Raw genomic sequence first — 56,840 nt, 5'->3', positions numbered from 1 at the left:
TGCCGCTGAGATTCCGGCGGATCTCTCGATCTGCGGCTACACGATCCAACAGCCGGGCCTGACAGTTATCCCCGATCTCAGGGAGCATCCAGAGTTTCGCCACAACCCGTTTGTCACGGAAGAGCCGCAGCTGCGCTTCTACGCCGGCATCGCCCTACGGCATGGGAACGGTGTTCCTGTTGGGACCCTGACCGTTGTCGATCGTGAGCCTCGCCCGGAAGGGCTCTCCCAGGTGCAGGAGCGAACCCTGCTGGCGCTGGCCCGCTCCATTCAGCGCGAGATGAAGTTGCGCAACGCCGAGCGCGAACTCGCTGAGAAGACCGAGATGCTGGATCAGCTGCATGCCAGTTCTGAGGACTGCATCAAGGTTCTCGATCTGGAGGGCCGCCTGCGCTTCATGAGCGAAGGCGGCTGCCGGGCGATGGAGGTGGGAGCCTTTGCTGATATCGCGGGCTGTGATTGGCTCGACTTCTGGACAGGACCAACGGCTGATGACGCCCGCAGAGCTGTACTTCGGGCCAAGCTCGGCGACACCGGGCGGTTCCGCGGCTTCTGCCCGACGCTCGCCGGCACCCCGAAGTGGTGGGACGTGATGGTCACGCCAATCCTAGGTAGCGACGGCAAACCGTATGGGCTGCTGGCTATCTCCCGCGACATCACGGGCCTGCAGCATGTTGAAGAGAGCCTGCGCCAGAGCGAGGAGCGGCTGCGCCTGGCGATCGAGACCACTGGCCTTGGGATCTGGGACCTCAACACGCTCACCGGCGAGCGGCAGTGGACGGCCGAAGCGCGGGAGCTGTTCGGTTTTGCGCCGGACGCTACAATCACCCAAGAACTCGTCCTCGATCGGATCCATCCGGATGATCGGGAGCGGGTTACAGGGAGTGCTTATCGGAATCAACCGGGTGACAGCCTGACCTTCACCAACACGTTTAGGATTATCCGAGCCGACACTGGTGAGGAGCGTTGGATTACATCGTTAGGTCATACCCTCGTCGACAAGCATGGAAGACCCACCCGCAAGGTCGGCATCGCTCAGGATGTCACCCACCATGTTGTCGCGGAAGAAGCCCTTCGCGGCAGCCAGGACGACCTGCTCCGGCAGACCGCTCACCTGCAATCGATCCTGGCGACGGTGCCGGACGCCATGGTGGTGTCGGACGAGAGGGGGATCATCACCTCGTTTAGTGCAGCAGCCGTGAGAATGTTCGGCTACGAGCCTGAGGAGATCATCGGCACCAGCGTCAAGTACCTGATGCCGGTGCCGTACCGGGACAACCACGAGGGATTCATGCACCGCTACCGGCAGACCGGCGAACGCCGGATCACGGAAAGTGGCCGTGTGGCAGTTGCCCAGCGCAAGGACGGTTCAACGTTCCCGATGGAGGTGCACCTTGGCGAGATGGAGTCGGGGGGGAAGCTCTTCTTTACTGCCTTTATTCGCGACTTGACCGACCGGCAGTATACGGAAAAGCGGATGCAAGAATTGCAATCCGAGTTGGCTTACATGTCCCGGCTCTCCGCCATGGGTGAGATGGGATCAACCCTGGCGCACGAGGTCAACCAGCCGCTGACGGCGATCACAGGCTACCTAAAGGGCTGCGGCATGATCTTGGACCGGATGGACGGCGAGTACGTTCCGATGCTTAGGCAGGGGATCGAAGGCGCTGCGGAAGAAGCCCTGCGCGCGGGAGAGGTGATCCGGCACCTGCGGGCGTTTGTGGCCCGTGGGGAAACGGATCAAGAAGTCGAGGATCTGCGCAAGCTGATCGAAGAGGCGAGTGCGCTTGCGCTGACTGGCGCCAAGGACAAGAGCATCAAAGTCGACTTCGATCTTCCTCATGAAAGCCCCAAGGTGCTCGTCAGCCGGGTCCAGATCCAGCAGGTTCTGCTTAACTTGGTTCGCAACGCCATGGAGGCTATGCAGGACGTCGAGCAGCGTGAGCTGACCATCAAGGCAGAGGTGGAAGACGAGGGGTCGATGGTACGGCTGAGCGTCAAAGATACCGGGACCGGCCTGGCGCCTTCCGTCCAAGAGCGGCTGTTCACCCCGTTCACGACCACCAAGCAGACCGGCATGGGCGTAGGCCTGTCGATCTGCCGGACGATCATCGAGGCGCATGGCGGAAAGATCTGGGCCGACTCGGCGCCTGGGGAAGGGACCACGTTTCACTTCACTTTGAAGGTGGTTCGGGAAGAGGAGCTTGCCGAGGCGGCAGAGGAGTAATCTCGCAGAGCAGGCACCACTGCGCGGGCCCTGAAACTGTCACAAACCCGAGTAGGCTGACGAATACGGCGTTGCCCTGTCTCAGCTCGCACTGACACAGTACCCCGAGGCTGCGACGCCGACCGGCCGTGCGGTCTCTTGTGCTCGCTGCGAGCAACCGCTCAAGGTGACCCGACCGGTCGGCGTCACCCCATCCCAAACAGAAGAATGGCCGCTGGAAACCAGCGGCCCGAGTTTGGGAGGAAGTTGTCCAACGCGCCATCCCGAAGGGCGATCTCCCGGATGGAAGGACATCGGGTTTCTTCCCTAACTGGCTTGCAGGAAGCTTACTCTGCTTGGGTTTCAAGCAGCCACGGCGCAATTCCGTCCCTGCTGTTTTGCCTGGTAGAGGGCCCGGTCCGCCCGGTCGAGCATGTCCTGAAGCTTCTCGCCTGGGATCATCCCATCGGCCATGCCGATGCTGCAGCCCACCCGGACGGCTTTGCCGGCAAGCAGCATCGGTTCATTGACGGCCTTGATCAGGCGCTCGGCGATTTCCTGTAGCCCCAGAGCCGACGTGCCAGCTTCCGTATGCACGATGATGACAAACTCGTCGCCACCGATGCGAGCAACTACATCGTTGCTCCGCAGACAGGAGAGCATGCGGGCGCTGACCTGTTTCAGCACAATGTCTCCGGCATGATGCCCCAAGCTGTCATTGATCGGCTTGAATTTATCGAGGTCGAGGCTCAGGAGGGCAAAGTCGGGAGCAGGAGTATCGGTGACTAGCTTCCCCAGGTACTCGTCGAGCATGCGCCGGTTCGGCAGTCCGGTGAGCGTGTCGTGGTAGGCGGCGTCTTCCATCTTCGACAGGGCATTTTGAGTCTTGTCGAGAGACGCGACCAAGTCTCGGAGCGAGGTCGAGAGGTCTGCCACCTCTGCTGCTCCACCGAGATAAGGGATCTCCACGCCCGGTTCACCCTGCCGCAGGCGCACAGCTGCGTCGGCAATGGCATGCAGGGGCCGCGTGATTAGTCCAGCCGCGAACCAGGCGAGTGCGCTGAACAGCGCTGCAAAGCCGACACCCCACAGGAATATCTCGCGGCGGGCATCGTCCGCATTCTCGTAGGCCGCTGCAAGTGGCTGACGGGCGAGGATCGTCCACCCGAGGCCGGAGTAATCGGCTTGACCGGCACCACGAGCATAGCCGGTGAGGTATCGCTGGCCATCCGGCCAAGTCTCAATCACCCAGCCGGATCCTTTGGACTGAGCTAGTTTGAAGCTCTCAACCGGCAGCGGCCGTCCAATGATGTTTGCGGGCCCCAGGAGAACTGTGCCGTCGGCGCCGACAATGAAGGTCTCCAGTCCGAGCCGCTCCTGGGCCGGGCGGAGAAGTCTATCCTGCACCTCTCGGGCCCAGCCCCAGGAGAAATGAGTTGCCAGGACCCCGAGGGTTCTGCCTGTGTTATCCTGAATGGGAGTTGCCACGTCGACGAACTTCATCGGCTCGCCGCTTGGGTTCGGCAGGAGCTTTGCGAGCAGTACGGCCTCGTGCACGTCACCGATGAAGTGCCCTTTGATGCCTTCCTGGAAGACAGGGCGGGACGACACGTTGGCGCCAAGCAGGATCCGGCCACTGGAGGCGGTGACGATGCCATCCGTGTTGATGGTGCCGATCCAGGCCAGACTGGGGTCCTTCAGTTGCAACTCATCGACGACTTTCTGGGCCTCGGTCCAGTCCCGGACGGTGCTGACCTTGGCCAGCACGCCGACCTGGCGGGAGCGGGATGCCATATCGGCGTCGAGCTTGTCGGCCATCTGAAAGGCTGTTTCAGACAAGGCTCGGCCGATCTCGCGCTCGAAGTGCCGCTCGGACCGAGCTCCCACAACGATGCTCATCGTGCTGGCCATAGCGATGACGAGGGCTGCACCGGAAATGGCGACGACGGTTCTTAAATTCAAACGCTTCAACATGACTGTTTCAATTCAGGGCTTCTGGTAGGCCCGTTACAACTTTCAAATCAGCAGAGCGCCGCTCTCGTGATCTCATACAAGCGGCTATGCCATCTTCTCAAGGAACTCCATAGGGAACGGTTAAGAGAGTGGGCAGTCAGGGGCCGCGTTGGAACCATCGTCGGAACAAATCAACAACCAAGTTCGCCCTTGCTCTTGAAAAACGCGAATCATGGACTCTATTCTGTTTTCGGCCGCCTTAACTCGGCAGACCTTCCCGGTAGCCGTGCGGGGCTGGCGGTCCGTTTACCACCTCTTCGTCGTTCAAAAGTCAGTCTGAACCGGTGTACATGCATCGGGGCAGGAGTTCAGGAGTCTCTCTTTTGACCACGCTGAAGCAATTCGAAGAAGCCCTGCGCGCCCAAGGCATGAATATGGCCCTGGCCATTCTCGAGAAGATGCGCAAGGAAGACAAGAAGACGAGGTCGATCGCACCGGCTCGTCGGGTGTTCGGGCGCAAGATGACCCCGGAGCTCGCCCGCAAAATCCTCGAGCTTCATGGCACTACGGACATGACCCAGCAGGAGATCGCCTTTCAGCTCGGGATCAATCAGGGTCGGGTGAATGAAGTGGTCAAGCGCGGCAAATGGCTGACGGAAGATCCGCAGTCTGAGGAAGCCCAATCGCGAGACGAGGCGAAGGCTCGCATGAAGCGCATGCAATCCGAGGATACGCCCATCCCGCGCAAGCAGCCGGTTGCTGCGAATGCCGAGGAAGCGCCAAAGAAGCCGAAGCCGAAAACGCGCAACACTGCACAGCTGTCGATCGAAGATTTTCTATGATCCTGAACGACTAAATGGAATCTTGTATCAGCGGGAGCCTGCCCCGCTGGTGACGATCAGGTCAAGCCGCTCTAAATCAGTATGGTGCATCAGCAGCACGCCGTTCTTGTAGGCGAGTTGATGGGCGGATTTGGTGTAGACCGAGTTTGTGACCACCACAGCATAAGGCGCATCCTGGAAGGCCGCAGCGGCATAGGCTTCCTGAACAGCCTTGTTGCCGACAGTCCCGTTGTAAAACTTGCACTGGATGACAACGCGTTTACCGTCCTTCTCGGCGATGATATCGGCACCCTGGTCGCCTGATCCGGGAGTGAGCGCTGCATGCCAGCCCGCTTCGTGTAGGACGTCCCGACAGTAGAGCTCAAACTCCCTGCCAGTCATTGCCTCATCGAATTCGATCGCTGGATTGGCCGGCTGGTGTCTATCAATGATCCGGTTGATGCGCGTTCTGAGGCGGCCGGCGTGCCTCTTTGGGTCTTGTGCCAGGAGATGCTCAATCTTCCTGCGCTGAAACTCTGGCAGAAGCGTCTTCTTGATGAACGTATTGAGGTGCTTCTCCCAGGCCACTTCGGAGATGTTCCCATACTCGTCGGGCGAAAGCATATGGGCACGTTTAGTCGCGAGGGTGCGGACATGCTTCAGCGCTGCCCGATCTGTCAGATCATAGATTAGCAGAACAGAGTGAACCTTAGTCAGACGCAAGAACAGGAGCACCCCGAGCCCGGCCCAGGCAGCTACGGGGTGTAAATATAAGCCCACGCTGAACAGGAGGAGCCGCACAGCGCTGAACGCCTTATGCCTCCAGAGGTAGCGAAATATTCCCTTTACCGTGCCGAATGCCGATCATTACGATGATTGCCAAGCATTTTCGATAGATGAGCAGGGTTACCAGCGGCTTCGCACCGTGCTCAATCGTAGGGAACTCACAGGAACATTTCGAAGCTACTGCCTGGTAATCCGGGTCCGGTCGAGGATTTGACCGGCGAACTCCCGCAACTCCTCGGCAGTGCTGCCTTCATCTCGCTGGATGACGAAGAGCCCTGTATGGAGCAAAATCATCAACTCCCGAGCCTGCCGTACTTCACCGTCGGCAGCCGGCATGACTTCAGCCATCTTGGCTCTCATGACAGCGGCATCGCGATCGAGGATTTCCATAAGACGGGTGGTCACTGCGACTCCTCCCAGTGGTGGGCGGTAAGTTTCGGCTTTTAGCTTAAATAGCCCACCGCAGGAGATTGGTAGAGCGATGAGCGGCAAGGTCCAATCACTCTGGCTTGACGCCAAGCGCAATGCAGTAGCCGTAATACGCATGTTCCCCTGCTTTATGGTAGATTTCTGCAATCTCCCCTTCTTGCGCCGGTCGAGGGCGAAACGGGAGCCGGTGCGCTGCAGGCGAAGGTAGGCGAGCGGGCAGGCGTCGAGTTTGACGGTCTTCTGCAAGCGAGGGAACTCCTCGGTGGACATTTCTTCCGAGTAGCCGTCCCGGCCCATGAACATCACGAACACTTTGCGGTGCTCGTTGATGAACCGCTCGTCGCGGAGAAATGCATGAGGCGGTGTTTCTGGCATAGGGGATCTCCATTGCGGCAGGCGCAATGGAAAAAGCCGCCCCGAAACGGAGCGGCTTGTTGTGAAGGCGGAGCAATCCGCAAACGTGAAGGGTCTTAGACCTGCTGCAGGTTCGTCGCGGACTCTTTTCCTGAGCGACGGTCCTGTTCAATCTCGTAGGAGATCTTCTGCCCGTCCTGCAGGCTGCGAAGGCCTGCACGCTCTACGGCTGAAATATGAACGAACACGTCCTTGCCGCCATTATCCGGCTGGATGAAGCCGTATCCCTTGGTCTCATTGAACCACTTAACCGTGCCAGTCGCCATTCTCGTCCCTAGTCTCTAGTCGTTTCCTCTAGCGGAGCGTCATATTCCGCCCCCTGTGACAGGTCCGTCACCCGAAGGAGGCTAGTTGGGCAGGGGAACCATGGCAATAACGTGACGAGATTAGGATTAACTTTTCTTCGGATGCCGCGGCTGCTCCTGGCCGGTGACGTCTGCCCAGAACTGATCAGCTCGCCCCTCGAAGGTGTTCGGGCCACGGCTGTCGCTCTGGTAAAACTGGCCAGTTGCGATGCCTGGCGCATATTCCTGATCCACCCATCCTTTCGCATCGTCGTGGGGGAACACATACCCGCCATAGCTATGAAGCGTCTTCGCACTGGCATAGTGGGTGTCGCGTAGGTGCAACGGCACTGGGATCGGAGGAGCGGATTGCACATAGGCCATCGCCTGTCCAATGCCGCGGCATACCAAGTTCGACTTCGGAGCCCGGCAGATGTGCAGAGCTGCATGGGCTAGCACGATCTGAGGGCACCGTCAGGTTAACGCGACAGTGACTGAACCTAAGCACAATCGGGGGATAGAACCGACCCGTCATCCCCGCTATGTCCGTCACCGCTTTCCGGCGGAAGTGATCAGCCACGCTGTGTGGCTCTACTTTCGATTCCCGTTGAGCCTGCGGATGGTCGAGGAGATGTTGGCCGCCCGAGGGATCCTGGTCAGCCATGAGACGGTGCGGCAATGGGCCCTGAAGTTCGGTCAGGGCTTCGCGAACCAGATCCGTCGGCGTATTCCGGATATCGGAGACAAGTGGCACCTCGACGAGGTAGTGATCAGCATCGCCGGCAAGAAGCATTGGCTGTGGCGTGCTGTCGATCAGCACGGGGCCGTGCTCGACATTCTGGTTCAGAGCCGCCGTGATACAAAAGCCGCCAAGCGCCTGTTGCGCAAGCTGCTCAAGAAGCAAGGCGTCGCACCGCGGGTGATGATCACCGACAAACTTGCCAGCTATGGCGTGGCGAAGCGAGAGATCATGCCCGGTGTCGAGCATCGCCAACACCGCGGATTGAACAATCGTGCCGAGAACAGCCATCAGCCCTCCCGACGGCGAGAGCGGATTATGAAGCGCTTCAAGTCAGCTGGTCAGGCCCAACGCTTCCTTTCGGTTCATGATCAAGTGGCAAACCTCTTCCGCCACCCTGCTAACACCGGTGCCGCTGATCGTCGCCTTGCCCGCGCTCGGGCGTTCCAGGCCTGGGCCGAGATAACCGGCGCCGTGACTGTCGCCTGATCCAGCCTCGAACGAGGATTAGTCGATCCTTCTCCGATAACTTGACGGTGCCCCATGTTGTTCGGCACCTGTGCTCGTTTCGATACAGCCAAAGCGCTGCACATCAGGCATATTGGTCGCGTCCTTGAAGGAACGGCTGGGGGGCCGGATCTCCCTGGAAGGGAAGCGCCTCTGCCCTGCACGAGGCGCTTCCCTTGCCCGGCCTCGTTGATCTCGAACACTCACGTTTCTCGCCAGGACCAAGTCAGGCCTACTCTCTCAGCTCTATCCTAGAAGCAGGACCATCCCAGATCCTCTGCAGTTGCATCGCAGATCCGGGATGCGAGCACGGCAGCGTCTACGGCTCGGATTGGCGCCTCAGCGACAATTGGACACCAGCCGCAGGACAGATTAATGGAGGCGCCGCATGCCCCAGTCAGCAGCGCATTGCTTTGAAACCCCGTCCTTGCGCCCTGTCTTGATGAAGCGACCTGTCGTCAAAGGCTGCGGACTATCGATCTCTTGCTGACGGCCGCTGCTGCATCGGCGGCAATTGCTGCTGTTGTTCTCTGTGCTCAGCTGCCCTAGAAGCGTGCATCAGTGATTGAGCCAAGTCTCTGAAGGTGACACAGCTTTCTGCCTGGACGCCGGATAACCACTCATCCAGAACTTGACACCTGAAGGTAACCGGAGCCTCTGCAATGGTCGATGTTGTCACCCCATCTCGGCGAACCAAGAGCGATGCCAGGCTGCGCACCCTCGTGCTGATCTCGGCGGCCCATTGGGTCAGTCACTTTCATATGCTTGTGTTGCCGATGCTGTTTCCGTTTCTCAAGACGGCTCTCAACATCGACTATATTGATCTGGGCTTTGCGCTGACAGTGTTCGCAGTTGTCTCAGCGCTCACCCAGGCGCCAGTGGGCTATCTGGTTGATCACTTTGGCGCGCGCAGGATTCTTCTGCTAGGGCTTTGCCTTGGCGGGGCCTCGCTGGCCCTCATCGGAATACATCTGAGCTACCCAATCCTGATCACAAGTGCGATTCTGCTCGGACTCGCCAATAGCGTCTACCACCCCGCGGACTACGCAATTCTCGACGCCCATATGGATGGGGCACGGATGGGCCGCGCCTTTTCGATCCACACCTTTGCTGGCTATCTCGGCGGTGCGATGGCACCCATGATTGTTGCGGCGCTGATGACATCGCTCGGCGGCGTCACCGCACTGGTAGTATGCGGTGTGGTCGGACCGCTCGTGGCGGTTTTGCTGCTGGTATTCGGTGTTCCGGAGGCAGGGGCAAATCGCCGGAAGGCTGGAAGTGGCCACACATTGCAGCAGTCCATCATCACGCCGGTGCTCATCATGCTGACCATCTTCTTCATGCTGCTCGGCCTTTCCACCTCCGGCATCAGCAGTTTCGGCGTCGTGGCGCTGATGAATGGCTTTAGCGCCTCATTCTCGACGGCCAATGTCGCACTGACGGCCTATCTTGCGGCAAGCGCGATAGGCGTACTCGCCGGCGGGTTCTTGGCCGATCGCACGGATCGACACTCCCACGTCGCTGTGTTTTGCTTTGCCATCAATGCTGCAGTCTTACTGTTGATTGCATTGGTAGCGCTGCCGTCTACGCTGCTCACGACGACCATGGCCATCGCGGGCTTTCTTGGCGGGATGATCGCGCCATCGCGCGACATGCTTGTCCGTAAGGCCGCGCCAGAGGGCGGGGCAGGGCGCGCCTTCGGCATTGTCTCGACTGGGTTCAATTTCAGCGGCATCTTGAGCCCACTGCTGTTCGGCTGGCTTATGGACCAAGGCCTGCCGCGCTGGGTGTTCATCATCTCCGCACTTTTCATGGCACTCACGGTCGTGCTCACGCTCTTCACCGAGCGTAAAAGAGAGCCGGATGACGCCCGCGTGGGGGCCGCATGATGCGGGCCATTGAGTAATGGCTACCGGCAAAAGCCAGTCAGAGCGGCGTCATGAGGTTGTCATCGAGCCGTTTTAGGTAAGCCCGGTGGCCTGTTGGCCTGAGGGACAAGGACCGGCACCGATGCGCTGACATCCTGGTCGCCTCAACCAGCGCGACAATTGCGGCCGGTGGTCCAGGAACCTTTCTGGCTCCCGCTCGGGCAAGAGCGTAGCGCCATCCTCCGACACGCTGGGATAATCATCGAACGAGATTGTCGTCGCCTCACGGCGGGGCCTTTTTGACTTCTGCTGACGTGGGCAGGAAAGCCCATGCTTCTGACGATCTCACTTGCCCCAGATACCTCACAAGAGTGATACAAAATCCCTTCTGCCTGGGGTAAGGCATGTTCCAGATGCTGTGCACCAAGATTCTAATGACGGTGCCAGCTTCGGGGATCCTCATGTCATCCATTCAGTTCCTGGCTCCAGCCAGAGCACCCGCGCGGGAATGCACTTACAACCTGTTCCGCAACCGGCGGCGGCCGGATCTCGTCTGTGCCGTGCCGGAGGATCGTCCGGTGCCCGGATTTCTTGTTCCGGACGAGTGGAGATTTGAGCGGGCGCTGCGGCCGTTGGACATGAGCCCTGCGGGTTTCGAGAACCGCGCCGCCCAGGCCGGGGTGCGGTTCAACGGGTTCTACCTGTTCCAGATCACAGACGCGCGCGGAACTGGCAGCGTAGTCCAAAGGTCCTGCGTCTGCTCAAGCAACCGAACTCGACCAGCCAGGGGAGGCTGCATGGATGTGACAATCTGCAAGTTCGCCAGATCAGCTCCCCAACAACGCTACTGGCACATCCGCGATATGGGTTAATTGCTCAAGGAGTGCTCTGAAGAAGTCGTGGCGCAAAAGTTGTCTGAGAACTGATTAACCTCTTGCAAACTTCAAGTGCCGCATCTTATGTGCCATGAATATCGCCCTTCTTCGCACAATATCCTCGGTCACGATCTTTCCCATCTTATAGTCAGCATATGAAATGAAGCGGAACACCAAGCCCTTTTCTGTCGAGATCAAGAAACCCCGCGTTCAGAGTCAGCATCCTCACCTTCCGCCCAAGCGCCTGTTTGAGCTGACATCGGTTGAGCCAGCCGAACTCGTCCAGAAGGAAGACGCTCAAGCGATGAAAGAGTCAGCTCCTGCTCCTCGCATTCTACCGAGCATCGTCGAGCCTGCTTGGAACAGCCCGGAGCCTGTCGGCCGCCAGCGTTCTTTACAGGACGACAATCAGGAGCAGATGGAACTCGATTGGCCTGCAGCCTCATCAGAGGCCCCAGTAGAGTCACCCTTGGCTGTGCTGGTAATCGTGGGAGCGGTGTCACAGGCTGACACATCTGCCGCTCGCGAGGATAAGGCGCCCATCCACGAGCTTCAGGCAGCGCCGGGTAAACGTTCCAAGAAGGAGCGGAAGCCTCGGCAGAAGAAGCCCGGAGCCGTTGAACGGGCGATGCAGTCTGAATCAACATCACAACCGGAGCGGGTGCCAGAACCAGTGGCGCTTGAGATTTCGATACCGCCTTCAGCGGCAGCGCTTCAGCGCAGGCGGACGAAGCGACTGGCCAAAGCCGCGCAACTTCCGCGCTCTGAGCGTTGGAAGCGGCGCCTCCATCCAGCGTCTCGATAAGGTGAGCAGAAGCAGGGGTGATGGTTGGCCAGGAATGCTCCTGACGGGACGAGCCCTCAGCGCATCGAAGTTCGAGACACTCTGCGCTCGACCACGACTGGTGTCCGGCGCGTCGTGGATTGCACTTGGACGGACAGGCGGCGAGAGATCTGGGTCTTGGCGGATCTGATTGTCAGAAGTGCGGCTTTGACCTCCGCCTCGGGCAACCACCCCATCAGGCTCGCGGCAACAGCGGCGTGGTCATCATTGACATCGGTCAGGCCCTGCGCGGCGAAGATTGCCTCTTCCAGAGTAGGAGGGTCGAAGTGGATCGACGTCCGGATGCTTGTCGGCTTCTTGGGTGCTGGCATCAATAGGGCTTCCAACAGACTAATTCAGAGCATTGCATAATGCGACGCATTCAAGCTCAAACGACGAACGCCCGCCGGAGAGGCGGGCGATTGCTTGACCCTACGCCGTACGGCGGCTTACGCGAAGGGGCCTTCGCGAGCGACGCGGGCGATATCGAAACGGACAATGCCCAGATCGGCAAGTTCACGATCCAACAGTTCCGACAGTTCCCGCACGGTCTGGCGATAGAGATTCTAGGCGCGGATCTTGGATAGGATGTAAGTAACGAACATGGAGTTCCCCCAGCAGGTGGCTGGTCACCACGACCAGCGAACATCGCTCTTGTTGCAATGCGGCATGTAGGGATGCACGGGTGCTTTGAGGAGCGGAAATTCCTGGGGGCTGTTATGCCTTAGTAGCATCTTAATCGACCTAACAATGGGGACATCTGCGACAGAATCAGGGCAACCTCGGCTTTGATTCACATACGGCCAAGGTGAAGAGATACCAACTGAGCAAGCCCTTCGATATTGCAGCCTGCGTTCTCAATAACGAACAAATTGTTTGACAAACAACCCGGTCCATTTTAGCTAGCTCGGGCCTGTCTCCGACGAGCCATGAGCAGAGTGTTAATCCGCGTTCGCGCGCAACAGGCAGCGCTTCTCGCCGGATGCGGGATTGAGCCGCTAGCCATACAGGAGGCTAAGTATGCCCACGATTGGCCCTTCCCGCCGCGTTGTTGTCGCGGCTTCGTTCTTAGTCGCCTCCGTGTTCGGCCTCTCCAGTTCCTCGCAGGCAAATGACGAGCCCATCCGCATCGGAATCCTAGCACCATTCACTGGCACCGGAGGTCCCTACGGTAAGGAGATCGAGGAGGCGGCTCGCGCTGCCGCCGTGGTCATCAACGATGCGGGTGGGGTTCTGGGCCGGAAGCTCGAACTCGTGGCCGCGGATGACGAGTCGGTTCCGACCTCCGGTGTGGCAGCGGCCCGCAAGCTCATCGATGTAGACAAAGTGGTCGCCATCTCGGGCGTGTGGAGCAGCGCGGTTGTTCTGGCCGTTAAACCAATTGCGGTTGAGAAGGGTGTGGCGCTCACGACAGTCGGATCCGCCGACGAAATCACCCAAGGCGACAACAAGGGGCTTGTGTGGCGCTTCCAGACAAATGGCAAGGACTGGGGAGCGGCCTTTGCCAAGGCTATGGCGAAGGATGGCATCAAGACAGCTTCCATCATGGTGCTGCAGACCCCCTTCACCCTCAGCACGATCGAGCCGTTCCGCAAGGCCTTTTCCGAGGCTGGTGGCACGGTGCTCGATCAGGTGGCTTTCAACCCCAATCAACCCTCCTACCGCGTCGAGGTGGAGCGGATCTTCTCCAAGGAGCCTGATGCCGTCTTCGTGGCAGCCTATGTGAATGAGCTCAGCGCCATTGCGAAAGAGACATTCCGCAGCGGCTATGACAGCACCGTCTATGCCTACAGCAACGCAGCCGACAGCAACGGAAAATTCGTCGAGAACGTGGGCAAGGAGGTCGCTGAGGGCATCGTCCACACCCAGCACGTGCCGATAGCGAAATCCGCCGCCTATAGCCGCTATCTCAAGCAGGTCAACAAACCTGAGGGCACCGTCGCAACCTATGGGGGGCAGGTGTTCGACCAGATCGTGATGCTGGCGCTGGCCATGGAAAAGGCGAAGAGTACCAATGCTCTCGATTTTGGACGTGAGTTTCCCGGACTCGTGAATGCGGATGCTCCCTCCATTGGGGAGCCGGCCGAGGCACTGAAGGCCATTCGCGAAGGCAAGGCCTTCCGCTATTCAGGTGCGGCCTCCGATTTCCGCTTCGCACCCAACGGCGATCAAACTAACCTGACATACGGCCACTTCCGGATTGAGAATGGGGTGAGTAAGCTCGTCGGCGAGATCCGGTAGCCCATGCTCGAAGCACGGAACGTCCGGGTCGTCTTCGGGGGCTTCCAGGCGTTGGATGGCGCTTCGGTACGACTGCCAGCGGGATTCGTGACCGGGATCATCGGTCCGAATGGGGCCGGTAAGTCGACACTGTTCGGTGTTTTGGCTGGAGCAGTGGAGACCGCCTCGGGCGAGGTGCTGCTCGAGGGGCGGTCTGTGGCCCGACACGGTCCCGCGTGGCGGGCGCGACACGGGTTGACCCGTACCTTCCAGCTCTCGAGGGAACTGGCGGCTCTCAGTGTGCTGGAGAACGTGCTGCTGGCGCGCCCCAAGGCTCCAGGCGAGGGGGTGTTCAGCGCTCTGTTCTCCCGCTCGGCCATGCGGGCCGCTGAGGAAGTTGCGATCGAGAAGGCCCGCAACCTGCTGGCGCGTGTGGACCTTTGGCGCCTTGCCAATGCGCCCGCCGGAGCGCTCTCGGGCGGGCAGAAGAAGCTGCTTGAGCTCTGCCGGGCGCTGATGCTCGACCCACGCATTGTGCTGCTGGACGAGCCCAGCGCGGGCGTTAACCCGACCCGCATCAGCGAGATCACCGAATTCATCCGCACCCTGCAGCAGGAGGGCATGAGCTTCGGCATGGTGGAGCACAACATGGATATGATCCGCTCCCTCTGCGATCACGTCTACGTGCTGGCCGAGGGGAGGGTGCTCACGGAGGGTCGTTTCGACGACGTGGTCAACAATCCGCAAGTGGCTTCTGCCTATTTGGGAAGCCAGCCATGAGCCAGGACGCAACAGGACTCGTATTGCGCGAAGTTCATGCCGGCTATGGTGGTCAGCCAATCTTGCACGGAGTTAGCATGACCCTTCGCAAGGGCGAGCGGAAGGTGGTCATCGGGCCGAACGGATCCGGCAAGTCGACCTTGATGAAAACCGCTGTCGGACTGTTGCGGCCTCTGTCCGGCCAAATCCTGCTGAACGGCCAGGACGTCACAGCCCTCGGAGCGTCGGAGCGAGCGCGACGAGGCCTGACCTATGTGCCACAGGAAGCCAATGTCTTCCGCAACATGTCGGTGCTCGAGAACCTGCGCATCGGTCATGAGTTTATTGCGCCACGCGGAGGTCCCGTCTTCGACAGCCGGTTGGAAGAGGTGCTTAGGTTGTTCCCAGAGATTCGCCCGAAGCTCGGTACCGCGGCGGGGCACCTCAGCGGCGGGCAGCGGCAGATGGTGGCGATGGCGGCCGCACTGATGCCGGATCCGACGGTACTGGCGCTTGATGAACCATCCGCTGGTCTTTCCCCGCGCAATGCGGAACTGCTGTTTGAAATCATCCACCGCATCGCCGATTCAGGCGTCACTCTGCTGTTGATCGAACAGAACACCCGCTTGGGACTGGGCGTTGCCGACAACGGTGTCGTGCTGGTGGCCGGGCAATTGCGTCTGGCGGCAGGCGCAGCGGACATCCTGGCCGATGAGAACATCCGCCGGCTCTATCTGGGAGGAGTTTGATGTTACAACTTCTTCTCAACGGCGTGGTCACCGGCCTGCTGCTGTCGCTGCCGGCGCTCGCCCTCTCCCTGTCCTTCAGTGTGCTGCGTTTCGCCAACTATGCGATCGGCTCTTATCTTACCTGTGGCGCGTACCTTGTTTATTTGTTCAATGTCCTGTTCGGATGGCCTTTGTGGATCGCGGCCAGCATTGGTGCACTTGGGCTTGCCACGCTCACTGTGGCTATCGACTACCTGGCGTACCGCCCGCTTCGCAACCGTTCGGGCGTGACGCTCCTGGTCGCCTCCATGGGGGTGGCAATCGCGCTTGAGAACCTTGTTCGCCTCTTTGCCGGCAATTCTCCACGTAGCTTCGACATTGCGGTCGCGCGGCCGCTGCGGTTCGGCGGCCTTCGCCTTAACTACGAACAACTCACAATCCTCATCACGGTACTGACAGCGTTGGCGCTGGTGTGGATCATCTTCCGCTTAACTCGCCTCGGACGGGCCATGCGGGCTGTCGCCGACAACCCTGATCTGGCAGCCGTACGTGGCATCAGTCGAGGGCAAGTGGTGGCCAGCGTCTGGATCATCTCGGGTGTGCTCACTGCGATTGCCGGCGTGCTGGTCGGACTCGATGCCAACATTGAGCCGCAGATGGGGTGGAATTACCTGTTACCTGTCTTCACTGCTGCCATTCTCGGCGGCATCGCGAGCCCTATGGCGGCCGTGGCTGGTGCGTTGACGATCGGCATTGCCGAAGAGTTGGCGACCCTTGTCATGGCGCCACACTATCGCATGATCGTCGCCTTTCTGATCATGGCCACGTTGCTACTGGTACGGCCCTGGGGGCTGTTCGGAACGCGTTGGGTCACAAGATGACAGCCTATCTCATTGCCACTCTCACGCTTGTGGCCATTACGGCTCTCACTGGGCTAGCCCTCAACCTGCAATGGGGGATGGGCGGGCTGGTCAACTTCGGTCTGTTCGGCTTTTATATGCTGGGTGCGTATATATGCGGCTTGCTCACCGTGCAGGGTGTGCCGCCGCTTGTCTCGCTTGTAGGCGCTATGGTCGGTGTGGCGCTCCTCAGCGCGCTCGTCAGTCTGATCTCCGTGCGGCTGTCTGAGGATTACCTGGCAATCGTCACGCTCGGCTTCGCAGAATGTCTGCGCCTCTTCATAAGTTACGAGGAATGGCTCACCAGGGGTACGCTCGGCGTCGCCGGCATTGAGCGTCCCTTTCAGGGACTGGTGCCGGCACACCTGGTGGATAGGGCCTTCCTGGCCTTCACGCTTATAGCCGTGGCTCTCGTCTATGGTGCACTGCAGGCTCTGGCCTTTTCGCCGTTCGGCCGCTTGGTGCGAGCCACTCGAGAGGATCCCGCTGTGGTGGAGGCCTTGGGGAAGTCCGTCCTGACAGTACGCTTCAAGGTGTTCGCAGTGGGCGGGGCCATTCTCGGCCTTGCAGGAAGTCTGCACGCTTTCTACTACACGTATATCGATCCCACGCAGTTTAGCCCCATCATTACGGCCTATGCGTTCATGGCGGTTGTGATTGGCGGGCGCGGCAGCAATCGCGGCGTCCTGATCAGCGCGTTCACGCTCATTCTGGTGCTGGAGGGCAGCCGGTTCCTCGTGGATTGGGTGCCTCATCTCGGTAGCAGCGAACTTGCAGCAGTTCGTCTGATCCTCGTGGGAGGAGGGCTGGTCCTTCTGCTCATCATCAAGCCGAACGGTTTCGGGAAAGAACCCCGCTCTGCGGAAGCAGAAATCCGTTCCTCCACATCAACTTGACATTCTGGAGACTCCTTATGGCACGCGCACCCGTCAAAACCCGAGAGGATCTGCCTGAGCACCTGCGTGAACTCTGGGACCGCATGGTGACTTATGGTCCCTTCGAAAATCAGGCTGGCGTCATGGCCAACCGACTGCCGATTTTTGAGCACACCTGGCGACTGCTCACGCAGCTTTCGACGGAGGCTGTGCTCCCGAAGCGCTATCTGGAGTTAGCCATTGTAGCGGTCTCCTTGGTGAACCAGTGCGACTTCTGTGTGGCGCAGCATGGCCCCAAGCTTGAAGTGGAGGGGATCTCGCGCGACGGCGCACAGGCACTCCTTGATTGGCAGAGTCACCCCGAGTTGACCGATGTCGACAAACTCGTGGTGGAATACTCCATCGCAGTCACCAGCAATTGGCACCGCATCCGTGACGCAATGTTCGAACGGCTACGGACGCATTTCAGCGAGGCTCAGATTGTGGAACTCACTTGGCGTATCGCCTTGTGTGGTGCCTTCAACCGCTTCAACGATGTGCTACAGGTTGAGGTTGTGGAGGAACCTAGTTTGTCCGGTTCTGTCCCGTCAGTCGCATCCAATTAGGAAGCCAGTCTGTCAGTTGGCGGACCATCATGGCGCTTCTTTGAACCACCTGGGATTGGCCTGCCATCTGCCAGAAATGCTGACGAGAATGCATCGGCGCGTATGCATGCTGCCAACTTGGAGGGCAATCTGAGGCCCATTCAGTTGCGCATTTAAGTTCCATAATGTTTGTTACTGGTCTTGGACCTTGTTGCCGCAAAGTTAGAATGTCCTGATCCCGCAAACTAGGAATGTCACACTCCCCGCTTTGGGATGATGCGGTAGAATGCCGATTGGACTGATTGCGATGTGCCCTGCTTCACACCTGCTGGCTGACCAGCCACACTGGTGACAGAACTCTGTTCAAGCCATAGTCGCCAGTGCGTCTTTTGTCACTTCATATCGATACCGCTCACCCGTGAGCATCCTGCAGACCTCATCCACAGCCGTTGCGCCCTGGCGCAGATAGGTCTCGTGACTATGCCCGGCCGCGTGCGGCGCCAGGATGGCATTTGGAAGCGTGCGCAATGGACTATCGTGCGGCAGAGGCTCCTTCTCATAGACATCGAGCACCGCTGTGAACCGATTCTTGCGCAACTCTGCGATAAGGGCCTGTTCGTCTACAATGGCGCCGCGTGCCGTGTTGATGAACAGGGCACCGTCCTTGATCAAGGCAAGCTGATCCGTCCCGATCAGGTGCCGTGTTTCGGGTAGCGAGGGTACGTGCAGAGAGACGATGTCGCTCCGTCGCAAGAGGTCATCAAGGTCACACAGTTCCACATCCATCTCACGAGCTTGGGACTCCGTGAGATAAGGGTCATAGACGAGAACCCGAGCGTTGAACGCGCGGAACAGGCGCATCATCATGCGCCCGATATAGCCTGCGCCGAGCAGGCCCACCGTCTGCTCGCCGAGGAGCCGTCCGAGCAGGCGGGAGCGAAGGTCGAACCAGGGCTCGTTGCTGCGCATTCCGGCCGCGAGTTCCGCGGGATGGCGCAGGAAGGCAAGGACTTGCGCCATCACAAACTCGGACACCGCTTCGCCGATATGGATTGCGGCGTGCGTGACCTGGAGTCGTCCCTCCTCGATGGCCGTGAAGGGAATAAGGTGCCGAACGCTGCCGGCCGCATGGGCGACCAGTTTCAACGATGCCGCATGCGCCAGAAGGCCTTCGTCGAGGGGCGGAGTTCCCCAACCGGTTATCGCCGCCACGGCACCATGGACCAAGCCGGTCAGGTTCTCGGCGGTGAGCTCGCCCTCTCGAGGTGCGCGAACATTCGCAACTTCCGCCAGCCGCTTCTCGGCGGATGCGGGGATAAGCTTTGCCCGCATGTCAGGCGTCAGCAGGATCACAACCGTTGGCTTGCTTGTTGGCGACTCGCTCACGCTGTTCATGTGTCACTCTCCCTGTCCCTGGCTGACCGTCCTGCCAGCGGCAATTGAACGGTTCTCGCTAGATATTATCGGGGCTGCTCGTCGGGTCCCGGCCTGCGCCGGTCGTCCAGTCTGACCTCGGCGACCGCGTCTTCATTCTCTTCTCCGGCTAGAAACCTGTGCCGCCGTTGATCTGGACGACCTCTCCTGTCACGTATCCGGCCTGCTCCGAGGCCAGATAGAGCACCGTGCCGGCCACGTCTTCCGGTGTTCCCTCACGCCGCAGCGGCGTCCTGGCGACAGACTCGGCGCGGCCTTGCGGCGTGCTGAACGTGTCGTGGAACCGCGTGCCGATGAGCCCCGGCGCGACCCCGTTGACGCGAATACCGAGAGGGCCAACTTCCTTGGCCAGCGACCGCACCAGCGTGGCGACTGCGCCCTTGGTGGCAGCGTAATGCGAAGCCCCATGGCCGCCGCCGTCGAAGCCGGCGAGAGACGACATCAGGACGATCGAGCCGGATTGCCGAGGTTCCATGGAGCGGAGAGCGGCCTGCACCACCAGGAATGTGCTCAGAATGTTCAGGTTGATGGCTTCCTGCCAGAGTTCCAGCGTCGAGTCGACGCACCGGCTCCTTTTCAACAGCCCACCCGTATTGGCGAACAGAATATCGATGGGTCCAAGGTCGTGTTCCGTGCGCTGGACGACCTCGGAAACTTCGTCAGGCTTTGTCATATCCGCCTTTAAGGCCAGAACCTGCTTACCTTGCGATTTGTACGCCGCCTCGATCGCTCCCGCCTCCTCGGCGCTGGTCATGTACGTGAATGCCACCTTGGCTCCAGCATCCGCGAACGCGCGGGTGGTTGCGCCGCCGATCCCCGATGCGCCCCCGGTGACGAGGACGACCTTTCCTGTGAAATCCATCGCTTTCTGGTCCTTTTGCAGTGAGAGGCAAAGAGCATTTCGCCTAGCGTCGGCTGGGCTGGATCACGAGTTCCGAAACATGAGCCCGCCGGGGCAGTCGCATGACGAACAGGCAGGCCTCGGCGACGTCTTCGGGCTGCAGCGCCGCGCTCCGGACCTCGGTGCTCACGGGAGACGGCCGGCGATCGAGCAGCGGCGTATCGGTCATGCCGGGCAGGATCGCCGTCGTGCGCAGGCCGTTCGCCCATTCCTCCTCCATGATGGCATGGTTCAGGGCGAGGACGCCGGCTTTCGAAGCCTGGTAGGCAGCGCCCGAGCGATCCGGCTTTCGCGCCGCGACCGACGAGATGTTGATGATCAACCCGTCTCCCCGCAGGCGCATCGGAGGCACGAAACATCGGCACAGATTGAACGCAGCCGTCAGGTTGGCCTGAATCATCGCTGCCCAAGAGTCCGGTGTCAGTTGATCGAATGTCCGCTCCATGAGATTCGTGCCGACTGAATTGATCAGCACGTCGACCGCTGTCAGATCGATGCCTTTAAGGGCGTCGGCTAGAACGTCCGCGTCGGAGGCATCGGCGACGACAGACGAGACCCGCGCTTGCCGGCCTGCGGATCGAGCGGACGTAAGCGTCTCGTCAAGCCGGTCGGTGTTGCGTCCGAGCAGAATGAGATTGACCCCGGCTGCGGCTGCCGCCAGGGCCGTCGCGCGTCCCATACCGCTGCTTGCGCCGGCGATGAGAACCGTCTGCCCGGTGATGTCTCGAACCATCCATCCGTTCCTCATTTTATGCGGGTTGTAAGATCCGTGCAGCGGTCGACGATGCCCGCACGATCAGTTGCGGCGTGACGTCGATAAAGGCGGGCTCATCCGCCTGAACCGAGCCTTCCACGTGCGCGACGAGCATACGGACGAGCATCTCGGTCATGGCCGGGACCGGCTGACGGATTGTCGTCAGAGCGGGTTGAGCGATCTCGGCGAGAACGATGTCATCGAAGCCGACGATCGAGATATTCTCCGGGACGCGAAAACCGAGATCGCGCGCGCCTGCATAGGCCCCGAGCGCGTACATGTCGTTGATAGCCACGATTCCGGTCGGCGGATCGTCGCGGCTCAGCAACTCGCGCACGCCCATCCGCCCGAGCTCCGCTCCCTCCAGATCGCCGAAGCCGGCAACGCCGCCGCCCTGCCAGATCATGTCGTCGCGCAGCGACAGTCCCGCACGGGCCATCGCCATCCTCACACCATTGATCCGCCCGATGCGGCTGTTGGTCCTGATCGGACCGGACACCGTCGCGATGCGCTTGTGTCCAAGCCCGATCAGATGCTGGGCCGCTAGGGCGCCACCGAGTTCATGATCAACGCTCACGCCGCAGGTGATGACATCTCTGGTCTCGTTTACGCGCTGATCAAAGGCAGCGACCTTGAGGCCGCGCGCTGTCAGGTCACACAGGTAATCGAACGACAGGGGCGACGATCCAAGGATGATGCCAGTGATGCCTGAGCCGAGCATCGCTTCGGCGTACCGCGTCTCCACATCTGGATCCCGCTCGGCATTGCAGATCATGAGCCTATAGCCACGCTGCCGGGCGGCGCGCTCGACGTGGTGCGCGACCAGACCCCAGAACGGGTTCGCCACAGATGGGATGATCAAGCCGATGCTGCAGTTCTGGCCGGACTTCAGCTGCCGAGCGGCGATGTTCGGCGTATACTTGAGCTGTTCGATCACTTCGAGGACGCGGCGCTTGGTTTCAGGGCGCATCTTGTCGTGCCGGCCGTTGATCACATTGGAGACCGTGCTCGCCGAAACCCCAGCTCTTTTTGCGACCTCGTGAATGCCAGCCATCGATTTGTCCATTCGTCCGTTGCGGACCCCATCATAGACGAGTGCACTGCAACGATTTACCGATAGGCTAGGTTAGTTCCATTGTCAAAGGATGGATCACGATACAAAGTAGCAGCAACATGCAATTGTTGGGCGCTGCAGTGAGCATTTTTGCAGTTGACGCATCGGCAGCTTCTTGTGTTACGTTTCACTAACGAAGCCCGCAGATGGCTCGCTCACAGGGAGGAAGAGATGTCGATACGGATGAATCGGCGAGAGGTACTCCGCCACAGCGCCGCTTTGCTAGGCAGCGCATCATTGTCCAGCTTGCCGCTGACTAAAGCGTTCTCACAATCAAAGGTGCGTGTGCGCTTCGCCGGGTACGTCGAGTCACAGGAGCAGCTGACGCAAACCCTAGCAGTCCTTAAACTGTATTCGGAACAGAATCCTAGTGTCGAGATCGTTCCGGAGTTCACCAACTTCGGCGCCTTCACGGACAAGATCGCGACTGAGACCGCCGGCGGCAATGCCCCGGACATGTTCAGTGTCAACGTCGATCTGCTAGCCGAATATGCCCGGCGGGGCGTCACGACGCCTCTCGACGCCTACGTACCGAATCCGATCAATCTGGCCGATTATCTGCAAAGTGCCGTCAACGCCGCCAAGTTCGACGGCAAGCAATACGCGATCCCCAATGATGCGATCGGGCCCACCATCATCACGAATGCCACGTCATTCGAGAAGGCCGGCATCAAAGTCCCGGATCAGATGTGGACCTGGGAGGACCTGGCCGAAACCTCCGCGGCTCTCAGCAAAGCTCTGGGGCCACGGTTCTGGGGCGTCGAGGACGCTGGCGGCAATTATATTCCGTGCGACATTTTCCTGCGCGGCCGCGGCAAGTCGATGTTCACGCCAGATCACAAGCTCGGATTCGCCCTTGAGGATATGGAAGCCTGGTATGCATACTGGAAGATGATGCGCGATACGAAGGCCACGCCGCCCGGTGACGTTCAGGCCCTTGCCGGCAACGACGATCCGAGCACGGCCGGGATCGTCGCAGGACGAGCCGCGATGAACATCACGCTGACGGACAGCTTCGTCGGCTTCCAGGCCCTGTCACAGGACAATTTCGTTCTCCACATGATGCCGAACGGCTTCAGAGGCGGGGAGATGAAGCAGCGTCATTACTGCTATGCCGGCAACTCGACCACGTTGTCGGCAAAATCCCCGAACCAGAAGCAGGTCATCGACATCATCCGCTTCATGCACTTCGATCCGGAGGGTGCCAAGACCTATTACACCAACAGCGGCATGATCCCTTGCTCTAAAGCCGGTCGCGACGCACTGGCTGCTTCAGGAAGCGATGCGGATCGCAAGATCATTTCCTATCTCGATCTGTTGCAGAAGGATCCGGCGCCGCCCCGGTACCCGGGCGTTCCGGGAATGACGGGCATGCTGACGCGCGCCAATGAAGGCGTCGCCTTCGGCAAGATGACACCCAAAGAGGCCGCTCAGCAGTTCATCAACGAAGTCAGCGTCCGGCTCAAGAAGTAGGCCCTGCAGTACAGTTTTCGATGCAAGGGGGCGCGGCGTGGACATGCCCGATTCCGCGCCCGTGGTCTCAGCGGAAGATACGTCATGAGCACGACCCTATCCGAGACAGCTTCGCTTGATTCTGCCACGGCGCCCGAAGCGCGCCCGCGCCGGCACAAGGCTGTAGGGATCAATGCGCGTCAGAACGGCGCCGCCTTTCTGTTCCTGGCGCCCTGGCTCATCGGCCTATTGTTTCTGACGCTCGGCCCGATCCTGGCATCGTTCTATCTGTCGCTGACCCGCTACGATATGTTCACGCCGCCGCAATGGCTGGGCTTGGACAACTACGTGAAGATGTTCGCCGAGGATGGGCGATATTATCAGTCCTTGCGCGTCACGTTCACCTATGTGTTCCTTTCAGTGCCGTTGAAACTGGCCTTTGCCCTCGGGATCGCGATGCTGCTTAACCGCGGCCTGAAGGGCCTGGGCTTCTATCGATCGGTTTACTATCTTCCCTCGCTGCTCGGCGGCAGTGTGGCCGTGGCCATCATGTGGCGGCAGGTCTTCGCCTATGACGGCATCATCAACCAGATTCTTCTGAAGTTCGGAATCGACGGGCCGAGCTGGATCACGAGCACGGACTACGCGCTCTATACCCTAGTGGCTCTCGCCGTCTGGCAGTTCGGGTCACCTATGGTCATCTTCCTGGCCGGCCTGAAGCAGATTCCGCAGGATATCTACGATGCGGCGGAAGTCGACGGCGCCGGTCCGGTGCGCAAATTCTTCAGTGTCACGCTGCCGCTTTTGACCCCGATCATCTTCTTCAACTTTGTGATGCAGATCATCGGAGCATTCCAGGCGTTTACGCCCGCCTATATCATCAGCGGTGGCAAAGGAGGGCCCGCCGACGCGACGCTCTTCTACACGCTCTACCTCTACGAACAGGCGTTCACGAACTTCCAGATGGGCTATGCTTCAGCCATGGCCTGGGTTCTCGTCGCTATCATTGGCTTGGCGACAACGCTTTCCTTCCAGTCCGCCCGCTACTGGGTCCATTATGGTGACGAGCGCTAAGGATGCTGCCATGACAACTCCTTCCGTACTGACTCGAGAGCCGAAAAAGCTAACGATCCGGTGGCGTAGTATCATCGTGCATGGTTTCCTCATCCTGGGCGCGCTGGTGATGATCTATCCACTGCTCTGGCTGGCAAGCAGTTCGCTAAAGCCGGCCAACCTCATCTTCTCTGATCTTAGCCTTTGGCCGACCAAGATCCGGTTGCAGAACTATGTCGATGGCTGGCGAGGCGCGGCCTTGCCATTCTCGTCCTTCTTCCTGAATTCCTTCATTGTCTCCGGCCTTGCAGTGGTCGGCAACGTTTTTGCCTGCAGCATGGTGGCCTATGCGTTCGCGAGGTTGAACTTCGTCTTCAAGAGAACGCTGTTCGCCTTGATGATGCTCACGATCATGCTGCCCCTGCACGCGACGCTGATCCCACAATACGCCCTGTTCTATAACCTGGGTTGGGTGAACACGTTCCTGCCACTCACCGTGCCGAAGTTCCTGGCTGTGGACTCCTTCTTTATCTTCCTGATGGTCCAGTTCATCCGCGGCATTCCGCGCGAACTCGATGAGGCGGCCGTCATCGATGGCGCCGGGCCGATTCGTATTTACTGGTCGGTGATTCTGCCGCTTTTGACGCCAGCTCTGGTAACCACAGCAGTGTTCTCCTTCATCTGGACCTATGAAGACTTTCTGTCGCCTCTGGTGTATCTCACCTCAATGGACCTTTACACGGTGCCGCAAGGGCTGAGCCTTCTCATGTCGTCGAAAGGTGCATCTTCATGGGGTCCGCTCCTGGCCATGTCGCTGCTGTCGCTGGTTCCCCTATTCGTTGTGTTCTTCGTCTTTCAGCGCCGGCTGATCGAAGGCATTGCAACGTCAGGCCTTAAAGGCTGAGAGCACGAGCGACGATCAAGCCAATCCGCTGCATTGTAGGGCCTATTCAATGGCGAAGCATCCGATCTCCGTCTTCACGAAACCTTGGACAGAATCCCTGCCGCCCCTTGCTGACAAGGTGGCGTCCCTGGGGCTGGATGGCATCGAGCTTCCGGTTCGGCCGGGCTATCAGGTGGCGCCTGAGAACGCTGCGGCGGGATTGGCGGATGCAACCCGCGTGCTGGGCGCGAGCGGGCTGAAGATCTTCAGTGTCGCCAGCACGGCGGACGAAGCGATCATCGCGGCCTGCGGCGACAGCGGCATACCGCTCATCCGCATCATGGCGCCTATCGATCTCAGTCTCGGCTATGTCCGATCGATCGAGAATTACCGCCGCCGGTTCGACGCACTGCTTCCGGCCTTGGACCGTCATGGGGTCGCGATCGGTGTCCAAAATCACTATGGCTGCTTCGTCGGAAGCGCTGTCGGACTGCTTCACCTGATCGAGAAGTACGACCCGCGCCACGTTTGCGCGGTGCTGGACATGGCCCATTGCGCCGTCGATGGCGAGCCGACCGCGATGGCCGTCGACATTGTCAAGGACAAGCTCCAGCACCAAGTCAACTTCAAGAGCGCCTACCACGCCCGGGTTAATGGACCCGAGGATGAGGCCGTCTACAAGGTCAAGTGGACGACGCATCAACACGGAGGGTACTCGTGGCAGGAGTTCGTCGATTGCCTGAAGAAAGCCGGGTTTGCCGGCACCCTGTGCCTACCCGCCGAGTACAGTGACCCTGCCGGCAAGCCGCAGCGCATGGGAGATGATGTCATCCCCTTCCTGAAAGAGGATTTAGCCCACCTCAGGTCGCTTGTCGCGGATTGGTGAATCCCCGGCTTCGTATTGGATCCCTACACGGGGTAGTTATAAAGGGCATAGCTAGGCGCTTTCAGTTGCGTCCAGTGCCACAACTTTGCACTCTTCCACGCTTTGACGTGGTGACTGTGAGTGGCAGGACCAGTCCAAACAGAACTATAACTTTTGATGCTGTGGATGGCTCCGAACCCAGAAACTTCGATGCTTCCGATCGTTGGATTTGCTAGGTTCCGTTCTAGGGCAGACCGGACGAGTACTCACCTGAAGCTGAGGGGTTAGAGCTCCGATATGTTCCGCTGGAGGTTATCGAGGAGAGAGCCCTTGACGCTTGCGCTGCTCTTCCGCCAAGCGCTTATTGTGCTGCCAGGAGTCGGGATGTCTCCAGGACAAGGCCCACGATTCTCTTCGGACTGGACCTTTAGCTGGCTGACCCGATGGCCTTTCGCAAGATCGTCTTGATGTGCTCTTTCACAGCGACTTCGCCCGCGCCGACGTCAGCCGCAGTCTCGCCCTTCTCCTTACCAGCCTTCAACAACCGAAGGATTTGAGCTTCTGGGTCGGTCAGAGACTGATTCTGCGAGTGGTTGAGATTGGCCGCGGATGGCAACTCCTCGGCACCTCAGCCGGGTTGGACATGCTTCCCTATCAGTCGACCTTTCCAGAGGTACTCCCCTGGCCTCGATCTTGCTGCCAGATGGGATCAGGTGCGGACCAGAGGCGCTCATCGCGTATGGCTTGCGCTAACGCTTTTGCCTGGATCGCAAGAAAGCGTTCGCCTTTCTCCGGTGTTGCCGGACGTGGGTCACCCCAAGTGCCAGTTATAGGAGCCCGCTCCGAAAACGAGTAGAACCTCAAGAAGCCATGAGGTGCTTCAACACGCTTGGGAGCCTGCTGCACGGCCTCGTCAAACTTGTCCGTACGCACGATGTCGCTGGCAATCGCCATCATCACTGAGGTTTCACCCTCACAGGCATGCCGTGGTGTTTCGGATTCGGCTATGGCTGCGATCTCATCGGACGCCAGCATCCATGGCGTGGTTGCAACGATCGGAATGGCGAAGGTCACCGCAAGCTCCCGTACGGCAACCGCCAGCGGGTCGATGTTGCCACCGTGGCCGTTGACGATGAGAAGACGCTTGAACCCAAGGGCCTTCAAGGAGCGCACGATACTGCGCAGGATACCGTGATATGCGTCGTAGTCGAGGCTGATCGTGCCGCCGAATGGAAGGTGATGTTCGCTCATGCCGAGCCAAAGGCCCGGTAGGACAGCCACTGGGATCTCGTCGGCTACCAGCTGCGCCGCTCTGATCGCAGCCGCGCTGGCGCTGGCCGTATCGGTGATCACAGGCAGATGGGGCCCATGCTGCTCAAGTGAGCCCACCGGAAGCACCGCCAATGCGTTCGCACGAGCCGCTAGTGCCCTCAGCTCGGGTGCGGTCATCCGAGCCCATTCTACCTCAATCGTCATAGCGTTCCTGCCCCTCGTTCTTGGTTACGGTCCGGGCCGTAGCGGTCCGGCGGGTTTGATGCGAAATGGTGGCTTCCCGAGATGCTGCCAGTTCCTGGGAGTTTAGAGACGCGTCGTGCGTGCCCTATTGCTTGAGGGACACCCCATAGAAGGGCTGCCCGCCAAAGAAGTGCATCTTATAGCCGGAGACCTCTTTGCGAACTGGCGTAAAGGCCTGGGCATTGGCGAAGAGAAGTGATGCCGCATCGTCATGGAAGATCTTCTGAACATCCAGGTAGAGCTTGGTGCGCTCCTCCTGGTTGCTGATGGAATTCGCCCGTGCCAGTTTGTCCGAGAACTCCTTGTTGCACCAGCGGCCTCGGTTGCCCCCAGTGTTGACCGCGTCACAGCTCCAGCTCAACGACAGGATTTGGCTCGGGTCCGGATAATCCCACGTGCTGCCACTCATGGCGACGTTGTGCTCACCCTGGCGCGTCCGCTTCAGGTACTCGCCCCACTCGTACGTCATGATCTCAGCTTGAACACCAACCTTGGCCCAGTCTGCCTGGATCAACTCAGCAGCTCGGCGCCCGTTCGGCATATACGCCCTGACCACTGGGATCGCCCACAAGGTTGTCTTGAACCCATTGGGAAATCCAGCCTCGGCGAGAAGCTTCTTGGCCTTCTCAGGATCATACTCGCGTTGTTTGAGTTCGTCACTGTGGCCCCACAGGGTCGGAGGAATGAGAGCAGCCGTCGGCGTCCCAGTACCTTGATACACAGTTTCGACGAGTGCCGGCAGGTTTATCGCATGGATCAGGGCCTCACGAACACGGCGATCGTCAAACGGCTTTTTCTGGTTGTTGAAGGCCAAGTAGCTCATGTCCGCAATCGTACCCGAGTGCACATTCAGATTGGGATCAGCCTTCATTGCGGCGAGATCGCCAGGATTAGGATAGCGTGCGATGTGGCATTCGCCCGCCTTCACCTTGGCGTAGCGGATGCTGGGATCGGGCGTGATCGCAAAGACGAGATCACTCACCTGAGCAGTCCGATCAGACAGACCCGCGGCCTCGCCCCAGTATTGTGGGAAGCGCTTGAAGCGGACAGTGGCGTCCTTCTGATAAGCAACGAAGCTGAACGGACCCGTTCCGATTGGGACCTGATTGACCTGATCTGGGGTACCGGCCTTTTGCATAGCGTCTGCGTATTCAGCCGAAAGAATGGACATGGGCTCGACGGAAAGCGCACCAAGCAGGGCAGCCTGAGGCTCCTTGAGCACAAACCGAATGGTGCGGTTATCAACCTTTTCGACGGACTTTAAAAAGGGGGCGACCAGACCTTCATAGTACTCGTAGCTCCCCCTTCCGACACCATGGAAGGGATGATTCTTATCGATCATCCGCTGGAACGTGAAGACGACATCATCGGCATTGAACGGGCGAGTTGGTGTAAACGCGCGGTTCGAATGCCAAGTCACGCCCTCGCGGAGTTTGAAGGTATACGTGAGGCCATCATCGGAGACGCTCCACGACTCGGCAAGACCCGGAATGATCTTGGAACCTCCACGCTCGACACCCACGAGCCTGTCATAGATTTGGGCCGCGACATCGAATGACGTGTTGGCGGTGGAGAACTGCGGATTGAGGAAATCCGGGCTAGCTTCAGTACAGACCACGAGGGTCTCAGCGGAGGCGACGCTCATCATGGCAAGGAGTGCGAAGCTGGCAGCTGACGTGCGGCAAAGCATTGTGTTCTCCTGAGTGACAGATCATCTTGGTAATCTTAGCCAGCCAAAATCAGACAGCAAGGTTACTAGGCCTTCACGAGCGTCCGGCGCCGCAAGAAAATCAGTTGAATGCCGCCTAGACATGTCCGATCCTGCGCCCGACCGTCGAAGTGGACAATCTGGAGCTGCTCTGTGACTTATTCATCGACTTTTGCCCAAGTGACACCAGAGGTTATGTAAGTGGCTGTCTCCGGATGTAGGCGCAAAGCTAAAATGTCTCATCGCGGTAACCCAAGAGTGTAACACTCTCGGGCTCTGAAAGCTGAGGAAGTTGTGGGATTTCGGCGATTAGAACCGAACTAAGACGCTGAACGATTGAAAAGGGCTCAATATATTCCTCACCTGTCATACGAAACACACTTGCATCAAGTTCCAGAGTCCTATCAGGCCATATGCCTCATAGCTGCCGCGGAGATCTCGAACTGAAGCGGTTCACCGCGTACGAAGCGCTCGACCTCGTCGACAATCAAATCCCCCTGCCGCCAATGGCTATCCTGTGTGTGACCCGCAGCATGGGGAGAGAGATACACGTTGGGAAGCTGTCGAAGTGGGCTCGACGCGGGAAGTGGTTCCTCATCGAAGACGTCAAGGATTGCGCGGATGCGCCCGCGCTTTAATTCAGCGACCAGAGCTTGTTCGTTGACGAGAGGCGATCGCGCCATGTTCACAAGGAGGGCTCCATCGCGGAGTCGGCTCAGCTCGGCCGTGCCGAGCATGCCCTTCGTTGCATCCAGCAGGGGCGCGTGAAGGCTAACCACGTCGCAACGCTCGATCAGTTCGCTGAGCGGAACTCGCTCTACCCCAAGCTCTCGCGCCGCCTCCTCCGAGATGGTCGGGTCGGCCAGCAAGACCGTTGCATGAAACGCGCGCAGGAGCCGGATCACCGCCCGGCCGACATAGCCGGCTCCGACAATCCCGACCGTCAACGCACCGAGCAGACGACCTGGATAGCGGTCGCGTAGCTCCCAGCCTTGTCCGGCCTTCATGCCAGTGTTGAAGGCATCACCGTGCCTAAGAGCCATGAGGATCTGCGCCAGCACAAATTCCGCCACGGAGTCGCTGATGGCTCCAGCAGCGTGGGTCACACGCAGGCCGCCGCTCAGAGCATATTCAGGTATCAGCCGGCGGATACTTCCGGCGAAATGGCCGACCAGCTTCACATTGGGAGCATCTGTAAGAAGATCAGCGAGCGGAGGAGTCCCCCAGCCGGTGAGCCAGATCGAAGATCCGCCAACTAGCTCGCGAAGGACCGACATCGAGAGACTTGTCTCCGCGATCGTGTGCACCCGGGCGACGTTGTTCAACCGTTGCTCGGCGGCTTCGCTTAGTACAAGGCGGCGGCTTTCGGGAGGAAGCAGGATCGCGACTGTCGGCCGTTCAACACTGGGCATCGCGTGCATGGTATTACCTTTTGAGATCCGTAGTCGTCATAGCGAGGTGTGAGTATCAGGATCATGTCGGCTTCCGGGTGTCGCCCAGAATGCGGCGCACGAAGCCCAGGTCAACGCCCGTCTGAGCAACCGCCTGAGCAAAGGGGATGCGGTACTGGCTGTGCAAAGACAGTATGCCGGAGAAGCGGGTTTGCGAAAGATGGGCCAAGATATCGGACCAGGGAACCATTCCATCCGACATCGGCAACCAATCGCTGTGCCATCTCCGCTGACCATTCTCGTCGTTCATGCCGGCAAACCAGCCGCCGTTCTTGACGCCGAGACAGCAGAGCCAGGGCTCAAGCGCGTCGAGTGTCAGGCGCCAGTCCTCCCGCCCCTCCTGGACCACCTGATTACCAGGATCGACGTAGGCTCCAACATAGCGTGGATCATGCGGCGTAAGAAGATGAAGAGCCTGTCCTGACGACGAATGAATCGTCCCACCATGCAGCTGAAGCGCAAGGCAAATGCTATGCCGCTCGGCAAGCCGCGCCAGCCCGGCAAGCTGATCCTGCGCCTCCTTAAGAATCGTCCGATACCCATGCGCCTGGTCGTAACGCCAGTAGCCAATGCGAAGGAGGCCTATGCCGGCCTCAGCGCAGTGCGCGATAATCCTCTCCGTGATCGGATCGCTGGGATCAACGGCGTCACATGTCGCCATTGGGACATTGAGCCCGCGCTGCTTGAACTGGGTGACAACTCCCTCGATGCTGTCGGCTGTCTGTGGCGTGACGTGCCAGCCTTCCCGGATTAGTAGATCAACTCCGTCGAACCCGATCTCGCTGAGCAATGCCGCCGTCTCGCTGCTGCCAAGCTCTCGAAACAGCTTCGTAAACATGATGACCTGCATGGTCGCTCCCTCACGCGGCGCGCACTATTCCCGGTTCGACATCCTCGGCGCAGCCGCTAACTGCTGACGACAGCTCGCTCGTACGGCCGAACAGATCCCGGGATCTGACACGGTAATAGCCCGGCACCGTGTTGAGGCGATGCACGAAAACGCTTGATAAAAGTCCAGCGGGATTGACGACTTCGTAAGGCCCCTCCTGGTCCGGACTCCACAGGACGTCGAAAAGTTCGATCGAACTACCCTGTCCCTCGCCTTGCCAAAACAGAACGGCATTGGTCGCATCGTTCAGTCCCGGGTAGTGGCGGACCGTGAGTTGTGTCGGCACTTTCGGCGCAGATGCAGACCGCTCGATGAGCGCCACGAGCGCGATTCCAGGCAAGGCGAGTTCCAACATCCGCTCGACCGGCCGATGGCTGCCGCCGACGCGGATCGTCTCGATGCTGAGTTCCGGTTCCTGGGCCGCACGCAGAGCATCGAGTTCATCTGGGCCGGGAATATCCGGCCCGCCGAGTTCTTCCCAAACGGTGAAAGGGTCCCCCATGCCATTCTGGATCCGAAAAGTCGCAATTGCATAGGTTCCAGGGCGAACGCTGTCGAACGCCACCCGGATTGAACGCGTTCCGGATACCCAGATCCGATCGACACTGTTGTACAGGAGAACGGCCGCGCCGTCGGGAAGGCGGGTGGCCAAAGCACCGAGCCCGTCCGTATCAGGATCAAGAGCATCACCTTTGACGGCAAGGCGTTCCTCGCCGAGAAGCGCCATGAGCTCCATGGCGCTCAGAGCCGGTTTCTTGACGAGTTCGAATGGCTTCGGAGCGGCTATGCGCGCGTCGAGAGCGCTAATATCCGTGCGGTGCTCGGCCTGTGCCGCAAGGATTTCACGCTGCCCGAAATAGCACAGATGTGTTCGTTGCCCCCAGCGTCCGATGAATCCGTTGTCGTTGCTCAGGACGGCATAGTTGACACCTTCCCTATCGATCAGGATCCGTTGGTGCTGATCGATGATCTTCGCTGCGAGAGCGGCGAAGTAGGGCATCGCATGCCAGGTATGCGGGATATGCCAGCCGATTTGGGGATCGCACTCATTATTGATGAACGGCAGTGACGCGAACCGAGGATGGTTTTGACGCACGTAATCCACCGCCATCATTTCGTGGCGACAGATCGACAAGCTGTTCGGCGTCAGATCCTCTACGTGCTTTCTGGCTCCCTTCTCATGCACGGAGATGAAATCGATCCGAACTCCGATTTCTCCCGTAAAGAAGTTCTCGCCCGTGTCGCAGTGGGCAAGAAGGGATTTGAAGATCGGCGGCAATCGCCGCGCAACGCCCGGCCCACCGAACCGGAGAGCCGGGTCGACGGCCCTGAGCCCTTCCGAGCAGGCATCATAATAGTTATTGAAGCCTGCCTCGCCGCCGAGCTTCCACCAGATGTCGGGTTCGTTCCAGGTCTCGAAATACCAGGTCCGAATTTCGTCGGCGCTAAACCGATCGCGATAGCGCTCAGCGAGAGCTGTAACAAAATCCCGCCAATGGTAGGCTTGGTCCCGATTGTTGAAGTCGGTGAACAGATAGGAGGGGTTACCCATCAATTCGAAGAAGGGCTTGAGACGGTGCTCGACCATGACCTCCAGAGCCCGGTCAAGGCGCGACCAATCATAATGGCCGAACCGCTGCGCCGTAACAAGGTCGAGCATGTAGTGGACCCGCAGAAACTCAATACCGCGATTGGGCACCCCTCCAACGTATGCGAGAGTCTGACGCATCTCGGGTTCAAGGAGCAACTCCGCCGGAGAAAAACCTGTTGAGCGCCAGAACCTCGAGAACTCGGTTCCGGCCCTATCCATGTCGACACGAAGGTTCGTTACCGGCTGCATTGGCATATCCTTGAAGATTGATTAGTCGGGCGAAGCCATAACCTAACCCCGGTGGCGCAAGTTACTGGGATGTCTTGCACCTGCGATTTACTATTTGAACTTATCGCGCATCGCTTGGATGCCCGGGATCGCTGAGACAAGGTGAGCGTGCCTTGGATCGAAGTATTGCACGAGGCCGCGCTTCGTTTTCCCGACCAGGATTGTAAAAATGTAGGAGCGATGGCCCGGCGACGAGGCCGTCGGATGATAGCCGCGGTCGACGAGGATGGTGTCGCCGTCGCGCGTCATGTAACAGTTCTCTTGTCCATCCTCATAAGTCAGTTGCACGCCAAATCCGCTCTCCGGGCTAAAGCGATAGTGATAAAGCTCCTCGTGAGCCGTTTCTCCCTCAGTTCGGTCCGTATCGTGCTTGTGTGGTGGATAGCCTGACCAGCAGCCTTCATCGGCATAGAGTTCGCTCACCAACAAATGGCCCGTGCGGCCGATCGTGCTCTGACCGAGAATGTGGAAGATGCGACGACGGCTATGGGTGCCAGTCGATCCTACATCCACCATATCAACATCCTCGGGTCGGATGCGGAACGCTTTGAAAGGCGTCTTGCAAAGGGCGCCCGCCACCGCGATCTCGACGTTGCCCCTGGGACTTTCGATCCGCACGCAAGCTCCGACAGGCACATAAACCGAGTCGGCGCGACCTGACCAAATATCCTCGCGCTGGCCGACATCGCGAAAGTGCTCCCCATCGACAACGATATCGACGGTGCCTGACAGGACGACATACAAAGTTTCAAAATCGACCAGACGCTCCTCGTAGGTATCGCCGGGTGCCAAGCGAAGACGGTTGAAATATGTCCGGTTGAGCAACTCGTCGTTGACCACGATCGGCTTGTTGCGATTGTCGCGACTGCGAATAACTTTAGGCATTCTGGGCCTCAGCTGGAGCGGGATGGACGCCTTGGAGCGTCAGCTCCTCGGCGTAGTGACAGGCGACAGAACGCCCCTGAAGGGTGCGCAAGGGCGGCACTTTCTCCTTGCAGAGTTCGGTCGCGAAGCGGCACCGCGGGTGGAAGCTGCAGCCAGCTGGGCGGTAGGCCGGGTCGGCGACTTCGCCCGAGAGGTGGATCCGGCGCCCTTTGCGCTTGTAGGCCGGATCGGGGACGGGGAGGGCGGACAGGAGCGCCTCGGTGTAAGGATGGAGCGGACGCGCGAACAGTTCGCTCGATTCCGCGATCTCGACGATCTGGCCGACATACATCACGATCACCCGGTCGCAGATGTATTCGATGACGCTGAGGTCATGACTGACAAAGAGGTAGGTGAGGCCAAACTCTTCCTGCAGATCTCTGAGCAGGTTCAGGGTCTGGGCCCGCACGCTGACGTCCAGCGCCGACACGGCCTCGTCCAGAACCACGAGACGTGGATGGGTGGCAAGGGCACGCGCAATCCCGACGCGCTGGCGCTCGCCACCTGAAAACGCGTGCGGGTACCGATGGGAGTACTCGGGCCTTAACCCCACCCGGATCAGCAGCTGCCGAACGTGACGCTCGATCTCCGACCGCGGGACAACCCGGTTCACCTTCAAGACCTCACCGACGATGTCGACGACTTGCATGCGCGGGTTGAGTGAAGCCTGCGGATCTTGGAAGACGATCCGCATGTCGGTGCAGAACCGGAGACGGTCCGTTTCAGACAGGCTGGTAAGGTTCTCCACCTGTCCGTTCCGCTCGAGGTAGCGGATTGTCCCAGAGGTAGGAGGGTCGATGCCGAGGATGCACCGCGTGACCGTGGACTTCCCGCATCCCGACTCGCCCACTAGTCCCAATGTCTCGCCGGACCGGATATCGAATGAGATGCCGTCAACGGCACGGACGGGAGGCCCGGACGATCTGCCGAGAAATCCTTTTCGCGGAGGAAACACCTTTGTAAGGTCGCTAACCTCCAGTAACCGCTCCGGATGGTGGCGCAGCACATTCTCAGACATGGGCCACTCTCCGAGACGGGTTCGCGTCAAGGACGGTTGCTGGACTTTGTAACACGCACCGAACGTCCCGCCCCGGCCCGATGATTACCCGGCCAGGGTCAGTCACGTCGCATAAGCCCGCCTGCGCATACTCACAGCGCGGATGGAAGTCGCATCCCGTTGGGCGATCGAAGGGCGAGGGGACCATTCCCTTGATCGTCGCCAAGCGGGTATTTTTCCCCGCACCGAGCCGCGGTACGGATCTTAGAAGGGCGCGGGTATAAGGATGACGAGGATCGTAGAAGATTTCCTCCACTGATCCGCGCTCGACGACCTTCCCGAGATACATCACGACAACTTCGCTTGCGACCTCAGCGACGACACCCAAGTCGTGAGTGATGAACAGGATCGACAGCTTGAACTCGCTCTGGAGTTCCTGCAGTAGGTCCAGAATGTTTGCCTGAGTCGTCACGTCAAGTGCTGTTGTTGGCTCGTCGGCAATCACGAGCTTAGGCCGGCACGCCAACGCCATTGCTATGCAGACGCGCTGGCGCATGCCCCCGGAAAACTCGAATGGATAGCGATTGAGCCGCTCCGCTGGCCTGGGCAGACCCACACGGGCGAGCATGGCCGTGGCATGATCAGCCGCCTGCTTCCTCGACAACTTCAGATGGCGTTGGATGACCGGGATCATCTGCTGCCCAATGGTATGCACTGGCGAGAGGGCAGCCATAGGCTCTTGTGAGATGAGGGAGATTTGTTTGCCTCGGATCGACCGGATTTGAGGGCCTCTGGGATCGAGTGCGGTGATCTCCACCTCCTGATCCAGCTCGGGACGAAACCGAACCCGCCCACCAGCGATCCGAGCCATCCCGGGCAGGAGATTCATGAGCGAGCGTCCCGTGATACTCTTCCCAGAGCCAGACTCGCCGACGATGCACACGGTCTTGCCGCGTGGAATCTCGAACGTCACTCCGTCCACGGCTCTGACCGTTCCATCATCGGTGAGGAAGTGAACTTTCAGATCCTCCACCTCAAAGAGGGGATCGCGTGCTTGCGGAGCAGCCATGCTCACCTCCTGTCGAACCGGTTGAAACTCAAGAATAGGGGTCGGCTGCATCACGAATTCCGTCACCAAGGAAGTTGAGAGCAAGGACAGAGATGACGACCGCAAGACCGGGCAAAAATAGCCACGGCGCGTTCGTCAGGGCGAGCAAGCTCTGGGCATCGTTGAGCAGCACGCCCCAACTCACCACCGGCGGCTTGAGGCCGATCCCTAAGAAGGAGAGTGCCGTCTCGGCCAGGATCATAGCCGGTATTGCCAATGTGACCGAAGCGACGATATGGCTCGTGAAGGACGGCACCATGTGGCGCCAGATAATGCGCCGCCGACTGCATCCATCAAGCCTCGCCGCCAGCACGAAGTCCTCTGTCTTGAGTGAAAGGAAGCGGCCACGCACCACCCGGGCCAGGTCCGTCCAGCCGATCAGCGACAGAATGATGGTGATCCAGAAATAAACATACAGAGGATCCATCCGGGCCGGGATGGCCGCGGCGAGTCCCATCCAGAGCGGGATGGTCGGGATCGACTTAAGGAAGTCGATCGTTCGTTGAACCGCCTCGTCGACCCAGCCGCCACAATAGCCGGAAAGCCCGCCAAGCATGATGCCGAGCAAGAGACTGATCGCGACCCCGACCAGGCCAATCGACATCGAAACCCTTGTTCCGAGAATGGTGCGGCTGAGAAGGTCGCGTCCCATGCGATCCGTACCCCACAGATACATGGGCGCTGAAGGGTCATGCGGACCAAAGAGATGCCGGTCCATAGGGATTATGCCCAGCAGATTGTAGGGCTGCCCCTTCACGAAGAAGCCGATCGGGGTAATCTTCGACGGATCTTCGACAAAGCGGCGCTTCAGTGCGACCGGATCCATCTCCATTTTATAGCCGTTGACATAGATAGGGACTGTTCGGCCTTGGGCATCCGCGCTGAAGAACTTTAATGTCTGAGGCGGCGTATAGATGTAGCGGGGATTATAGCTATCCGCCGTGAAGGGAGCGATGAAGTCGGCGAAGAGTGCAACCACGTAAATGGCGATGACGACGAACCCGCTCCAGTAGGCGAGCTTGTGCCTGCGGAATCGCCGGTATATCAGAGCCCATTGGCCGAGTTCCCCACCCTTCTTGGGGGCAGACGGGGCGCTCGCCGGAATAGCCGCATCGGTCATCGGCGGATCCTCATTGATAACGCACACGTGGGTCGAGCCACGCGAGCAAAAGATCAGAGATAAGCGTGCCTATGACCGTCAGAACGCTCAGGACCATGATGAAGCTGCCGGCCAGATACATGTCCTGGGACAGCAATGCACTGAGAAGGACCGGACCGGCCGTGGGCAAGCTCAGCACGACGGACACGATGACCGCCCCTGAGAACAGGTGCGGAAGCACCCACCCGATGGTCGACACAAACGGGTTGAGGGCGACGCGCACCGGATATTTGAACAGAAGCTCCATCTCTCCCAAGCCGTTCGCCCGCGCCGTCTGCACATAAGGCTTATGCAGCTCGTCGATGAGGTTGGCCCGCATCACGCGGATCAGCGCTGCCGTGCCACTCGTGGAAAGGACGAGAACCGGAAGCCACAGGTGGGCAGCCAGATCCAACACCTTGCCCCAGCTCCACGGCGCGTTGATGTAGGAAGCCGAAAACAGCCCTCCTACACTCATCCCAGCGTAGCGCGACAGCACGTACATGAGCGCAAGCGAGAGCAGAAAGCTCGGGATCGCAAGGCCGATAAAGCCGAGGAAGGTCACGACATAGTCGAGTGCCGAGTAACGGCGAACCGCACTGTAGATGCCGATCGGCAACGCGACGAGCCAGGTGACGATCAGCGCGACCAAGGAAAGGAGCAGTGTAAGCCCCATCCGATCCCACATCAGCTCTGACACCGGCTTGTTCCATGCGAAGGATTGGCCGAAATCGCCATGAAACACAATCCCGCTGATCCAGAGCCAGTACTGGACATACCAAGGCTGGTCGAGACCGTAGCGTAACTGCAGACTCTCCAGCACACCCTGGTCAATCTCGCCCCCACCTTGCTCCGCATACTTGCTCATAAGCGACGTCAGGAAGTCGCCGGGCGGAAGCTGGATAATGATGAAGGACACCACTGAGACGGCAACCAAGGTCAGGAACGAATAGACCAAGCGCCGCGCAATGTAGCTCCACATGGCTTGTCTCCGTTAGACACCGCTGGGGTGCCATGCAGCCTGCGGGGCCGCGGCGCAGCGGATTTGCCGCGCCGCGGTCGATCCTACTCGTAGAAGTATTGCTCGGGATTGGTTGGCCCAGGAGTCTGATAGAAGGCAGTGTCGGGCATTTGCGGCGCGACGTTCTTCATGTTGTTTTTGACGACGCCGTAATTGTCGGGCTCCATATTGGTGCCGATGACATAGAATTGGTCACGCGTGATGGCCAAGATCTCGCGCATGATCTCAACCTGCTTCTCGACCCCGACGGTCTGCAGCATGCGTGCGTAAAGCTCCTGCTGCTTCTTGCCTGGCTCCAGCGGCTCCTGTGCGTTGGGATCGCGCGGGTTCTGGAAGTGGATCCCCCAAGCCGAGCCAAAGGCAGACTGGTTTTCGTAGGGGAAGTACCATTTGGGATCGATCAGGCCGAGGAAATCATAGCCGCCACCGCCGATCCACACGAGGCCTTCGTGGTCGTTGGCGAGCATGCGTGCGAAGGCATAAGATTGCTCAACCGGCCGCACCTGCATATCGACGCCGACTTCTCGCCAATACCTCTTGATAAGCTCCAGCGCGTCGATCTGATATTTTCGCGAAGTCAGAACGTCGATCGCAAACGAGATTCTGCTGCCATCAGGACCAAGCCTAAATCCCTGTCCGTCCCGCTTGGTGAAACCAGCGCGGTCGATGGCGGCATTCGCGGCCTGCGGATCGTATTGGGTGTACTGGGTCGCAAGTTTCTCGTCATAGAGCATCGTGCCCGGCCGCGGCGCGGCCTGGTATGGGCGTCCCAGACCTGAGTAGACGATCTCGTTGAGTTCCTCGCGGTTGATGGCGAGCGATAGGCCAACGCGAAAGTCCTTGCTGCGAAACACATCCCGCAGGGCGGGGTTCTTAGCCGTCTCGTTGAGACAGATCAGCATCGAGTTAGACCAAGCGGGCTGCACCTTGAACAGGCGATAATCGCCACGCTCGCGATTGTCAGCCAGCACGATGCTGGTCTCGATCGAATTGAGGCGCTGGGCCTGCATGTCGAGCTCGCCGTTGGTGGCTTTCAGCACCACCGACTGGACGTCCCCCATGACGTCATAGGTCACGCGGTCAATATAGGGCAGCTGGTTGCCGTTCGGATCGACCTTGAAGTAGTAGGGGTTTCGCTCCGCGACGACCTGGGTTGTCCCGGAATACGGAACCGTCAGCTTCCAAGGGTCGAGAACGGGACGCTCGGTATCCCGCCAACGGGCGGACGCAGCGCCAATCCCCGTCTTTGCCAGGAACAGGGTGGCCCAGTTCGTAGCCCCGGCATTCTTCACGACCTGATCGATGTCGGGATTATATTTCTTATGGAATTTCTTGAGGTAGTGAGCTGGGGAACTGGCGAGAATATCGGCGCCCCAGTTGCTGGCGAGATGCCAGGGCAGCATGCCATTCGGCTGCTTGAACCTGAATTTGAAGGTGTAGTCGTCAACCTTCTCGATCACCACGGGATCGTTGTCGGAGCGCAACCAGCGAGGCACTGCCGGCGTGAGCTCCCGGTTCATCAGCACGTCATTGTACCAGAACATGATGTCGTTGGCGGTGAATGGAACGCCATCTGACCACTTCGTCCCTTTGCGGAGCTTGAAGGTATACTCTGTGCCGTCGGCACTGACCGAAAAGGATTCCGCCACGTCGGGGACCACATTGGTCCATTCCGGATTCCAGCGTACGAGGCGGGTATAGCCGATAGTCCTCTCCATGAGGTCATCGGATCCGCCAATCAATGCTTGGCGCCACGTCCCGCCGTACTTCCCAATCCTCTCCTGTGGCTTCACGATCAAAGGGGTTTCTGGCAGACGCTGCGCAACCGGCGGAAGCTTTCCCTCCGCGACGGCCTTCGTCAGGCCGGGGGCTTCACGGTACTCGGCGAAAGCCAAGCTGCTCCAGCCCATCAGCAGGCAAAAGCCCACCCGGCCGAGCGCAAGTCTCGGTGACGACATGGCGTTCCTCCTTTTCACCCTCTGTTCGGGGTGCTGATGGCTACGTTATCGTTATCGTTGTTTCGCCGTCAAGTCCCGTATCGGATACAAGAGAACTTGTAAGTACGACGCTGAGTATGCTAACGGACGTGAGTTGATCGTCTCTTGTGCGACGTGCCCAAAGTTACGATAACGTTACCCATAACGCGAGGCTGAAAAAGGGCCATGGACGTCAAGACCCAAACTCGGCCGGCTACTATCACCGATGTGGCCGAGGCAGCCCGCGTTTCGCCAATGACCGTTTCGCGGGTCCTCAACGGCCGTGGCGGAGCGAGTGAAGAGACGCGCCAGCGGGTACTCGAGACCGCAGTCGCTCTGAACTACCGCCCGAATGCCTTCGCCAAGAACCTCCGCAATGATCGGTCTAAGATCGTCGCGATCGTCGTCCCTGATATTGTCAACCCATTCTTCCCCGAAATAATTCGAGGCGCCGAACTGGCGGCCCGGCCAGCAGGATACACATTGCTCACGTGCAATGTCGTCGAAGATCCGGCCCGAGAGGAGGAGGTTCTTCGTACGCTCCTTGAGAAGCGCGTCGACGGGGTCATCCTGTGCAGCGCGCGTCTGGATGAGAAGCGCCTTGCTCAGGCAATCGACGGGCATCGCGCTGTCGTTCTTATCAATCGGGTCCTTCCGAAGCGCGCTGCAGGTTCAATTGAGATAGACTACCGTGCTGGAGTCGACGCAATCGTCGAGCAACTGATCGCGCAAGGTCGGACCCGATTTGCGTATGCGTCGGGACCTGCGACCTCCTATGGAGGGCATAAGCGCAGGCTGGGTCTTGTCGCGGCTCTTGAACGGCACGGGCTTGCCCTGGCGATCGAGATTCCGAGCACCCCTGACTTGGCAGGTGGCATCGAAGCTGGACAGCAGCTCGTCCGGAAAGGGGCGGCCATCGATGCGATCGTCTGCTACAACGACCTGATTGCCGTCGGCGTCATGGGTGTATTGAAGGAGCAGCAGATTGCTATTCCTGCTGATATCGCGGTGACCGGATGCGACGATATTCTTCTCGCAGGGCTCGTCTCGCCTCCATTGACGACGCTGCGGGTGGCGAAGGAGGATCTAGGCGAACTCGCAATGCGAATGCTCCTTGACCGGATTGAGGGGCGTCATACCCAGCATGGTATCGTGATCGAACCGGACTTGATCGTGCGGGGAACGACCTGACACCTCTTTCATCACAGGCTTAGCTAACAGGCGAAGAGGCACAGATACGAATGATGGCGACGTCGGATCTTTTCGACCTTACGGGTAGAGTTGCGTTGGTAACCGGGTCGAGCGCAGGACTTGGCCTCGCCATGGCTCGCGGCCTGGCAGGGGCTGGCGCACGGGTGGTCCTCAACGGACGCCGATCGCAAAAGGTTCACAATGCTGCCAAATCGCTCCGGGAACTCGGCTACCACGTCGCTGAAGCACCATTCGACGTCATAGACAGCGCGGCTATCGGTAGCGCCATCGATCACATCGAGAATGAGATCGGCCCCATTGAAATTCTCATCAACAACGCCGGTATGCAGCGTCGGGCGCCGCTGGAAGATTATCCTGAGGAGACATGGCACGAACTTATGTCAACAAACGTGGACAGTGTCTTTCTCGTTAGTCAGGCTGTGGCCCGCAGGATGATCCCTCGCAGGCGCGGCAAGATCATCAACATCTGCTCGGTCCAAAGTGAGTTGGGTCGCCCCTCAATCGCGCCCTACGCTGCGTCGAAGGGAGCGGTCAAAATGCTCACGAAAGGGATGGCAATCGATTGGGGCAAGTACGGCTTGCAGGTAAACGGGATCGGACCGGGATATTTCAAGACCGAGTTGAATCGAGCACTCGTCGATGATCCCACATTCTCCGAATGGCTCATTGCGCGGACTCCTTCTAGACGCTGGGGTGAACTGGACGACCTTGTCGGCGTAGCAATATTCTTGGCATCAAAAGCGTCGGCATTTGTAAATGGGCAGGTGATTTATGTTGACGGAGGAGTAACCGCGAGCTTGTGAATGCCTTTGCAAGAAGCGCGGCCCTCGCAGGTTCAGCTAACCGTTAATTCGTCGAGCCATCTCGCGCGATTTCAAACTTTGGAAGATTACTGTCACATCAGGACAGACACGAAATCAAGGTGTTCAAAAGAGACGGGTTGCCAAAAATCCTTAGGCGCACCCGTGACACAAATGCGGCCAAGCGTACTGAAGTCGCATCTGAAAGAGCGAGGCCTTGCCGCGCGTGAGCACAGACCCAAATCGGTCTCATCAGTCCGCTGTGTAGCTTTCCTGATGAACGCATTAGACAGATGTCAGGCTGACAGTCCAGGTTGGGTGTGACGGTTCACGGTGCATCCCACATTATCACACGGGTGCTAGAGAATCCAAGGCTGGAGCATAGTTCCAATAAGCTGATTTCCGTTCTAGAATCCAAGTTATTCATCGCAGGCCAAAAGACGAAGGTGACAGAAATGACTATCATGAGGAGCTTCGCGTTCGCTGCGATCGCTGCCACTCTGGCAGGTGGTGTGACCGCTGCACAGGACAGAGTCATCAAGATCGCGACGGAAGGCGCTTATGCCCCGTGGAATTTCACCGGCGCGGGCGGCAAGCTCGAAGGCTTCGACATTGATCTCGCCAACGAACTTTGCCGCCGCATCAAAGTAAAGTGCGAGATTGTGGCCCAGGACTGGGACGGGATCATCCCCGCTCTTCAAGCGAAGAAATATGATGCCATCATGGCCGGCATGAGCATCACCGACGAACGCAAGCAGGTAATCGATTTTGCTGGTCCCTATGCCGACTCGCCTAATGGTTATCTTGTGGCGAAGGATTCGCCGCTCGCCAAGATGCCGGGAACGGGACAAACCTATAATCTGGTAAGCCAGCAAGCGGAGGCCGAGAAGGCAATTGAGGCAACGAAGCCGCTGCTCAAGGGTAAGACGATCGGCGTCCAGGTCTCCACCACTCATCCCGTCTTCACCGAGAAGTACCTGAAGGGTACGGTCGACATTCGGGAGTACAAGACCACCGAAGCCCATGACTTGGATCTTCTGGCCGGGCGGATTGATGCGGTGCTGGCGGACGCCACTGCGATTATCGGCACCCTCGGTAAGCCGGAATTCAAGGACTACGCGCTCGTCGGGCCTGCTATCACCGGTGGCATTCAGGGCGACGGGGTCGGCATTGGTCTGCGCAAGGAGGACGCTGAGTTAAAGCAGAAGCTCAATGAGGCAATCAACGCGGCCACTCAGGATGGCACCATCCAGAAACTCTCGATGAAGTGGTTCAAGATCGACGTTGCTCCGAAAACCTGAGGATAGCAGCGCGATACACACTCATCGGCTCAATTAGAGACGCCAATGACGCGGCCTGAGCTTTATGCCGTGTTCAGCCATGGGGCTCAGGACATGAAACGAGCAATAGAATAGGGCCTTGGGTCAGTGAACGTTTCCCGGCCAGTCATCATCTCGGCTAGTAAACGCCCGGTAACCGGTCCAAGGGTCAGGCCATGATGATTGTGGCCAAAGGCGCACCAGAGACCTTTGTGCTTTGGAGCAGCACCAATGACGGGACGCATATCAGGCAGACAGGGGCGGGCTCCCATCCACGGCTGCGGATCAATCCGATCCTTAAGAGGAAAAATTTCGCGTGCCAGGGGCTCAGTTCGTTCCAACTGCAGGGGAGTTTGTACGGAATCTCGGTGGGCAAACTCGACACCCGTGGTCAGGCGGATACCGCGCGTCATCGGCGCCAAGAGAAACCCGCCGTCCACGTCGACCACAGGATGGTGGAGGACAGCATCGGCCTGTGGCCGGAGATGCACGTGGTATCCGCGTTTGACGACCATCGGAACGCGATAGCCTAGTGGACGCAGGACTGTGTCGGACCACGGTCCGAGAGCAATTACGACGTCGTGGGCGCGGACTACGCGATCCCGGCTGCGGACTGTCCATTCGATGCCATCCTGCCGGAGCGTGCGGGCCTCCCCTTGAACGAAACGGCCGCCACGCTGCTGAAACAGGTCAGCGTATCCTTTTACGAGACCGCCGGGGTCAGGAACCGTCGCCGGATCCCGCCAATGAATTCCCCCAATGAGGGTCTCGGATGTGTGAGGCTCGCGCTGACGAAGGGTTTTGCCGTCTAAGATATCGAAATGCAATCCAAAAGGCTCGAGAGCGGCTGCATGCTTCGCTGCTTGGTCGAGAGACTTCCGACTGCGGAATGCCTCGACCCAGCCCGTCCGGCGCAATTGCCCCAGAAGCCCGGCTTCAGCCATGAGGAGTTCATGCTCTGAAACTGACCGCTCGATGAGAGGCAGCATGTCGGCCGCTGCCTTTTTCAAGGATTCGGGGGCGGATTCGCGCCAGAATTGCCAGAGCCAAGGGAGGATCCGAGGCAGAAAGCGCCAGTCGGAACGGACATCTGCGGAGCGGTTCAGGGCGTAGATGAGGACGGTCCTGAGATCGCGGGGGAACCCGTAGGGGATGACGCTCGATCGTTCGATCAGCCCGGCGTTGCCATGGCTCGTTTCCTCACCCGCGCCGCGTCGGTCAATCAGGACGACATCGCGCCCCCGGATCTGAAGATGCAGGGCGGCGGAGACGCCTACGATGCCGGCTCCCAGCACGATGACATCGGCGCGGATTTCAGGATGCGGGTGTGTCATCGGCTCAGGACGCCTGCGAGCTCACGCGGTGGATCTCGAGCGCCATCTTCACGTCCTCGGCCCCAAGGCCCATGGAGCGGAAGAAGCTGGCCCGACCGGGGGAGGGGGCCTGCGCCTTGCCGCAGGCAAGTTCACCCAGATCGCCCCGGATGTTGTCGCGAGACCACCCACTCTCGGAAGCCAGCACCATCTCACCCGCGATGAGGGGAGTTGTCGACCGATCGTCACAATAGACATTCATTCGCGCCAAGGCATCAGGCGGGACTTCGTGAGCTCGCGCGACATTCGTGCTGATCGAGGTCACAAGCATCCCGGGCCTGATATGCTCCATCAATAGAACCGGGGTGCCGGAGGACGTACAAAGCAGCACCACATCGGCATCTGCCACCGCGAGAGTGCAGTCGTCAACGATCTCAGGGACCGGTCGGAGTTCACCAAGGCGCGCCTCAAGGATCTCCTTTTTGGCAAAGATGTTGCGTGAATGGATGCGGATCCGCTTCCACGACCGCAGCGGCAGGACGTGATGCAGGTGAGCCAGGGCAATGGGGCCGCTGCCGATGATTGCCAGATTGGCGGCATCAACTCGGGCGAGGAGGTCGACCGCCAAGGCCGTTGTTGCGGCGGTTCGCTCCGTCGTCAGCGCCAGCGAGTCGCAGAACAGCAAGGGTTGTCCCGTCTCAAGGCTCATCAGCATCGTCGTGGCCGTGACCTTGCCGCCGAACGGGGTGACCACATACGGCGAAACCTTGACCCCGAAGACACCGTCCTCCGGCAGAACACCCGAGTAGGTGATAAAGTCGCCCCGGTTGTCGGGCAGCAGGGTGATAACTTGCGGCGGCTGAGTCACGCGGCCTTGCCCGTGCGCCTCGAAGAGATTCCGCATCGCCGCGACGGCGTCAACACGCTTCATCCGGTCCTCGACGGCAGCGGCATTGAGCCAGGCAGGGGAGGGCTGGGTCATGCTTGCCTCTCCACTTTGGCAGGATTTTCAGAGGGCCGGGAGCGAATGAAGACTTCGGGGCTGTACGGCGTATTCGGGTCGAGCGGATACATCGGTCTCGGCACGCGGGTGAAGGTGAACTTCCTCAGATCCGGAGAGGCCAGCGCTCCGCTGTCGCACACCAGAACCCGACTTGCGATCGGCTCGAACGCGGCCCGGAAGTGCTGCATGGATTTAACTGCGACAGTCTTCTTGCTACGAGGGTCAATGCCAAAAGCAAGGAACTGCTGCAGGTCATGACACTGGTGAGGCTCAGTGACGATCACGACCTGAACGCACCCGACCTCGATCACCGCCGTGGGTCCAAAGGACATGCGGACACCCGCATACATCGGCCCGTCACAGGTGTAGCTGCCATCGGAGACTCTCAGCAGCGTGCCAGTGAGGTCAAGGGGCTCGCCGCCGAAGGACGCGTTCACCTTGCCGCCGAGACGGATCGATACCGTTTCACCGGGCTTCCTGGTCTGCAGCTGCGAGGCAGTCTCAGGATCCACGATCGGGCAGAAGCAGGCGTCTGCGTCTGCCGCAATCAAGGCCCGAAGCAGGTTCGTTCCATCACCGTATCCCCCAGCTCCGGGATTGTCGGCATAATCCGCGATAACCACCGGCCGGTCAGCGTCGGCAAGCGCGGAAGCTACTGCCTCCTCAGGGGATAGGAAGCGGTTGACGAGATCATGGCGTACGTCCCACATGGCCTTGGCGATCTCTTCGGCGAACTGCCGGTGAGGTTCCGGATCCCCTGAATAGGTCACCGTGATGGTCGGACCGATCTCATCGATATCGGCATAAGGGAAAGCGCCGTTGACGCTCACCGCCAGGACATTAGGCTCGCTTTCGTACGCTCGGGCGCGGTCCATCACGGCGACAAGCGGCCCAACGTCCGTGCGGCCGCCATTGGCGTCCTCCAGCATGGGCGGGCGCACGAAGAGAGTCTGGGGCTTGATTTCGCCCGCCATGGTCCGGTGCAGCAACTCGGCCGCATGCCGCCCGGCCACGCGCATGTCGATATGCGGATAGGTCTTATAGGACACCAAAATGTCGGCCAGTTCGCACATGCGCCTGGTGACGTTGGCATGTAGATCCAAGGTCGCGGCGATCGGAATTTCCTGACCGACAATGGCGCGGAGGCGTTCGAGAATCTCCCCTTCGCCGTCGCCTGAATGGGTTGTGACCATAGCTCCGTGGAATGCGAGCAGAATCCCATCGAGCCGTTCCCGCTCCCGGCGGGCGGCTTCCTCGACGACTTTCATGATCTCCTCGAAAGCCTCCTCGGTGACGCAGCCTGCCGGATTAGCGTGGGCACTGATGACATGAACCAGCTCCCAACTCTTCTCGCGTGCAACATCCAGGAAGCCCGCGACCTCGGTATTCGTGCCATCGAGCGCCCGCAGGGCCTCGTCGCCGTGAAGCAGGATCACGTCGGCGAAACGGTCCAGAGACGTCAGGCGTACGCTGAAGGAATTCGACTCGTGCATGATCTGTGCCGAGAGTACGCGAAAGGACATAGTCCGACTCCAGGTTTGAAGGAGGGCAGGGGACGAGTACCGGTGGAGCGTCTGCTCCCTCATGTCTCGTCCTCATGCAAAGGGGCAGCGTGCCCCGTCGGCTCAGCCGAGCGGGGCTAGTTCAGCAATCTCAATATTTTGTTACTTTGCAGCGAGGTCGCGCTTGAACCACTTCTGGGACAGCCGTGAGATCGTGCCGTCGGCCAAGGCTGCTGCAATCGCCTCGTCGAACATGACTTTCAGGTCTTGGTCAGCCTTGCGTAAGCCCGCCGCGACACCCCGGCCCATGAAGCCACCGGTGAAGCCAGGACCGGCAATGACGAAGTTCTCAAAGCCCGGCTTGCTCAGGGTGGTGTCGAGGGTCGTCGTGGCCGCGGCCACGGCGTCGACGCGCCCAGCGGCAAGATCGAGATCATGCTGCTCTGTGGTCTTATACTCGCGGATTTCCACGCCCTGGAACAGGCGCTCCATCATGGTTGCGAGGGTGGTCGAGCCTTGGACGCCCACGACCTTGCCCTTGAGGAGCGGCTTGATCTCGTCAGCAGCCTTCTGGGCCGCCGCAGCATCCGCGCCGATATCGAAGACCTTGTCGCTTGGCACCTTTGCCAGGGGAGAATCCTTGGGAACGAGGAAGGCACCGGGGGTACGGGCATACGGCCGCGAGAAATTGATGGTTTCCAGCCGCTTATCGGTGATCTGCATCCCGGCCATGATGGCGTCGTACTTGCCGGCGTTGAGCGCCGGGATAATACCATCCCAGTCCTGGGCCACGATCTCGCACTTCACCTTCATCCGCGGGCAGAGCTCGCCGATGAGATCGATCTCGAAGCCTTCGAGCTTGCCGCCAGGGCCGGTGAAGTTCCACGGAGCATAGGCGCCTTCCGTGGCGATCTTCACGGTTTCCCATTTCTTTGCCTGTGCGAAGGCGCCGCCGGTGGCCGCAAGAAGCCCCAGCGCCGCAATGCCGAGTAGTTGAAGACGCCTCACCGAGTTGCTCCCTCTTGGAATGTTTATGAAGTCCTTCCAGCGACCGACCAGGGCCTCCGCCAGGAGCCTAGACCTTGCTCTAGACAGACAGGCTCACGCAAACGAGAATGTCTCTGGCTCAACTGTGAGAAAATCTAACAATGGCAGCACGCCGGCTCCCCCCTCTCAATGCTCTGCGGGCCTTCGAGGCAGCGGCCCGCCGTGGCTCGATCTCCCGGGCCGCGGAGGAACTCGGGGTGACGCATGGAGCAGTCAGCCACCAGATCCGTACGCTGGAAGCCTTCGTCGGCGCCGATCTCCTGGAGCGGGCGGGTAACCGATTCAAGCTGACGGTAGCAGGCGAGCAACTCCTTGCCCCTCTAAGTTCCGGGTTCGACCTTCTGGCGGCAGCCGTCATCAGCTTGGATCGACCGAGCGTCCGGGGCGACGTTACGGTGAGCGCGCCTCCTGCCCTGACATGCCTGTGGCTGGTGAAGACAGTCGGCGATCTTTTGAAGCAGTATCCGGACCTGAAGTTACACCTGCGTCCCTCGAACAGCCCGAAGGAGGTCATCGCCTCCGATGTCGATCTGTGCATTCGCTATGGCGATGGAATCTGGCCTGGCCGGCGCAGCGAGCGGTTGACCGATACTGATCTCTTTCCGGTCTGCCGGCCGGATCTTCTCGCAAGCGGTGACATCCGCGATTTGACCGATACGCCTCTGCTATGTGCCGCGAATGGTCACGAGTGGGATCTCTGGCTGGCGACGGTCCCGCAGGGAAGCATCCTCACCGGAGGACGCCATTATCTCGGAAATCATCTGGCGATGATCGAGGCAGCCGTCGGCGGCCTTGGGCTCGCCATGGGAGATAACGTGACCTGCCAACGCTATTTGGACGCTGGGGTCCTTGTCCGACCGTTTGCTGAGAGCGTCCGGGCGCCGGCCTCATTTTGCCTGATCGATGCTGGCGATCACGAGCGGCGTCCGGCCGTAACAGCAGTTCGGCAATGGATCCTCAAAAGCTTTGATCGGGAAACCGCTCTAGCCGCCTGAGCCCAATACGGGAGACAATGGCGGAAACCCAGACTTCTTGTCAAAATGTTTGTTCAGCGCGATTGCCCTGTGGGCGCAAAGTTAAAATGTCAGCATTGAGCAAAGTGCCGGAGAATCTCTGCTTTGCGGGTTTAGGATATTGCAACTTACAGCGGCTGTGTTGCACGGATTAGTTGTTGAACACACTGAGCCCACTCAGAGCCTTTGTTTAAGCGATGCGCACGGACTTCGGGCGTCCGAGATCAAGCATCCGGTTCAGAACATGAATGGCAATGGCGGTCTCAGTCGCGCGGCGAGGTTCCGTCCGCGAGCGTAAGCTCGTACCGATCACGTGTTTGAAGCGGCTTATAGACACCTCCACCAGAGCCCGACGTGTGTACCCGGACCGCTTCTGCCAGCCCATGCGTCCATGCTCGGCGATGCTTTGGAGATGCCGATCGCGCTGGGTCGGAGTGCTCGCGGCCATCTCGCTTGGTACTGCTGTTGATCGGGGTGGAATGATCACGTCAGCATTAGGATGGCGCTTGCCAATGGCGCCGTAGACACCAGCCTGATCGTAGGCTCCATCGCCTGTCAGAGAGGCAAGAGGAGCTGTGATCTCGTCGAGCAAGGGCCCAACCTGCGAGCCATCATCGACATCATGGGTCGTCAACTTTGTCGCGAGGATCTGCCCAGACTCGGCATCCATCCCGATGTGCAGCTTGCGCCAGGACCGGCGTCTCCGGGTCCTATGCTTCTCGATCAGCAACTCGCGGGGCCCGCAGAGTTGCAGGCCCGTGCTGTCCACCAGCAGGTGCACCGGTCCTCTGGAGCGTGAACATGGCTTTGGGACCTTCAGAGCTTCGGCGCGCCGGCTCAGAGTTGAGTGATCCGGCACCGCCAGATCCAGCCCGAGGAGCCTCAGGACTGAGCCAATCAATCCCTCGGTTTGGCGCAGCGCCAGCCGGAACACCGCCCGGAGCGTCAGGGCGGTTCGGATTGCCAGAGCTGAGTAATGCGGCTGACCGCCTCGCGTTCTACGAGGCTCGGCCCGCCAAGCCGCAATGGCTTCCTCGGTGAACCAGACCGTGAGACTTCCCCGCTGGCACAGGGCGGCGTCGTATTCGGCCCAGTTCGTCACCCGGTGCCGCTGCTTGGGGATGCGGTGACGGCGAGCAGCATTGGTCTTGAACGGCACGGTCGAAATCCGAGATCAGGAGGGAACAGCCTTCCTATGTCATCCAGATCAAGGCACCAACCCGCCGATCCGTGCAACACAGCCACTTCAACCGTCACGCTCGCGCGCTCGGCGAGTTCGGCCTGAGACAAACCAAGGAGCGCCCGTCCGGCGCGCAACTGAGCGGGTGTGACCGAACCCTCGTGCATCAGGACCGTACCTCTGCTGCTCTCAAGACAGGAACCTTACAATGACAAGATGTGAATGACCTGAGCATCGGTCGGGCATTCGCCTGTCATGGGCAGCACGGGACACCTAAGCTGTGCAAGCCAGCTGGCGTCGGTCTCGCGTGTTCGCCCACTGGTACCCGTGTCATAGCCAGCGGCCCATCGAAGAAAGGCCTGATGCCGTTCATGCATGGAGCCGCCAGGCTCAATCGCAGGTCCGAAGCGCTCCCGTTCCCGCGCACGAAGGCGGGCCTGTCTGACCTCTGCAGGAACGGATAAAAAGACCACAAGATCGAAGGTCGGGATCAGGGCGTCACCCCACCCGACGATCGCACCGGACAGCACCCAGTGCCTGGCCCACCGGGTGGCCTCCTCCAGCATCCGGACGCGCTCGGCTGCCCTTCTCCTGATTTGGTAAGGCGGAATGGTCGGAAGCCAATACGCATCGTCTGCATCCACGTGCTGACACCTGAGCCGTTGGGCAAGGGCCCGCCCGAGCGTCGATGAGCCACAGCCCGGCGCTCCGAAAATGTGGACGCGCTCCAAGGATTGCATTATCTGGTCCTGCCCACCAGCACATCCCGAAGATTAGTCCGCTGAATCGATAGAACAAGGCTGGCTTGCGCAGCAGCGAACCTGCGTGTGATAGCGCTCAAGCGACAAGGCCTAAACTATAGGCTTTCGCCTCCAGATCATTCGATCCTAAACTCGTCGCAGGCAGGAGGCTCGGAACGGCAGGGCCTCTGGATCCTCCGGTTGCCTCACTGGTTGGCGGATGAGATGACCCTTCTCGCGGTCCGACACGTAACAACCTATCGTTATAAGCAGCCCGTCTCGTTCGGCGAGCACCGGATCATGTTCCGGCCCCGCGACAGCTATGATCAGAAGCTTTTGGATGCCCGGATCGAGATCGACCCGGTGCCGAGCGCCTTGCGATGGATCCACGATGTCTTCGGCAACTGCGTTGCCATTGCCCGGTTCACCAAAGAGGCGTCCGAGCTGCGGTTCGAGAGCAACATTCGCCTCGATCACCTGCCCTTGAATGCACCAGACTTTCAAATGGAGGACTATGCCCAGACCTACCCCTTTGCCTATAGCGCAGAGGAGATGCCCGATCTCATGCGCACGATGGAGCGGCAGTATCTCGACCCGGATCACCAGATCCATCGTTGGGTTCAGAAATTCCTGCATCAGGGGCGCCCGACGCGCACCGGTGAACTCCTGATGACTCTCACCTACGCCATCAAGGAGAGCTTCACCTACAACAGGCGCCCGGAAACCGGGATCCAGGATCCTCTGACGACCCTGATGCTCAACCGTGGAAGCTGCCGCGACTTCGCAATCCTGATGATCGAGGCCGTGCGCGCGCTCGGGCTCGCGGCCCGCTTCGTGTCCGGCTATATCTACAGCCCGAGCCTGGACGGGTCTGGCCACGTGGGCGGTGGCTCGACCCACGCCTGGTGCCAGGTCTACCTGCCTGGCGCCGGGTGGGTGGAATTCGACCCGACCAACGGCATCATCGGCAATCGCGACCTCATCCGCATCGCGGTAGCGCGCGATCCCCGGCAGGCCGTGCCGCTCTCCGGAACATGGATGGGCGAGCCGGGTGATTTCGAGGGAATGACGGTCGAGGTGGACGTGACCGCCTCAGAAGGCAGGACGGGGCGACGCGCCGGCAGGACAACTTCGCCCGACAGTGAGCCTTGCCTCTCCGACCCGGAGGGTGCGCGATGAAGATCCATGCAGGCTATCGGATCGCCTTCGAGTGCCCGCAGCCGACCCCGATGCTCCTGATGCTGCATGTGCATCCCTCACGGCAGCCGGATCTCATCACGCCCGATGACCTCGTGTGCGATCCTCCTGTCGAGCCCCGGCAGTATCGGGATGCCTTCGGCAACATCTGCACCCGCTTGCTTGCGCCGGCCGGGCGGCTCGAACTTTCAACGGATTTCCTGATCCGCGATTCCGGATTGCATGATCCAGTCGTTCCGGAGGCCGTGCAGCAGCCTGTCGAGGACCTGCCCGATGATGTGATCGTCTATCTGCTTGGGAGCCGGTACTGCGAAACCGACCAACTCTCGGATACCGCCTGGCGTCTCTTCGGCGGCATTGGGGGAGGGTGGGCGCGGGTTCAGGCGATCTGCGACTATGTGCATGGCCGGATCAGATTCGATTATCAGGATGCATGTGCCACCCGGACGGCCTGGCAGGGACACACCGATCAGGTTGGTGTCTGCCGTGACTTTGCCCATCTGGCCATCACCCTGTGCCGCTGCATGAACATCCCGGCGCGCTATTGCACAGGGTACCTGGGCGATATTGGCATTCCGCCGGTGGATGATCCGATGGATTTCAGCGCCTGGTTCGAAGCTTACCTGGACGGCCGGTGGTACACGTTCGACGCCCGCCACAACACGCCGCGGATCGGGCGGATCCTGATGGCGACGGGGCGCGACGCCACCGACGTGGCGATCTCGACGAGTTTCGGCCCGACCTTCCTGGCGAACTTCTCCGTCACAACGGACAAAGTCCGCGATGTCTCAGAGTCACGGGGCAAGGAAGGGTAGTGCCGACCCATCAGAACCCATCGGCGGCGAACCGGCCGCCATAAGGCTTGGGCAGGGGAGGGGCATACCCTCCGATCTTGGATGTCTTGAAGCCCAGGCTTACGAGAGTTTCTACGAGTTTGACGGCGCACGCGACGCCATCGAGGACCGGCAGCCCGTGCCGGGCTGAAAGGTCCGCCGCGAGATCCGCCATGCCGGCGCAGCCCAGCACGATGGCCTCGCAGCGATCCTCGCGTTTGGCCGCTTCGATCTCGTCGGAAATTCGCATTCGCGCGTTGCTGGTCGCGGCCTCCAGCGCCAGCACTGGAACCTCGGATGCCCGAACCCGGGCACACCGTGCGGCCAAGCCGTATTTCGTGAGATTGTGCTCGATGGCCGGCACGGACCGCGACAGGGTGGTGATGACCGAGAAGCGCCCTGCGATCAGGCTGGCGCAGTGAAACGCTGCCTCGCCGATCCCCACCACCGGCCCAGTCGCGAGCGAGCGCGCCGCGTCCAATCCCGTGTCGTCGAAGCAGGCGATCACATAACCCTGGAACCCCGCCTCTTCGCCTCTCCGGATCTCACCAAGCAGGCCCGGAAGGCTGTAGGCCTCATCGAAGTATCCCTCGATGGAGGATGGGCCATCAAGCGGATTGATCGCCGAGAGCGTCGTTCCTTCATCGGCGACAGCCCGAGCCGCGGCCTCGATCTTCCGCGTCATGGAAGAGGTGGTGTTGGGATTGACGAGGAGAAGCCGCATATTGTCAGACCAAGCCTTTCCCGGCATCGGACCCATGTCGCGAGCGCCGCTTCTGTAACAAGACTACGATCGATACGGTCACGATAATGACCGCGAACGAGATCCCCGTTGTCACCGTGCCGAGGGCATAGATGACAGGCGTCGTGACGGTCGTCGTCAGACCCTGCAGGGTGAGCGGGAGAGTGTTTTCGGCCCCGACCGCCTGGCTTGTCCGGGCGATCTCGTCCCATGACAGTGTGAACCCGACGAGGACGACGCCCGCGAGGGAAGGCGCGATGATCGGCACGAGGACATGGACGAAAGTCTGCCAGGATGAGGCTCCGAGGTCTCGCGCCGCTTCCTCGTAGGAGCTGTTAAAGCGGTTGAAGATGGCGAACATGATCAGCACGCCGAATGGCAGTGTCCAGGTCAGGTGCGCTCCAAGACCGGACGACATAAGGCCCATGGCCGTCTGATAAGAATTCTGGATTGCGTCGATCTCGTAGATGTCGCCGAGGGCCTTCACACTCTGGTCGATAATCTGAAACTCAAGAGCAATTCCAAGGGACACAATGATGGAGGGCAGGATCAGGCTCGCGATGGCCGTATAAAACAGCACGCTCTGCCCACGAAAACTCCGGCGAAAGGCCAAACCTGCCATAAGTGAGATTACAACAGTCAGGACCGTCACGAGCGTCCCCAATTTGAGGGAGTTAAGAAGCGCATCCATCACATAAGGCACGCCGATGCCAGCCCAGAGATTGCGGAACCAGTGGAGGGACATGCCGTTCATGGGAAAGGTCATGCCCCCTTCCGGTCCCTGGAACGACAAGGCTACGATGGTGATCGTTGGCCCGTAGAGAAAGAGCACGTAGAGCCCGAACAGGAACGACAGGACATAGAAGCTGCGGGACCGACCTTCGCTCATCGTCTTAAAGCTCCTTCCTAATATCGATGAAGCGGATGAGCGTGGCGATGATCATCAGGACGACCGCCAGCAGCACGACCGCATTTGCGGCTGCGATCGGGAACTGCAGTGCGCCAATCTGTGTCTGGATGACCTTGCCGGCGGACGCGATCTGCTGTCCTCCCATGATGCCGATGGTGATGAAATCTCCCATGACGACCGTGATGACAAAGATCGACCCAATGGCAATTCCCGTCTTCGAAAGCGGAATGATGATGTGCAAAAGGATCTGCCAGCCTGTCGCACCAGCATCCTTCGCAGCTTCGATTAGAGACCTGTCAATGCGCGACATGGAATTTGCGATGGGCACGATCATGAAGACCGTGTTGAGGTGGGCGAAAGCGAGCAGCACCGAGAAGTTGGAATAGAGGAGCCAGTCGAGCGGCTGATCTATGATGCCCGCGCCGACGAGGGCTTGGTTGACGAGGCCGTTGCGTCCCAGGAGGGGGACCCATGAAATCATGCGGATCACGTTCGAGGTCCAGAACGGGATGGTGCATACGAGCGCCAGCACGAGGCGGACAGTCGTGGTGCGGATCTCAAAGGTCAGGTAATACGCGATGGTGAAGCCGATCACCAGTGTCAGGAGCCACACAGCCACGCAGAACCATAGCGTCGACAGATAGGTGCGGAACGTGGTGCAGAGATCGGGCAGGGCAACGATGCAGCGGTCGAAGGCGTCGCGGTAATTGTCGAAGATGAAGCCCGGCTCGATCGAATAGCCCGTATAGCTCCAGAAGCTGACGATGAAGGTCACCACGAGGGGCAGGAGGAAGAACAGAAGGAGCACCGCCGCCAAGGGGGCCGCCTGCCAGTAGGAGGTCCAACGCGCGTGATGGGTCATCGCCTGCTTATCGTCAGTCGTGAACGGAGAGGCATGGCTGAACGCTTCAGCCATGCCGGAGCTTGCGCATCCTCAGGCGGCGATGAACTCGTTCCACTTGCGAACCATGTAGGCGTTCTCGTCCATGATCGAGTTCCAGCACGCCACGGACCCCATGCGCTCGTTGTAGGAGCCGCCGTCGCGAACTGCACCCGCCTTCTCCAAAAGGCCGCCGTCGGGGCCCTTGATGTCCTTCTCGGCAGGCTTGCCTTCCATCCAGTAGGCCCACTCGTAGGGCTCCATGTTCTCCTTGGCCGTGTCGAGCACGGCCGAGTAATAGCCCTGCCGGTTGAGAT

At 59.7% G+C, this 56,840-nt stretch carries 52 protein-coding genes and 1 pseudogene (1 of these 53 only partly in view); 22 read left to right on the top strand and 31 right to left on the bottom strand.

The window, feature by feature from the left end; translation table 11 throughout:
* On the top strand, window positions 1-2,227 hold the 3' portion of the coding sequence (locus tag NF876_RS18435; RefSeq protein WP_262270126.1) for a PAS domain S-box protein. The gene continues 212 nt to the left of window position 1, outside the view; the window shows 2,227 of its 2,439 coding nt (coding positions 213-2,439); its start codon lies beyond the left edge, outside the window; it ends in the stop codon at window positions 2,225-2,227.
* Window positions 2,228-2,569: 342 nt separating this feature from the next.
* On the opposite strand, the gene NF876_RS18430 is transcribed toward NF876_RS18435, so the two are convergent.
* Window positions 2,570-4,180: a sensor domain-containing diguanylate cyclase gene (locus NF876_RS18430; protein WP_262265874.1), complete on the bottom strand. Its 1,611-nt coding sequence runs from the start codon at window positions 4,178-4,180 to the stop codon at window positions 2,570-2,572.
* A gap of 362 nt (window positions 4,181-4,542) precedes the next feature.
* Here NF876_RS18430 and NF876_RS18425 point away from each other — a divergent pair, with 362 nt between their 5' ends.
* On the top strand, window positions 4,543-5,001 hold the full coding sequence (locus tag NF876_RS18425) for an RNA polymerase subunit sigma-70 (RefSeq protein ID WP_262265873.1): 459 nt from the start codon (window positions 4,543-4,545) through the stop codon (window positions 4,999-5,001).
* A 27-nt stretch (window positions 5,002-5,028) separates the two neighbouring features.
* On the opposite strand, the gene NF876_RS18420 is transcribed toward NF876_RS18425, so the two are convergent.
* The 4 genes from NF876_RS18420 to NF876_RS18405 form a co-directional block, all read right to left on the bottom strand.
* Complete coding sequence (locus NF876_RS18420; protein ID WP_262265872.1) at window positions 5,029-5,703, bottom strand: restriction endonuclease; 675 nt, start codon at window positions 5,701-5,703, stop codon at window positions 5,029-5,031.
* Between the two features lie 240 nt (window positions 5,704-5,943).
* The gene (locus NF876_RS18415; protein ID WP_262265871.1) at window positions 5,944-6,570 is read right to left on the bottom strand and encodes a hypothetical protein; all 627 of its coding nucleotides are present in this window, start codon (window positions 6,568-6,570) and stop codon (window positions 5,944-5,946) included.
* Between the two features lie 95 nt (window positions 6,571-6,665).
* A complete protein-coding gene (locus NF876_RS18410) occupies window positions 6,666-6,875 on the bottom strand; it encodes a cold-shock protein (protein ID WP_036356235.1) in 210 nt (69 codons plus the stop codon).
* 126 nt (window positions 6,876-7,001) lie between these two features.
* Complete coding sequence (locus tag NF876_RS18405; protein WP_262265870.1) at window positions 7,002-7,352, bottom strand: AAA family ATPase; 351 nt, start codon at window positions 7,350-7,352, stop codon at window positions 7,002-7,004.
* 58 nt (window positions 7,353-7,410) lie between these two features.
* Between NF876_RS18405 and NF876_RS18400 the strand changes: the two genes are divergently transcribed.
* The 3 genes from NF876_RS18400 to NF876_RS43165 all read left to right on the top strand — a co-directional run bounded on the left by NF876_RS18400 (window position 7,411) and on the right by NF876_RS43165 (window position 10,879).
* The gene (locus tag NF876_RS18400) at window positions 7,411-8,121 is read left to right on the top strand and encodes an IS6 family transposase (protein ID WP_262265893.1); all 711 of its coding nucleotides are present in this window, start codon (window positions 7,411-7,413) and stop codon (window positions 8,119-8,121) included.
* 680 nt (window positions 8,122-8,801) lie between these two features.
* On the top strand, window positions 8,802-10,028 hold the full coding sequence (locus tag NF876_RS18395) for an MFS transporter (protein WP_262265869.1): 1,227 nt from the start codon (window positions 8,802-8,804) through the stop codon (window positions 10,026-10,028).
* A 440-nt stretch (window positions 10,029-10,468) separates the two neighbouring features.
* Complete coding sequence (locus NF876_RS43165) at window positions 10,469-10,879, top strand: hypothetical protein (protein ID WP_315975050.1); 411 nt, start codon at window positions 10,469-10,471, stop codon at window positions 10,877-10,879.
* Between the two features lie 864 nt (window positions 10,880-11,743).
* On the opposite strand, the gene NF876_RS18385 is transcribed toward NF876_RS43165, so the two are convergent.
* Window positions 11,744-12,037, bottom strand: coding sequence for a hypothetical protein (locus NF876_RS18385; protein WP_262265868.1), 294 nt, complete (start codon window positions 12,035-12,037; stop codon window positions 11,744-11,746).
* A gap of 90 nt (window positions 12,038-12,127) precedes the next feature.
* On the opposite strand from NF876_RS18385, the gene NF876_RS43850 reads away from it, so the two are divergent.
* From NF876_RS43850 to NF876_RS18350, 7 genes are all read left to right on the top strand, one after another.
* Entirely contained in the window at window positions 12,128-12,292 is a 165-nt protein-coding gene (locus NF876_RS43850) for a hypothetical protein (RefSeq protein WP_444860529.1), read from the top strand.
* A gap of 433 nt (window positions 12,293-12,725) precedes the next feature.
* Entirely contained in the window at window positions 12,726-13,946 is a 1,221-nt protein-coding gene (locus NF876_RS18375) for an ABC transporter substrate-binding protein (protein ID WP_262265867.1), read from the top strand.
* Window positions 13,947-13,949: 3 nt separating this feature from the next.
* Window positions 13,950-14,705, top strand: a complete 756-nt coding sequence (locus NF876_RS18370; protein ID WP_262265866.1) for an ABC transporter ATP-binding protein — start codon at window positions 13,950-13,952, stop codon at window positions 14,703-14,705.
* On the top strand, window positions 14,702-15,433 hold the full coding sequence (locus NF876_RS18365; RefSeq protein WP_262265865.1) for an ABC transporter ATP-binding protein: 732 nt from the start codon (window positions 14,702-14,704) through the stop codon (window positions 15,431-15,433). Before NF876_RS18370 ends, NF876_RS18365 begins: the two co-directional genes overlap by 4 nt.
* Window positions 15,433-16,293 (top strand): branched-chain amino acid ABC transporter permease, encoded by an 861-nt coding sequence (locus NF876_RS18360; RefSeq protein WP_262265864.1) that lies wholly within the window; start codon window positions 15,433-15,435, stop codon window positions 16,291-16,293. Before NF876_RS18365 ends, NF876_RS18360 begins: the two co-directional genes overlap by 1 nt.
* Window positions 16,290-17,207, top strand: coding sequence for a branched-chain amino acid ABC transporter permease (locus NF876_RS18355; RefSeq protein WP_262265863.1), 918 nt, complete (start codon window positions 16,290-16,292; stop codon window positions 17,205-17,207). Before NF876_RS18360 ends, NF876_RS18355 begins: the two co-directional genes overlap by 4 nt.
* A gap of 17 nt (window positions 17,208-17,224) precedes the next feature.
* Complete coding sequence (locus NF876_RS18350; protein ID WP_262265862.1) at window positions 17,225-17,791, top strand: carboxymuconolactone decarboxylase family protein; 567 nt, start codon at window positions 17,225-17,227, stop codon at window positions 17,789-17,791.
* A gap of 342 nt (window positions 17,792-18,133) precedes the next feature.
* Here NF876_RS18350 and NF876_RS18345 read toward each other — a convergent pair whose 3' ends face one another.
* The 4 genes from NF876_RS18345 to NF876_RS18330 form a co-directional block, all read right to left on the bottom strand.
* Window positions 18,134-19,165: a hydroxyacid dehydrogenase gene (locus NF876_RS18345; RefSeq protein ID WP_262270125.1), complete on the bottom strand. Its 1,032-nt coding sequence runs from the start codon at window positions 19,163-19,165 to the stop codon at window positions 18,134-18,136.
* Window positions 19,166-19,313: 148 nt separating this feature from the next.
* Window positions 19,314-20,066 carry an SDR family NAD(P)-dependent oxidoreductase gene (locus NF876_RS18340; protein WP_262265860.1) on the bottom strand — a complete coding sequence of 251 codons (753 nt, stop codon included), beginning with the start codon at window positions 20,064-20,066 and terminating at the stop codon, window positions 19,314-19,316.
* A gap of 43 nt (window positions 20,067-20,109) precedes the next feature.
* Window positions 20,110-20,838: an SDR family oxidoreductase gene (locus tag NF876_RS18335; RefSeq protein WP_262265859.1), complete on the bottom strand. Its 729-nt coding sequence runs from the start codon at window positions 20,836-20,838 to the stop codon at window positions 20,110-20,112.
* Window positions 20,839-20,854: 16 nt separating this feature from the next.
* A complete protein-coding gene (locus NF876_RS18330) occupies window positions 20,855-21,913 on the bottom strand; it encodes a LacI family DNA-binding transcriptional regulator (RefSeq protein WP_262265858.1) in 1,059 nt (352 codons plus the stop codon).
* Between the two features lie 156 nt (window positions 21,914-22,069).
* On the opposite strand from NF876_RS18330, the gene NF876_RS18325 reads away from it, so the two are divergent.
* From NF876_RS18325 to NF876_RS18310, 4 genes are all read left to right on the top strand, one after another.
* Window positions 22,070-23,446: an ABC transporter substrate-binding protein gene (locus NF876_RS18325; RefSeq protein ID WP_262265857.1), complete on the top strand. Its 1,377-nt coding sequence runs from the start codon at window positions 22,070-22,072 to the stop codon at window positions 23,444-23,446.
* 84 nt (window positions 23,447-23,530) lie between these two features.
* A complete protein-coding gene (locus tag NF876_RS18320) occupies window positions 23,531-24,499 on the top strand; it encodes a carbohydrate ABC transporter permease (protein ID WP_262265856.1) in 969 nt (322 codons plus the stop codon).
* Window positions 24,500-24,509: 10 nt separating this feature from the next.
* A complete protein-coding gene (locus NF876_RS18315) occupies window positions 24,510-25,382 on the top strand; it encodes a carbohydrate ABC transporter permease (protein ID WP_262265855.1) in 873 nt (290 codons plus the stop codon).
* A gap of 49 nt (window positions 25,383-25,431) precedes the next feature.
* Window positions 25,432-26,247, top strand: coding sequence for a sugar phosphate isomerase/epimerase family protein (locus tag NF876_RS18310; protein ID WP_262265854.1), 816 nt, complete (start codon window positions 25,432-25,434; stop codon window positions 26,245-26,247).
* A 633-nt stretch (window positions 26,248-26,880) separates the two neighbouring features.
* Here the strand turns inward: NF876_RS18310 and NF876_RS18305 are convergent.
* The 11 genes from NF876_RS18305 to NF876_RS18255 form a co-directional block, all read right to left on the bottom strand.
* Window positions 26,881-27,675, bottom strand: coding sequence for a creatininase family protein (locus tag NF876_RS18305; protein ID WP_315974876.1), 795 nt, complete (start codon window positions 27,673-27,675; stop codon window positions 26,881-26,883).
* A gap of 151 nt (window positions 27,676-27,826) precedes the next feature.
* Window positions 27,827-29,431, bottom strand: coding sequence for an ABC transporter substrate-binding protein (locus tag NF876_RS18300; protein ID WP_262265852.1), 1,605 nt, complete (start codon window positions 29,429-29,431; stop codon window positions 27,827-27,829).
* 422 nt (window positions 29,432-29,853) lie between these two features.
* Window positions 29,854-30,870: a hydroxyacid dehydrogenase gene (locus NF876_RS18295; protein ID WP_262265851.1), complete on the bottom strand. Its 1,017-nt coding sequence runs from the start codon at window positions 30,868-30,870 to the stop codon at window positions 29,854-29,856.
* Between the two features lie 52 nt (window positions 30,871-30,922).
* A complete protein-coding gene (locus NF876_RS18290; RefSeq protein WP_262265850.1) occupies window positions 30,923-31,750 on the bottom strand; it encodes a sugar phosphate isomerase/epimerase family protein in 828 nt (275 codons plus the stop codon).
* Between the two features lie 10 nt (window positions 31,751-31,760).
* Entirely contained in the window at window positions 31,761-33,599 is a 1,839-nt protein-coding gene (locus NF876_RS18285) for a GH39 family glycosyl hydrolase (protein WP_262270131.1), read from the bottom strand.
* 120 nt (window positions 33,600-33,719) lie between these two features.
* Window positions 33,720-34,553, bottom strand: coding sequence for a 5-deoxy-glucuronate isomerase (locus NF876_RS18280; RefSeq protein WP_262265848.1), 834 nt, complete (start codon window positions 34,551-34,553; stop codon window positions 33,720-33,722).
* A complete protein-coding gene (locus NF876_RS18275; protein ID WP_315974875.1) occupies window positions 34,546-35,610 on the bottom strand; it encodes an ABC transporter ATP-binding protein in 1,065 nt (354 codons plus the stop codon). The genes NF876_RS18280 and NF876_RS18275 overlap by 8 nt, the downstream gene beginning before the upstream one ends.
* Entirely contained in the window at window positions 35,603-36,658 is a 1,056-nt protein-coding gene (locus tag NF876_RS18270) for an ABC transporter ATP-binding protein (protein ID WP_262265847.1), read from the bottom strand. The genes NF876_RS18275 and NF876_RS18270 overlap by 8 nt, the downstream gene beginning before the upstream one ends.
* A 28-nt stretch (window positions 36,659-36,686) precedes the next feature.
* Window positions 36,687-37,817 (bottom strand): ABC transporter permease, encoded by a 1,131-nt coding sequence (locus NF876_RS18265; protein WP_262265846.1) that lies wholly within the window; start codon window positions 37,815-37,817, stop codon window positions 36,687-36,689.
* A gap of 10 nt (window positions 37,818-37,827) precedes the next feature.
* Window positions 37,828-38,817, bottom strand: a complete 990-nt coding sequence (locus NF876_RS18260; RefSeq protein ID WP_262265845.1) for an ABC transporter permease — start codon at window positions 38,815-38,817, stop codon at window positions 37,828-37,830.
* A gap of 83 nt (window positions 38,818-38,900) precedes the next feature.
* Window positions 38,901-40,814: an ABC transporter substrate-binding protein gene (locus NF876_RS18255; protein WP_262270124.1), complete on the bottom strand. Its 1,914-nt coding sequence runs from the start codon at window positions 40,812-40,814 to the stop codon at window positions 38,901-38,903.
* Between the two features lie 204 nt (window positions 40,815-41,018).
* Here NF876_RS18255 and NF876_RS18250 point away from each other — a divergent pair, with 204 nt between their 5' ends.
* The 3 genes from NF876_RS18250 to NF876_RS18240 all read left to right on the top strand — a co-directional run bounded on the left by NF876_RS18250 (window position 41,019) and on the right by NF876_RS18240 (window position 44,145).
* Window positions 41,019-42,023 carry a LacI family DNA-binding transcriptional regulator gene (locus tag NF876_RS18250; protein ID WP_262265843.1) on the top strand — a complete coding sequence of 335 codons (1,005 nt, stop codon included), beginning with the start codon at window positions 41,019-41,021 and terminating at the stop codon, window positions 42,021-42,023.
* Window positions 42,024-42,076: 53 nt separating this feature from the next.
* A complete protein-coding gene (locus tag NF876_RS18245; RefSeq protein ID WP_262265842.1) occupies window positions 42,077-42,847 on the top strand; it encodes an SDR family NAD(P)-dependent oxidoreductase in 771 nt (256 codons plus the stop codon).
* Window positions 42,848-43,299: 452 nt separating this feature from the next.
* Window positions 43,300-44,145 (top strand): lysine/arginine/ornithine ABC transporter substrate-binding protein, encoded by an 846-nt coding sequence (locus NF876_RS18240; protein ID WP_373696684.1) that lies wholly within the window; start codon window positions 43,300-43,302, stop codon window positions 44,143-44,145.
* An 86-nt stretch (window positions 44,146-44,231) separates the two neighbouring features.
* Here NF876_RS18240 and NF876_RS18235 read toward each other — a convergent pair whose 3' ends face one another.
* The 4 genes from NF876_RS18235 to NF876_RS18220 all read right to left on the bottom strand — a co-directional run bounded on the left by NF876_RS18235 (window position 44,232) and on the right by NF876_RS18220 (window position 48,989).
* Window positions 44,232-45,497: an NAD(P)/FAD-dependent oxidoreductase gene (locus tag NF876_RS18235; RefSeq protein ID WP_262265840.1), complete on the bottom strand. Its 1,266-nt coding sequence runs from the start codon at window positions 45,495-45,497 to the stop codon at window positions 44,232-44,234.
* A 4-nt stretch (window positions 45,498-45,501) separates the two neighbouring features.
* Entirely contained in the window at window positions 45,502-46,458 is a 957-nt protein-coding gene (locus NF876_RS18230; RefSeq protein WP_262265839.1) for an ornithine cyclodeaminase family protein, read from the bottom strand.
* Entirely contained in the window at window positions 46,455-48,002 is a 1,548-nt protein-coding gene (locus NF876_RS18225; RefSeq protein ID WP_262265838.1) for a M81 family metallopeptidase, read from the bottom strand. The genes NF876_RS18230 and NF876_RS18225 overlap by 4 nt, the downstream gene beginning before the upstream one ends.
* Window positions 48,003-48,143: 141 nt before the next feature.
* A complete protein-coding gene (locus NF876_RS18220; protein ID WP_262265837.1) occupies window positions 48,144-48,989 on the bottom strand; it encodes a transporter substrate-binding domain-containing protein in 846 nt (281 codons plus the stop codon).
* A 140-nt stretch (window positions 48,990-49,129) separates the two neighbouring features.
* Here NF876_RS18220 and NF876_RS18215 point away from each other — a divergent pair, with 140 nt between their 5' ends.
* Window positions 49,130-50,023, top strand: a complete 894-nt coding sequence (locus tag NF876_RS18215) for a LysR substrate-binding domain-containing protein (protein WP_262265836.1) — start codon at window positions 49,130-49,132, stop codon at window positions 50,021-50,023.
* A gap of 208 nt (window positions 50,024-50,231) precedes the next feature.
* Here NF876_RS18215 and NF876_RS18210 read toward each other — a convergent pair whose 3' ends face one another.
* The gene (locus NF876_RS18210) at window positions 50,232-51,200 is read right to left on the bottom strand and encodes an IS5 family transposase (RefSeq protein WP_262265835.1); all 969 of its coding nucleotides are present in this window, start codon (window positions 51,198-51,200) and stop codon (window positions 50,232-50,234) included.
* A gap of 224 nt (window positions 51,201-51,424) precedes the next feature.
* On the bottom strand, window positions 51,425-51,961 hold the full coding sequence (locus NF876_RS18205; RefSeq protein WP_262265834.1) for a P-loop NTPase family protein: 537 nt from the start codon (window positions 51,959-51,961) through the stop codon (window positions 51,425-51,427).
* Between the two features lie 225 nt (window positions 51,962-52,186).
* Here NF876_RS18205 and NF876_RS18200 point away from each other — a divergent pair, with 225 nt between their 5' ends.
* Window positions 52,187-53,140, top strand: a complete 954-nt coding sequence (locus NF876_RS18200) for a transglutaminase family protein (protein WP_262270123.1) — start codon at window positions 52,187-52,189, stop codon at window positions 53,138-53,140.
* Entirely contained in the window at window positions 53,137-53,973 is an 837-nt protein-coding gene (locus NF876_RS18195) for a transglutaminase-like domain-containing protein (RefSeq protein WP_262265832.1), read from the top strand. The genes NF876_RS18200 and NF876_RS18195 overlap by 4 nt, the downstream gene beginning before the upstream one ends.
* A gap of 10 nt (window positions 53,974-53,983) precedes the next feature.
* Here the strand turns inward: NF876_RS18195 and NF876_RS18190 are convergent, their stop codons facing one another.
* From NF876_RS18190 to NF876_RS18175, 4 genes and pseudogenes are all read right to left on the bottom strand, one after another.
* Complete coding sequence (locus NF876_RS18190; RefSeq protein WP_262270122.1) at window positions 53,984-54,715, bottom strand: aspartate/glutamate racemase family protein; 732 nt, start codon at window positions 54,713-54,715, stop codon at window positions 53,984-53,986.
* 4 nt (window positions 54,716-54,719) lie between these two features.
* Complete coding sequence (locus NF876_RS18185) at window positions 54,720-55,622, bottom strand: ABC transporter permease (protein WP_262265830.1); 903 nt, start codon at window positions 55,620-55,622, stop codon at window positions 54,720-54,722.
* A gap of 4 nt (window positions 55,623-55,626) precedes the next feature.
* Complete coding sequence (locus tag NF876_RS18180; protein WP_262265891.1) at window positions 55,627-56,505, bottom strand: ABC transporter permease; 879 nt, start codon at window positions 56,503-56,505, stop codon at window positions 55,627-55,629.
* A 72-nt stretch (window positions 56,506-56,577) separates the two neighbouring features.
* Window positions 56,578-56,840: pseudogene (locus NF876_RS18175) on the bottom strand (ABC transporter substrate-binding protein); the annotation flags it as partial.

The sequence above is a fragment of the Microvirga yunnanensis genome, from assembly GCF_025460875.1.
This window is presented reverse-complemented; position numbering and strand designations above follow the sequence as displayed.

What these genes read in the sequence shown, in the direction of transcription:
- NF876_RS18385 (WP_262265868.1), bottom strand. Translation starts at nt 12,037, where the DNA reads ATGCCAGCACCCAAGAAGCCGACAAGCATCCGGACGTCGATCCACTTC.
- NF876_RS18310 (WP_262265854.1), top strand. Translation starts at nt 25,432, where the DNA reads ATGGCGAAGCATCCGATCTCCGTCTTCACGAAACCTTGGACAGAATCC.
- NF876_RS18350 (WP_262265862.1), top strand. Translation starts at nt 17,225, where the DNA reads ATGGCACGCGCACCCGTCAAAACCCGAGAGGATCTGCCTGAGCACCTG.
- NF876_RS18370 (WP_262265866.1), top strand. Translation starts at nt 13,950, where the DNA reads ATGCTCGAAGCACGGAACGTCCGGGTCGTCTTCGGGGGCTTCCAGGCG.
- NF876_RS18275 (WP_315974875.1), bottom strand. Translation starts at nt 35,610, where the DNA reads ATGTCTGAGAATGTGCTGCGCCACCATCCGGAGCGGTTACTGGAGGTT.
- NF876_RS18270 (WP_262265847.1), bottom strand. Translation starts at nt 36,658, where the DNA reads ATGGCTGCTCCGCAAGCACGCGATCCCCTCTTTGAGGTGGAGGATCTG.
- NF876_RS18410 (WP_036356235.1), bottom strand. Translation starts at nt 6,875, where the DNA reads ATGGCGACTGGCACGGTTAAGTGGTTCAATGAGACCAAGGGATACGGC.
- NF876_RS18235 (WP_262265840.1), bottom strand. Translation starts at nt 45,497, where the DNA reads ATGACACACCCGCATCCTGAAATCCGCGCCGATGTCATCGTGCTGGGA.
- NF876_RS18230 (WP_262265839.1), bottom strand. Translation starts at nt 46,458, where the DNA reads ATGACCCAGCCCTCCCCTGCCTGGCTCAATGCCGCTGCCGTCGAGGAC.
- NF876_RS18365 (WP_262265865.1), top strand. Translation starts at nt 14,702, where the DNA reads ATGAGCCAGGACGCAACAGGACTCGTATTGCGCGAAGTTCATGCCGGC.
- NF876_RS18240 (WP_373696684.1), top strand. Translation starts at nt 43,300, where the DNA reads ATGACTATCATGAGGAGCTTCGCGTTCGCTGCGATCGCTGCCACTCTG.
- NF876_RS18330 (WP_262265858.1), bottom strand. Translation starts at nt 21,913, where the DNA reads ATGGCTGGCATTCACGAGGTCGCAAAAAGAGCTGGGGTTTCGGCGAGC.
- NF876_RS18195 (WP_262265832.1), top strand. Translation starts at nt 53,137, where the DNA reads ATGAAGATCCATGCAGGCTATCGGATCGCCTTCGAGTGCCCGCAGCCG.
- NF876_RS18345 (WP_262270125.1), bottom strand. Translation starts at nt 19,165, where the DNA reads ATGAACAGCGTGAGCGAGTCGCCAACAAGCAAGCCAACGGTTGTGATC.
- NF876_RS18360 (WP_262265864.1), top strand. Translation starts at nt 15,433, where the DNA reads ATGTTACAACTTCTTCTCAACGGCGTGGTCACCGGCCTGCTGCTGTCG.
- NF876_RS18295 (WP_262265851.1), bottom strand. Translation starts at nt 30,870, where the DNA reads ATGCACGCGATGCCCAGTGTTGAACGGCCGACAGTCGCGATCCTGCTT.
- NF876_RS43165 (WP_315975050.1), top strand. Translation starts at nt 10,469, where the DNA reads ATGTCATCCATTCAGTTCCTGGCTCCAGCCAGAGCACCCGCGCGGGAA.
- NF876_RS18355 (WP_262265863.1), top strand. Translation starts at nt 16,290, where the DNA reads ATGACAGCCTATCTCATTGCCACTCTCACGCTTGTGGCCATTACGGCT.
- NF876_RS18315 (WP_262265855.1), top strand. Translation starts at nt 24,510, where the DNA reads ATGACAACTCCTTCCGTACTGACTCGAGAGCCGAAAAAGCTAACGATC.
- NF876_RS18180 (WP_262265891.1), bottom strand. Translation starts at nt 56,505, where the DNA reads ATGACCCATCACGCGCGTTGGACCTCCTACTGGCAGGCGGCCCCCTTG.
- NF876_RS18280 (WP_262265848.1), bottom strand. Translation starts at nt 34,553, where the DNA reads ATGCCTAAAGTTATTCGCAGTCGCGACAATCGCAACAAGCCGATCGTG.
- NF876_RS18265 (WP_262265846.1), bottom strand. Translation starts at nt 37,817, where the DNA reads ATGACCGATGCGGCTATTCCGGCGAGCGCCCCGTCTGCCCCCAAGAAG.
- NF876_RS18415 (WP_262265871.1), bottom strand. Translation starts at nt 6,570, where the DNA reads ATGCCAGAAACACCGCCTCATGCATTTCTCCGCGACGAGCGGTTCATC.
- NF876_RS18245 (WP_262265842.1), top strand. Translation starts at nt 42,077, where the DNA reads ATGGCGACGTCGGATCTTTTCGACCTTACGGGTAGAGTTGCGTTGGTA.
- NF876_RS18375 (WP_262265867.1), top strand. Translation starts at nt 12,726, where the DNA reads ATGCCCACGATTGGCCCTTCCCGCCGCGTTGTTGTCGCGGCTTCGTTC.
- NF876_RS18185 (WP_262265830.1), bottom strand. Translation starts at nt 55,622, where the DNA reads ATGAGCGAAGGTCGGTCCCGCAGCTTCTATGTCCTGTCGTTCCTGTTC.
- NF876_RS18340 (WP_262265860.1), bottom strand. Translation starts at nt 20,066, where the DNA reads ATGGATTTCACAGGAAAGGTCGTCCTCGTCACCGGGGGCGCATCGGGG.
- NF876_RS18190 (WP_262270122.1), bottom strand. Translation starts at nt 54,715, where the DNA reads ATGCGGCTTCTCCTCGTCAATCCCAACACCACCTCTTCCATGACGCGG.
- NF876_RS18335 (WP_262265859.1), bottom strand. Translation starts at nt 20,838, where the DNA reads ATGGTTCGAGACATCACCGGGCAGACGGTTCTCATCGCCGGCGCAAGC.
- NF876_RS18285 (WP_262270131.1), bottom strand. Translation starts at nt 33,599, where the DNA reads ATGGATAGGGCCGGAACCGAGTTCTCGAGGTTCTGGCGCTCAACAGGT.
- NF876_RS18205 (WP_262265834.1), bottom strand. Translation starts at nt 51,961, where the DNA reads ATGCAATCCTTGGAGCGCGTCCACATTTTCGGAGCGCCGGGCTGTGGC.
- NF876_RS18320 (WP_262265856.1), top strand. Translation starts at nt 23,531, where the DNA reads ATGAGCACGACCCTATCCGAGACAGCTTCGCTTGATTCTGCCACGGCG.
- NF876_RS18250 (WP_262265843.1), top strand. Translation starts at nt 41,019, where the DNA reads ATGGACGTCAAGACCCAAACTCGGCCGGCTACTATCACCGATGTGGCC.
- NF876_RS18430 (WP_262265874.1), bottom strand. Translation starts at nt 4,180, where the DNA reads ATGTTGAAGCGTTTGAATTTAAGAACCGTCGTCGCCATTTCCGGTGCA.
- NF876_RS18200 (WP_262270123.1), top strand. Translation starts at nt 52,187, where the DNA reads ATGACCCTTCTCGCGGTCCGACACGTAACAACCTATCGTTATAAGCAG.
- NF876_RS18300 (WP_262265852.1), bottom strand. Translation starts at nt 29,431, where the DNA reads ATGCTTTGCCGCACGTCAGCTGCCAGCTTCGCACTCCTTGCCATGATG.
- NF876_RS18255 (WP_262270124.1), bottom strand. Translation starts at nt 40,814, where the DNA reads ATGTCGTCACCGAGACTTGCGCTCGGCCGGGTGGGCTTTTGCCTGCTG.
- NF876_RS18290 (WP_262265850.1), bottom strand. Translation starts at nt 31,750, where the DNA reads ATGCAGGTCATCATGTTTACGAAGCTGTTTCGAGAGCTTGGCAGCAGC.
- NF876_RS18260 (WP_262265845.1), bottom strand. Translation starts at nt 38,817, where the DNA reads ATGTGGAGCTACATTGCGCGGCGCTTGGTCTATTCGTTCCTGACCTTG.
- NF876_RS18215 (WP_262265836.1), top strand. Translation starts at nt 49,130, where the DNA reads ATGGCAGCACGCCGGCTCCCCCCTCTCAATGCTCTGCGGGCCTTCGAG.
- NF876_RS18395 (WP_262265869.1), top strand. Translation starts at nt 8,802, where the DNA reads ATGGTCGATGTTGTCACCCCATCTCGGCGAACCAAGAGCGATGCCAGG.
- NF876_RS18225 (WP_262265838.1), bottom strand. Translation starts at nt 48,002, where the DNA reads ATGTCCTTTCGCGTACTCTCGGCACAGATCATGCACGAGTCGAATTCC.
- NF876_RS18305 (WP_315974876.1), bottom strand. Translation starts at nt 27,675, where the DNA reads ATGACCGCACCCGAGCTGAGGGCACTAGCGGCTCGTGCGAACGCATTG.